The sequence below is a fragment of the Bacillus sp. MUM 116 genome (genome assembly GCF_001866655.1).
Lineage (GTDB): Bacteria > Bacillota > Bacilli > Bacillales > Cytobacillaceae > Neobacillus.
The window spans coordinates 1-57,671 of record NZ_MLYR01000047.1 but is presented as its reverse complement, the minus strand read 5'-3'; the positions used below and the strand labels follow the sequence as shown (position 1 = coordinate 57,671).

Genomic DNA, 57,671 nt, shown 5'->3' with positions numbered 1-57,671 from the left:
AGCAGAAAGTACGGGATTTTGGAATCAATATATTGTTTATCCTTTATCTTGGCTGATTAAAGAGGTAGCACATTTACTCGGCGGAAGCTACGGGTTATCGCTTATTGTCGTTACGATTCTGGTTCGTTTGGTTATTTTGCCGTTGATGATTAAGCAGACGAGAAGTTCAAAGGCCATGCAGGCACTTCAGCCACAGCTGCAGGAACTTAGAAAAAAATACAGCTCTAAAGATCAGAAAACTCAGCAAAAATTACAGCAAGAAACGATGGCACTTTTCCAACAAAATGGTGTGAATCCGATGGCTGGATGTTTTCCGTTAATCATCCAAATGCCAGTTCTAATTGGTTTTTATCATGCAATTTCAAGAACAAGTGAAATTGCCCAGGATAGTTTCCTATGGTTTGACTTAGGGCATAAAGATCCTTACTATATTTTACCGATTGTAGCAGGGATTACGACGTTTATTCAACAAAAAATGATGATGGCCGGTACGGAAAACCAAAATCCGCAAATGGCGATGATGGTTTGGATGATGCCGATTATGATTGTCATTTTTGCTTTTAATTTCCCAGCTGCACTCTCTTTGTATTGGGTAGTCGGGAATATTTTCATGATTGTTCAAACCTATTTTATTAAAGGGCCGGAATTAAAGGCAAAAGCCACCGGCAAAGCGGGAGGAGCAAAGAAGTGAAACAGGTAACTGCTACAGGACAGAATGTCGAAGAAGCAGTAGAATCAGCTTTAGCTCAATTGCAAACAACAAAGGACCGCGCAGAAATCGACATTATTGATGAGGGGAAAAAGGGGCTCTTTGGCATTTTTGGCTCACGACCGGCGGTGGTAAAAGTAACCTTAGTCATTGATCCAATTGAGGAAGCTAAAAATTTTCTAAAGAATGTCAGCAAACAAATGGGAGCGCCAGTTGAAATTGAAGTAAAACGTCAAGGAAAACAGGTGAATTTCATTTTAACAGGTGAAAAGATTGCATTATTGATTGGAAAAAGAGGACAAACTTTAAATTCACTGCAATATTTGACCCAGCTTGTTATTAATCGCTCGTCGAATCAATATTTAACCGTTATTTTGGATGCTGAAGATTACCGGAACCGCAGGAATGAGACATTAATTCAATTAGCTCATCGTCTTGCCCAAAAGGCAGTTAAGACTGGTAAAGATGTGGCCCTGGAGCCAATGCCATCTTATGAACGGAAAGTGATCCATACTGCATTATCTGGAAATAAACGGATAAAAACATTTTCTGATGGGACAGAACCGCATCGATATATAGTCATTGTTCCGGCAAAATAAAAAGTCAAAAGACGCTCTATCAACTTGATAGAGTGTCTTTTTTTACTCTGTTTTCCGCCCGCGGAAAACGATATGCCTAATAGAGGAAATTGACAGGCACATTCAAAACTGCTTTTTAAAAAAGGTTTGTGGGAATGTTTGTTTTATTGTTATTCACATGTGGATAAGTTAAAATAAAAGGTAAATACTTGCCACTGTGGATAATACAGATTCCTTTTTTAACGGAATCTGATGTGATATTCTAATAATTTGGAGCTAAATATTCATTTTTTACGATAAATATTTTTTAGGTAAGAGAGGTGAACCAAAATGGAATTTGACACGATTGCGGCGATTTCGACACCGATGGGTGAAGGGGCTATCGCGATTGTAAGATTAAGTGGTGATGATGCTTTTAGGATTGCCGATAAGGTGTTTAAAAGTATCAGCGAAAAAAGGCTGCTGGATATGGCTTCCCATACGATTCATTACGGCCATCTCATTGATCCTAAAAATGGACAAGTAGTGGAAGAAGTAATGGTATCGTTGATGAAAGGGCCAAAAACCTTTACAAAAGAGGATGTTGTAGAGATTAATTGCCATGGCGGGATTGTTTCTGTTAACCGCGTGTTGCAATTAGTTTTAAATAATGGAGCACGGCTTGCCGAACCTGGTGAATTTACGAAACGGGCCTTTTTAAATGGACGTATCGATTTATCGCAGGCAGAGGCAGTCATGGATTTAATACGGGCAAAAACAGACCGGGCGATGAATGTTGCATTAGGGCAGATGGAAGGAAGACTATCTCGGCTGATTCGCACATTGCGTCAGGAAATTCTAGAAATCCTAGCTCATGTTGAAGTAAATATTGATTATCCAGAATACGATGATGTCGAGGAAATGACTCATAAAATGCTGAAGGAAAAAGCGGCTTTTGTACGGGAAGAAATTAAAAAGCTTTTACAAACCTCTCAGCAGGGGAAAATTTTACGTGAAGGATTATCGACAGTTATTGTCGGCCGCCCGAATGTGGGAAAATCTTCGTTATTAAATAGTTTGGTTCACGAAAATAAAGCGATTGTTACGGATATTCCTGGGACAACCCGTGATGTAATTGAAGAATATGTTAATGTAAGAGGTGTGCCGCTAAGACTTTTGGATACAGCGGGAATCCGGGAAACAGAAGATATTGTGGAACGGATTGGTGTTGAGCGTTCCCGCCAGGTTTTACGTGAGGCTGATTTGATCTTGCTCGTTTTAAATTATTCCGATGAGTTAACAATGGAAGATGAAAATCTTTTTAAGGCTGTTGAAGGAATGGATGTCATTGTGATTGTCAACAAAACCGACCTTCCGCAGAAAATTGATTTAGATCGGGTTAAGGAGCTGGCTCGCGGACATAAGCTGGTGACGACATCGCTTCTAGAAGACCGAGGGGTCGATGAATTGGAAGAGGCCATTTCTTCGTTATTTTTTGCTGGCACAATAGAGGCCGGGGATATGACCTATGTTTCAAACAGCCGTCATATTGCTTTATTGAATCAAGCATTAAATTCAATTGAAGAAGCGATTGACGGAGTCGAATTTGGGACTCCGATTGATATTGTTCAAATTGATTTAACCAGGGTCTGGGAGCTGCTGGGGGAAGTAATTGGCGACAGTGTCCATGAAAGCTTAATTGACCAGCTGTTTTCACAGTTCTGTTTAGGAAAATAATAGATGCAATAAAGTGAAACTTCAATCAGTGGGGGTCTTACTGCCCGTTAATGCGGGATAAATTTTTTACATTCCGAGTTAGTCGGAAATTGGAGGAACAACAATGCAATACGAAGCAGGAAGTTATGACGTCATAGTCATCGGTGCGGGTCATGCAGGCTGTGAGGCCGGCCTTGCAGCCGCACGTCTTGGCGCAAAAACTTTAATGATTACGATTAACCTTGATATGGTTGCTTTTATGCCATGTAATCCTTCTGTTGGCGGCCCTGCAAAAGGAATCGTCGTACGGGAAATCGATGCACTTGGCGGGGAAATGGGCAAAAATATTGATAAAACTTATATTCAAATGAGGATGCTGAACACAGGGAAAGGTCCTGCCGTAAGGGCACTGCGGGCTCAGGCCGACAAATTTGCCTATCAGCATGAGATGAAAAACACACTGGAAAACGAGCCTAATTTGACTCTGTTACAGGGAATGGTAGAGCTTTTAATTGTCGAAGACGGTATAGTGGTTGGCGCCGTTACGAAAACAGGTGCAACTTATCGTGCCAAAACAGTAGTGATTACAACTGGTACTTACCTTCGAGGCGAAATCATTCTTGGGGAATTAAAATATTCGAGCGGCCCAAATAATCAGCAGCCGGCGGTTAAGTTATCAGAACATCTTGAAGAGCTTGGCTTCGAACTTGTTCGTTTTAAAACTGGGACACCGCCAAGGGTTAACAGCCACACCATTGATTATAGCAAAACGGAAATTCAGCCGGGTGACGAACAACCGAGGGCTTTTTCATATGAAACAACGAAATACATTACCGATCAGCTGCCATGCTGGTTAACCTATACGAATGAACAAACACATCTATTAATCGACCAGAACCTCCATCGTTCACCGATGTATTCGGGTATGATTAAAGGGACCGGCCCACGTTATTGTCCATCGATTGAGGATAAGGTAGTGCGCTTTAATGACAAACCGCGCCACCAAATTTTCCTTGAGCCAGAAGGTAGAAATACGCAGGAAGTATATGTCCAAGGTTTATCAACCAGTCTGCCGGAAGATGTTCAACAACAAATTCTAAAAACCATTCCGGGGCTTGAAAATGTGCAAATGATGCGCTCCGGTTATGCCATCGAATATGATGCCATCGTACCGACACAGCTTTGGCCGACACTGGAGACAAAGATTGTCAAAAATCTCTACACGGCTGGTCAAATTAATGGTACTTCCGGGTATGAAGAAGCAGCCGGTCAAGGATTGATGGCGGGGATTAATGCCGGCCTCAATGCATTAGGCCACGAGCAAGTAGTATTAAGCCGTTCAGATGCTTATATCGGTGTATTGATTGACGACCTTATTACAAAGGGAACAAATGAACCGTACCGCCTGCTTACATCGAGGGCAGAATACCGTTTATTATTACGCCATGACAATGCGGACTTAAGATTAACGGAAGTTGGCCATGAAATTGGTTTGATTCGTGAAGAGCGCTATCAGCAATTTTTGGCAAAAAAAGAAGCCATTGAACTTGAAAAGAAACGGTTATGGTCGAACATTATCAAACCTGCAAAAGAGGTTCAGGATTTAATTAAAAGCCTTGGCGGCAGTGAATTAAAAGACGGCATTCGCGCATCCGACCTGTTAAAACGTCCGGAAATGTCCTATGAACATATTGAGCAGCTTGCTCCAAGCGATGTTTCTTTGGATACTGAAATCAAAGAGCAAGTCGAAATTCAAATTAAGTATGAAGGCTATATTGATAAATCACTTCAGCAGGTGGATCGTTTAAAGAAAATGGAGAATAAGAAAATCCCTGAAAACATTGATTATGATGCCATTAACGGCTTAGCGACGGAAGCAAGACAGAAACTCAAAAAAATTAAGCCGTTGTCGATTGCCCAGGCTTCAAGAATTTCCGGGGTAAACCCTGCTGATATTTCCATTCTGCTTGTTTATTTAGAACAAGGCAGGATTGCCAAAGTTGTAAACGAATAAATTAGTGAGGAATTGCATCGATGAATATTGAACAATTTGAATCCATGCTGGGGGAAAAGGGAATTACCCTTTCCTCAAGGCAATTGGAGCAATTTGAAATTTATTATGAAACCCTTGTGGAATGGAACGAAAAAATGAATTTGACAGCAATCACGGAAAAAAAAGATGTGTATTTAAAACATTTTTACGATTCCATAACGGCGGGTTTTTATTACGATTTTACAAAAACCTTTCATCTATGTGATGTCGGGGCGGGTGCCGGATTCCCGAGCATTCCTTTAAAAATTGTCTTTCCACAAATCAAGGTTACAATTGTTGACTCACTCAATAAGCGTATTTCTTTTTTAAACCATTTGGCAAATGTGTTAAAGTTAGAAAATGTCCAATTCATTCACGATCGGGCAGAAACATTCGGAGTCAATCCACATTACCGGGAATCATTTGATGTCGTGACAGCAAGAGCGGTTGCCAGAATGTCCGTACTTAGCGAGCTTTGCTTGCCTCTTGTAAAGGTAGGCGGACATTTTATTGCCATGAAGGCTGCACATGCCAAAGAAGAATTGGAAGCAGGCCAAAAGGCGATTACCACTCTCGGTGGAAAATTGGAAAATGTGTTCACATTTACATTGCCAATGGAAGAAAGTGAACGAAATATTTTGGTCATTAAGAAAGAGAAACAAACGCTAAAGAAATATCCGCGCAAGCCAGGTACGCCTGGTAAAATGCCGATTGAGTAAACAATCAATTTTGAAAAATGCCTTTGACTGGCAGGAAGATATAATTTGAATAGAGAATAAGTATTAGGGAGTTTCGTAAAGGTGGTGTTGGGAATGAGGCATTCATTTACACGCTTTTTTGGTCTTGGCGAAAAAGGAGAACAGGACCCAGAACTTGAGAAAGAACTTGAGAAAGAACTTGAGAAAGAACTCGAAATTGAAAGAAACGAAGAAATAAAGAAGATTCCAATTGACAATATCTTTCCAAATCGTTTCCAGCCGCGGACGGTTTTTGATGATGAAAAAATTGAAGAATTGTCACGGACCATTCATATTCATGGAATCATCCAGCCAATTGTTGTAAGACAATTTGACAAGGATCGTTACGAAATCATTGCTGGCGAGCGGCGTTGGAGGGCCATGAAAAAGCTGGGCTGGGATGAGGTTCCGGCAATTGTAAAAAATATGTCGGATACCGAAACAGCATCAGTTGCCTTAATTGAGAACCTGCAGCGGGAAGAATTGTCACCAATTGAAGAAGCAATTGCATATGGAAAGCTGCTTGAGCTTCATAATTTAACCCAGGAGGCTTTAGCCCAGCGTCTTGGGAAAGGGCAATCGACAGTAGCGAACAAGCTTCGCCTGCTTAAATTGCCGCAGGAGATTCAAGAGGCATTATTGAATAAAGTGATCACGGAGCGCCATGCCCGCGCGCTGATACCTTTGAAGGATCCAGAGAAACAGATTTTGCTTTTACAGGAAGTAATGGAGAAAAATCTAAATGTAAAGCAAACCGAGGATCGGGTCGTAAAACTGCTTGAACAAAAAAATCAAAAACCTAAACCAAAAAGGAAAGCTTTCAGTAAGGATATGCGCATTGCAGTAAATACAATTAGGCAATCTTTGTCGATGGTTTCCGATAGTGGAATAGACCTTAATGCGGAAGAAGAAGAATTTGATGAATTTTATCAATTCACTATCCGGATTCCGAAGAAAAAATAGAATAATCAGAAAAAGGACCAAACAATTAATTGTTTGGTCCTTTTTTTGGATGATACTGGCATTTGTTGAAATAAACACTTCTATTAATATTTTTTGAAAAAAAACAAAAACGAATCTATTTCGTGATAAAATAGTTACCATGGTCATTTGCTTTTTGAAAATGACAAATTAACAGTTTAATAGATGATTATTTGATAGAATATAAGTAAGAATTTAGGAAAAAGGGTAGGTGACATCGTGGGCAAAGTTATTGCAATCGCGAATCAAAAAGGCGGAGTCGGCAAAACGACTACCTCTGTCAACCTAGGCGCCTGCTTAGCATACATAGGGAAAAGGGTACTGTTGGTAGATATTGATCCGCAAGGAAATGCAACTAGCGGTATCGGAATTGAAAAGGCAGAAGTAGAACAGTGCATATACGATGTTTTAGTTGACGACGTGGAAGTAAAGAATGTTATAAAACCATCGTCTGTTGAAAATTTATATGCTGTTCCTGCTACCATTCAGCTCGCGGGTGCTGAAATTGAGTTAGTTCCGACCATTTCGCGGGAAGTACGGTTAAAACGTGCGCTTAATGAAGTAAAGGATCAATTTGATTATATCATTATTGATTGCCCTCCATCCCTCGGATTATTGACCATTAATGCATTAACAGCATCTGACGCGGTATTAATTCCGGTGCAGTGTGAGTATTATGCATTGGAAGGCCTAAGCCAGCTTTTGAATACAGTCCGGTTGGTGCAAAAACATTTAAATCAGGATTTAAAAATCGAAGGTGTTTTGTTAACGATGCTGGATGCCCGTACAAATTTGGGAATTCAAGTAATTGATGAAGTGAAGAAGTATTTTCAAGACAAAGTATATAAAACCATTATTCCAAGAAATGTACGTCTAAGTGAAGCGCCGAGCCACGGTGAACCCATTATCACGTATGACGCTAAATCCCGTGGAGCCGAAGTATATTTAGATTTGGCAAAGGAAGTGGTCTCTCATGGCTAAAGGATTAGGAAAAGGCCTCGATGCAATTTTTTCTAATATGGAGGTTAATAAGGACGAAACTGTTCAAGAGATAAAGCTGAAGGAATTGCGCCCCAATCCGTATCAACCAAGGAAAACCTTCCAACAAGAAGCAATCGATGAATTAAAGGAATCCATATTGGAACATGGCATCCTCCAGCCCCTTGTAGTCAGAAAAAGTATTAAAGGCTATGAAATTGTCGTGGGAGAAAGACGTTTCCGCGCAGCAAGGGAAGCAAAGTTTCAAACGGTTCCTGCTGTGGTCCGTGAATTGTCAGAGCAGCAAATGATGGAACTGGCAGTCATTGAAAACCTGCAAAGGGAAGATTTGAATCCAATTGAAGAGGCGATTGCTTATCAAACCTTGATGGAAAAATTAAAGCTGACACAAGAAGAGGTAGCGAAACGATTAGGAAAAAGCCGTCCGCATGTGGCGAATCATGTCCGCCTTCTCTCCCTTCCCGCAAAAATTCAAGAGTTGATTTCAAGCGGAAAAATTTCCATGGGGCATGGACGTGCATTGTTGGGACTGCGTCAAAAAGCAAAACTGCCGATTTTGGTTGAAAAAGTGATCAATGAAGGTTTAAACGTTCGGCAGCTTGAAAAGCTAATTCAGCAGCTAAATGATAATGTTTCACGTGAAACAAAAAAGCCGGAAGCGAAAAAAGATGTTTTTCTACAGGAGCGTGAGCACGCTCTCCGTGAGCGGTTTGGAACCACTGTTAATATCAAGAATTCAAAAAATAAAGGGAAAATTGAAATTGAATTCTTCTCTCAAGAGGATTTGGAACGAATCCTAGAAATGCTAGACCAGGAATCTTCGATTTAAACCATCATAGGATGGTTTATTTTTTATCAACACAATATATAGATCTTTATCTTAAATAATATTCAATATATTGTTTATAAGGGTTTTCGAAAAATCTTCCATTTCAAAATCAAATATGATAGTTTAATACTATTAAATAATTCGAGAGACGAATAATAATAGGAGAATCAATATGTTTTTATTAGGAACGCTTGTAAATGGGGCATTGATAATTGTCGGAAGTCTGCTAGGCAAACTATTAAATCGGATTCCGGAAAGTATGAAGACGACTGTTATGTATGCAATCGGATTATCTGTAATGGTGCTTGGGCTGCAAATGGGATTAAAAAGTGGAAATTTCTTAATTGTGATTTTAAGTCTTGTAATCGGTGCCGTAATAGGAGAACTTTTAAAATTGGAAGAGAAGCTTAACGATTTGGGACACTGGCTTGAAAGCAAAGTGGGCTCTAATGGGAAAGGAAGTATTTCCGAGGGGTTTGTTACAGCGACCTTAATCTTTGTAATTGGCGCAATGGCCATTATCGGTGCACTTAATAGTGGAATCCGCGGTGACCACGATGTGTTGTACACGAAATCGATTATTGATGGTTTTACTGCATTGATTTTAACAACGACACTAGGAATCGGTGTAATATTTTCGGCTATTCCTGTCTTGCTTTATGAAGGGCTGATTGCCTTGTTTGCTACGCAAATTGACCGCTTTGTGCCTCAAGCTTTGATGGATCAATTTATTGTGGAAATGACAGCGACAGGTGGAGTAATGATTTTTGCTATTGGTTTAAACCTTACCGGAATAATCAAAATCAAAGTCGCTAACCTTCTGCCTGGTATTGTCGTTACTGGGATTATTGTCACTGTATTATATTATTACCATCACAATTTCTAGGATATTAAAAAAGCAATCGGCTAGTCTCCGATTGCTTTTGTTTGTTCTTCTTGCCATTTCCAGTTATTCTCTGTCCAGCTATCCTTTGGGTACGTAAGACTGGCTTGATAGATCCCACCCGCAATTGTCTTTGCCATCTTCATGACGAGATTTAAGCGCGTGTTTTGTAAAACGAAAAACTCCATAAATCCGCTTACATTGACAATTCCAGTAATATGTAGCTCTCCTACTGCAGGAAGGTCTTTATTCACACCAGCTCCCGGTTTCACAGGCCCATCCCCCAGCTGAATCACACCCACATTTTTTACTCGGCCAAGGCAGGCATCAATACCAATCATAAATGGATTGTCATGCTTATTTTGAATTTCCATTAATTTTTCCTTAAGGTTTACCGCATGAATGGGTTCATCTAATGTGCCGTACACATGAAAAGATTGGAGGTTCTTTTCCTCTAACAGACTTCCGACTAGCGGGCCTAATGAATCCCCAGTGGAACGGTCCGTCCCAATGCAAACAAACACAATCGGCTGCTCAGATGAATCGGGAATCCTAGAAAGTAAATCCTCAGCAAGGTTTTCCGCTGCTTGGAAATCATCATAGCTTATACGCGTTTTAGCTTTTCGATCAAAAAAACCTGCTTTGAAATTCATCCGTTCCCCTCCAAAATTTAAAGACCCTATTTTTAATTAGTATACGGATTTTTTGGAAATTCTATACATAGAAGAATACAATTCCCTTTTAAAGTAGAAAAACTCCGTACTATAATAAAAAATAAAAACTTGGTAAAATAGGTTTTGAATAATGGAAGTAAGGATGGTGCGTACATGAGTTTTACGGAAAAAAGTTTGCAAAAATTGATTGATAAATTTCAAAGTGAAAATACATGGCTAACGCTGGGTGAAGGTTTATTAAAAATTATCGCCATTTTAATCATTTCGAATATTTTAATTCGGATTGGCAAAATCATGATTCATAATATCTTCAAAATCCGCAATCGTTCCCCTTTTAGAACAGTTGAGCGCAGAGAAGAAACACTTTCAAGACTGCTGGACAGCGTTCTATCCTATGTGGTTTACTTTATTGCGTTTTTAATGATTCTTTCTGTGTTAACGATTGATGTGAAGGCATTGCTTGCCGGAGCGGGGATTGTCGGATTAGCCGTTGGTTTTGGAGCACAAAGTCTTGTTAAAGATATTCTATCAGGGTTCTTTATTATTTTTGAGGACCAATTTGCTGTGGGAGATCATATCCGGGTAGGTGAATTTGAGGGAAATGTTGAAACGATTGGTTTAAGAACAACAAAAATAAAAAGTTGGACAGGGGAAATCCACATTTTACCAAATGGGAGTGTTACTCAAGTAACCAACTTTTCAATTAATAATAGTGTCGCAGTCGTGGATGTGGCGATTGCCTATGGAGAAGATGTTGATAAAGCAGAGAAGGTAATTGGTGAATTATTAGAGACATTACCAGCTCAATATGAAGTGTTAATTAAACCGCCAGAACTTTTGGGAATACAGAGTATGAGTGCTACAGAGGTTATCTTAAGGATTGTAGCTGAAACTCAGCCAATGAAGCAGGCCTATATTACTAGGATGATTCGGAAGGAAATTAAACTTGTTTTGGATCAACATGGTATTGAAATTCCGATGCCGAAGCTTGTTGCCTATTCAAATAGCATAGATCTGAAAAAATAAGGAAAGGAGAATGATACTATGGAACAAAAGGAATTCGCCTTAAATGATGTCGTTGAAATGAAAAAACAGCATCCATGCGGGACCAACCGATGGAAAATTATCCGCATGGGCATGGATGTAAGGATTAAATGTGAAGGCTGCGGTCACAGTGTTTTAATCCCACGAAGAGAGTTTTCCCGGAAAATGAAGAAAATTTTGGTGAAGCATGAGGAATAGTTCATGCTTCTTATTTTAAAAGCGGAAGCGCCTTGGTCAGCCCCGACAGCTGCTTGCGGTCCTGACGGTGAAGTCGTTTTTTGACTTCAGCGGCATGCCTACATCATTGAACTTTCCTCCATGCAGGCATGCGAAGAGGTGAACAGCACTTCATCGAGTATGCATTGCAAGCAGGAGCAGGAAAGCGACTTGGAAAAAAGCAGTTCATTTTTTCCCTAGAGGGGCTAGACGCTGGAGCTGGACAATAATCATTTCAAAGAAACTATTAATCTTATAGGAAAAGAAAGAAATGTAATGGGGGTGGAAGGTTTGGCTAAAGTTTATCAATCTGCTTGTCCGTTAAATTGTTGGGATAGCTGCGGCTTCCATGTGACAATCGAAGAAAATAAAGTAATCAAAGTGGATGGGGATCCGTCACACCCGATTACAAAGGGGAAAATTTGCGGACGTGGTCGAATGCTTGAAGCAAGAACCAACTCCCAGCAGCGATTATTAAATCCATTAAAAAAAGTAAATGGTGAGTTTCAACAGATTCCATGGGAGCAGGCTCTTGAAGAAATTTCTGAAAAATTAAAGGATATTAAGGAGACTTATGGCTCTACTGCTGTATTTCACAGTCACGATTACGCCAATAACGGGATTCTCAAAAACCTCGATCAGCGCTTTTTTAATTGCTACGGCGGAGTAACTGAAATTGTCGGTTCACTTTGCTGGGGGGCTGGAATTGAAGCCCAGGGATGGGATTTTGGAGAAGCGTGGAGTCATGAACCAAATGATGTATTAAATAGCAAAAACATTATCATCTGGGGAAGAAATGTAACACGGACAAACATGCATTTTTATGAAAAATTGCTGGAAGCTAAAAAACGCGGCGCCACTGTTTTTGTGATTGATCCAATTTTTAACGCAACGGCCAAAATGGCGGATGAATATATATCGATTAAACCAGGAATGGATGGCCTCCTTGCTGCCGGGATTATGAAAGAGATGCTTCGGTTGGAGTTCGAGGATCGTGAGTTTATTGAAGCATTTACACATGGTTTTCAAGATTTACTCGTACTCCTTGAAAGTATCACAATAGAAAAACTAAGTGAAATGACCGAGGTACCTATCGAGGTAATGACCAGGTTGGCAGCGGTATTTGCTAATAAACCAACGGCTGTGTTTATGGGTCTTGGAATGCAAAGATATGAAAATGGCGGCAACACGATTCGGTTAATTGATGCACTTGTTGCAATTAGCGGGAATATCGGGATACCTGGAGGTGGTGCCAACTATGCAAACCGTCAAGTGGGACAAAGCTTTGCCTTCGGTGAGCTGACCCTTCCCTATCGAAAACAACAGCACAGACAGTTTCCTATTATGAAACAAGCGGAAGAAATTTTAACGGCAAAAGACCCGGCTGTTCAAATGATTATTGTTACCTGCGGCAATCCTTTGACACAGGTCCCGAATTCACAAAAGGTTGCTAAAGCTTTTGCTTCTGTTCCAAGCCTTGTCGTTATTGAACAATTTATGACTGATACCGCTAAATTGGCGGATTATGTGTTGCCAACAACGACTGTTTTTGAAGAAGAGGATTTTTATTACTCCTCTATGTACCATCATTATGTGAATTACGGACCAAAGCTTGTTGAGGCCCCAGGAGAAGCAAAACCAGATTTGTGGATTTGGACCCAGTTAGCCGAAAGACTTGGCTTCGGTGAGGAATTTGCTTTTACAAGCGATCAGTTTTTTGCCATGGCTCTAAAACCTTTAGAGGGAAATGGAATAACGATTGAAAAACTAAAGGAACAGCATACTTTAGAGCTGCCAGTAACGATGATTCCGTGGCAGGACCGGAAATTTAAAACACCATCGGGCAAATTCGAATTTACCTCAAATTTAGATCGTCTAAGTGATGAGGAAGGTTTATTAAAATTATCCGTACCGATTGAATCAAAATGGAACAATCCGGATTTAGCAAATCAATACCCCTATCATTTATTGACGATTCACCCTTTACGCTCAAACCATTCGCAAAACTATCAGCTCTGGAAACAAGTACCAAAAGTGAAAGTAGAAGTGGCCCAAAACATTGCGGAACAATTAAAGCTTATGGAAGGGGATTTTGTGCGTGTTTGGAATGATCGTGGTGAAGTGAAAGGGTATGTTACTATTTTAAAAATTTCTCATGTGAATCTAATCAATATCGATGAGGGGATTTGGAAGGAATTTGGCGGGTCGGTTAATAACCTCACTTCCAGCAGGCCATCTGATAATCGACTTGGAAGTACGCTTTATGATTGTCTTGTCAATATTGAAAAAATAAATGAACTGTCGTGATCATTTGCGGCAGTTCATTTATTGTCTAGCTCCAGCGCCTAGCCCCTCTAGGGAAAAAATGAACTGCTTTTTTCCTAGGTCGCTTTCTTGCTCCAGCGGCAATGCATATTCAAAGAAGTGCTGTTCACCTCGTCGCTGCCTGCATGGAGGAAAGTTCAATGATGTAGGCATGCCGATGAAGTCAAAAAACGACTTCACTGTCAGGCCCGCAAGCACTGTCGGGGCTGACCAAGGCGCTTCCGCTTTTCTTATTTATCTTGTCTTTTTAGCTTGAAATGCCTATAATTGTTAGAGGCTTTTCAATTAATTTTGAACTAACTTTTTTATCATAGATAATTTGTATTTGAGGAGTGACTTAAATGGCTTTAACAGCTGGTATCGTTGGATTGCCGAACGTTGGTAAATCCACTTTATTTAATGCGATTACACAGGCAGGAGCGGAATCTGCAAACTATCCCTTCTGTACAATTGACCCGAATGTCGGAATTGTAGAGGTTCCCGACCATCGCTTAACAAAATTAACAGAGCTTGTACAGCCTAAAAAGACGGTTCCAACGGCATTTGAATTTACCGATATCGCAGGGATTGTAAAAGGTGCAAGTAAAGGTGAAGGCTTGGGGAACAAATTCCTTTCCCACATTCGTGAAGTAGATGCCATTTGTCAGGTGGTACGCTGCTTTGCTGATGAGAATATTACACACGTATCCGGTAAGGTTGATCCGATTGCCGATATCGAAACCATTAATTTAGAGTTAATCCTCGCTGATATGGAAAGTGTGGAAAAGCGGATTGGCCGCGTTGAAAAATTGGCTAAGCAAAAGGATAAGGATGCAGCGGCTGAATTTGAAGTCCTTTCGATGCTTCGTGATGCTTTTGAAGCGGAAAAACCGGCGCGTACAATTGAATTTACAGAAGAACAAATGAAATTTGTTAAGCAACTACATCTATTAACGAGTAAACCTGTTCTTTATGTGTCAAACGTTGGTGAAGACGATGTTGCTGACCCATCAAGCAATGAATACGTTCAAAAGGTCCGAGAATTTGCAGCTACAGACAATGCAGAAGTTATTGTGATTTGTGCTAAAATTGAAGAGGAAATTGCTGAGCTTGAAGGGGAAGAAAAGCAAATGTTCCTTGAAGAGCTTGGAATTGAAGAGTCTGGTTTAGACCAACTTATCCGTGCGGCCTATAGCTTACTTGGTTTAGCTACGTATTTTACAGCAGGTGTACAAGAAGTTCGTGCCTGGACATTTAGAAACGGCATGAAGGCGCCGCAATGTGCCGGGATTATTCACTCCGATTTTGAACGCGGCTTTATCCGTGCTGAAACAGTGGCTTATGAAGATTTGCTAGCAGCCGGCAGTCATAACGCGGCAAAAGAAGCTGGAAAAGTTCGTTTAGAAGGTAAAGATTATATTGTTAAAGACGGAGACGTCATCCACTTCCGCTTTAATGTTTAATGATTAAATCGCTTTGCATCTCGCAGAGCTTTTTGTATTGTATGATGGACAATCGGTGAACACCATTGCTTTTCCAAAATACCTATGCTATAATCTTAACTTGTGAGTAATGAAAAATTGCTCCTTGCCCAAATGTGGGCCGTTCAGACCAAAAGGAGGTGAATGTGATGAACAAGTACGAAGTTATGTACATCATCCGTCCAAATATTGAAGATGAGGCTAAAAAAGCTCTAGTTGAGCGTTTTAACACAATTCTTCTTGAAAATGGTGCGGAAACTGCTGAAACAAAAGATTGGGGTAAGCGTCGTCTTGCGTACGAAATCAATGATTTCCGCGATGGATACTACCAAATCGTTAAAACAACATCTTCAGCTGCTGCAGTTCAAGAATTTTCTCGTCTTGCAAAAATCAGCGAAGATATCATTCGTCATATCGTAATTAAAGAAGAAGCTTAATATAAATATTTCTGGAAATAATTGTTCCACATGGAACATTTACCGGGAGAAAAGGAGTTGATTCTGATGATGAATCGTGTCGTTCTTGTAGGCCGTTTAACAAAGGATCCTGATTTGCGTTATACGCCAAGTGGAGTTGCTGTTGCTACTTTTAGCTTAGCTGTAAATCGTCAATTTTCAAATCAGCAAGGTGAACGTGAAGCGGACTTTATTAATTGTGTTGTTTGGCGTAAGCCTGCTGAAAATGTGGCGAACTTTTTGAAAAAGGGCAGCCTTGCAGGTGTTGATGGTCGTATTCAAACTCGCAACTATGAAGGACAAGACGGAAAACGTGTATACGTTACGGAAGTTGTAGCAGAAAGTGTTCAATTCCTTGAGCCTAGAAATGCATCCGGCGGCGGCAACAGAAACGACAATGAGTTCTATGGAGCACCTCCAAGGGAACCGCAAGGCAATCCTTATGGCGGCGGCAATCAGAATCAACGTCCGAACAACAACCAAGGCTTTACACGGGTGGATGAGGATCCATTTGCGGGTAATGGTCAAATTGACATTTCCGATGACGATCTTCCATTCTAGAGTAAACCTTAATGAACGTTACTAGATAATAAACATGAAGGAGGGAATTTTCATGGCAGGAGGACGCAAAGGCGGTCGTGCGAAGCGCCGTAAGGTTTGTTATTTCACAGCAAACGGCATCACTCGCATTGATTTTAAAGATGTAGATTTACTTAAAAAGTTCATCTCTGAGCGTGGAAAAATTTTACCACGTCGTGTAACTGGTACTAGCGCTAAATACCAACGTAAACTAACAGTTGCAATCAAACGTGCACGTCAAATGGCATTACTACCATTCGTGGCTGGAGAATAGTAACTATAAAAGGCAGCAGGGTTCTTCCCTGCTGCCTTTTTTTATACTTAATTTTCCTTAAGAAAATATTAATGAAACAATACTATGTTAGAATATAATCAGGTAAAGATTTTCAAAGGAGGAGAATAGGTTGAAGGTACGGAAAGCGATTATTCCGGCAGCCGGCTTGGGGACAAGATTTCTGCCGGCAACAAAAGCGCAGCCAAAGGAAATGCTGCCAATTGTTGATAAGCCAACGCTTCAATATATCATTGAAGAAGCAGTAGAGTCCGGTATTGAGGAGATTTTAATTATTACCGGAAGAAATAAAAAATCAATTGAGGATCATTTCGATAAATCTGTAGAACTGGAGCTTGAATTGGAATCAAGGGGTAAACTTGAACTGCTAGCCGAAGTTCGGCAAATTTCAGAAATGGTTAATATTCATTATATTCGACAAAAAGAACCAAAAGGGCTTGGACATGCAATTTATTGTGCGAAAAGTTTTATCGGTAACGAGCCATTTGCTGTCCTTCTTGGTGATGATATTGTCTATTCTGAAAAACCATGTTTAAAGCAAATGATTGAAAAATATGAGGAATACAAAACAACGATTCTTGGTGTCCAGGAAGTAGCAACAGAAGATACCGATAAATATGGAATCATTGAAGGAAAAGAAATTGAAGATCGCATTTACAAGGTTAAAGGTTTAGTTGAAAAACCTGCTTCAGGGTCAGCCCCTTCCAATATTGCCATTCTAGGCAGATATATTATTAATCCGGCTATTTTTGACCTGTTAGAAAAAACGAAGCCAGGAAAAGGCGGAGAAATTCAGTTAACCGATGCCCTAAAAGAGCTTGCCCACAAAGAAGCAATGTATGCTTATAATTTTGAAGGGAAAAGGTATGATGTTGGTGACAAGCAGGGATTCCTTCAAGCTACAGTTGAGTTTGCGTTACGAAGAGAAGACCTTAGGGAAGAGTTCCTGAATTACTTAATTAAGGAACTAAAGCATAATGAGATGCTAACAATCAAATAGTTCAATTTGGAAAAGCCGAGATATCGGGCTTTTCTTTTATTTGGAGAAAGTATAGAATTTCAACTTCGAGAATTGTCCAGCTCCAGCGCCTAGGGGCTCGAGGTCACAAGCCAATCCGTCAAGAAGGTTAAAAAGCAACCTTCTCGCCGGCTCGTCTTGTGCTTGTCGTCCCTGACCAAGGCGCTTGCGCTTTTCTTAGCCTGTTTTATTGAATTGCTCTGATGAACTGGCTAAAATAAAAAGTACAGGTTTGAGAAATATTAGGGGTGAAGAAGTGAAAAATGCTCGTATTTTAACTGAGGGTGCAATCCTTTTAGCAGCCTTTACCGTTCTTTTGTTATTGACGATTTATGTTCCGCTCTTGGCAGTCATCATAAACTTTGTTTTACCGCTGCCCATTATCATGTTTACTGCAAAAAATCATTTAAAATATACGGCAGCATTCTTTGTTGCAGCTCTGTTTATTTCCTTTATTGCCGGTTCTTTTATGGGTTTGTCGATTACGCTGATTTATGGAACAACAGGCGCCGTAATGGGCTATTTCATTCAAAAAAATAAAGGCCGGACAAGTATCTTAATATCAGGCACACTTACCTTTATGGTTGGGGCTGTCATCCTTTATGTAATCAGTGTCGCCTTTTTCCACTTTGATTTGTTCCATGAACTGCTGAAGGCCTTTAAGCAATCTACCCTTCAATCGCAGGAATTGTTAAAATCGAGGATGACCGAGGAGCAATATCAAAAAGTTGTTACTCAAAATGAAAATATGTTAGGCATACTTCAGGTTTTAGCTCCGAGTGTGCTAATTATGAGTTCGATATGTTCCGTTTTTGTGATTCAACTAATTTGCTTCCCGATTGCGAAAAGATTTGGCATATCAACACCAACTTGGGGGAAATTCAGGGAGCTTTCCTTGCCAAGGAGCCTTCTTTGGTACTATTTAATAGTGCTGGCTGCCAATTTACTGTCCCATCCCGAAAAAGGTACTTATTATTACGCTGCTTTAATGAATTTAACTTACATATTAGAATTGTGTATGGTGTTACAGGGCTTTGCCTTTCTTTATTTTCTTTTCCATCAGAGAAATATTTCAAAAGGTGTCCGGGTGGTCGTTACCATACTGGCATTCATTCCAATTTTTCTTTCTATTATTAGAATTTTAGGTATAATTGATTTAGGTTTGGATTTAAGAAAGCGATTTGAGAAAAAAGAGTGATGACTACTGTTAGGAGCTGAAAAAATGCCTGCATTTTTGGAAAAACGTTCCATTCGTTATCCCTTTTACGGGTTAATAGCCGTTACAGTGGTGCTGCTCATAATCCTGTTTTTATATAATTGGATTCTAAGTTTGGCCGGGCTGTTATTGATGCTTATTCCGTTGTACTATATGTTCGTCATTGATATTCGCCAAAGGAAAGAAATGGAGGAGTATATTTCCACCCTATCGTACCGGGTCAAAAAAGTCGGTGAAGAGGCTTTAATGGAAATGCCGATTGGAATTATGCTTATTAATGAAGACTATTATATTGAGTGGTCCAATCCCTTTCTGTCCTCTTGTTTTGATGAGGATACGCTGATTGGCCGCTCCCTGTATGATATTGCCGATGCACTGGTCCCATTAGTGAAGCAGGAAGTGGAAACAGAAATCATTACCCTTCACGATCGGAAATTCAGGGTCATCCATCGGCACGAAGAACGCCTGCTTTATTTCTTTGATGTGACAGAGCAAACAGAAATTGAAAAAAAGTATCATGATGAGCGAACCGTGATTGCGGTTATCTTTTTAGATAATTATGATGATCTTACTCAAGGGATGGATGATCAGACGCGTGGAAGCATCAACAATCTGGTTACTTCTATCTTAAATAAGTGGGCGCAGGATAATGGGATTTTCTTGAAAAGGATTTCTTCCGAACGGTTTATGGCTGTTTTTAATGAAAGTATTTTACATATTCTTGAAAAGGATAAGTTTTCTATCCTGGATGAAGTAAGAGAAATGACCTCAAAGCATAATGTATCTTTTACTTTAAGTATTGGGGTTGGCGCAGGGGTCTCTTCCCTTCCTGAATTGGGAACGTTGGCACAATCGAGCCTTGACCTGGCACTTGGCAGAGGCGGCGACCAAGCTGCCATCAAGCAGCCTAACGGCAAGGTGAAATTCTTTGGTGGCAAGACCAACCCGATTGAAAAACGAACAAGAGTGAGGGCCCGGGTGATTTCTCATGCTCTGAAGGATTTAATTTTGGCCAGTGATAAAGTGATGATTATGGGCCATAAAAATCCTGATATGGATTCAATTGGTGCCTCGATTGGGATCTATAAAGTGGCACAGATGAATCAAAAAGAAGCTTATATTGTAGTCAACTCAAACTCGTTAGAAACAAGTGTTGGCCGTCTGATGGAGGAAATACGAAAGCATGAACAGCTTTATTCCCGTTTTATCGGACCTGAAGAGGCAATGGAGATTGCGACGGATAAAACGCTGCTAGTTGTTGTCGATACCCATAAGCCTTCCCTTGTGATGGAAGAGCGGTTGTTAAATAAAATTGATAATGTTGTAGTCATTGATCATCATCGCCGCGGTGAAGATTTTGTCCATAATCCAATTCTTGTGTATATGGAGCCTTATGCTTCGTCTACCTCCGAGCTTGTGACAGAGTTTCTTGAATACCAGCCAAAACGGGTAAAAATTGAGATGCTTGAAGCCACTGCCCTGTTAGCGGGAATTATTGTCGACACCAAGAGTTTTACTTTACGAACCGGTACACGCACATTTGATGCTGCCTCTTACCTAAGGGCACACGGGGCAGATACTATCCTCGTTCAAAAGTTTTTAAAGGAAAACGTTGATACGTATATAAAAAGAGCCAAGCTGATTGAATCGGTATCCTTTTACAAAGAAGGAATTGCCATTGCTGTTGGCGACGAGGATGAAATTAATGATCAAGTGATTATCGCTCAAGCAGCTGACACGTTATTAACCATGGAAGGGGTCATTGCCTCCTTTGTGATTTCCAAACGGGGCGAAGGAGCGATTGGGATTAGCGCCAGATCGTTAGGAAACATCAATGTCCAAATCATCATGGAGATCATGCAGGGTGGCGGGCATCTAACAAATGCAGCAACACAGCTAAACGGTGTTACAATAGAGGAAGCTGAAAATCAATTGAAGCTTGCAATTGATGAATACTTGGAAGGGAGCAACAAAGAATGAAAGTAATCTTTTTGAAAGACGTTAAAGGAAAAGGAAAAAAAGGGGAAATTAAAAATGTGGCTGACGGCTACGCACATAACTTTCTAATCAAACAAGGGCTGGCAATTGAAGCAACGCAGTCCAATATGAGTACTTTAGAGGGTCAACAGAAAAAAGAAGCTAAAGCGGCAGCTGAAGAGCTTACTGAAGCGAAAAGATTAAAAGAGCAATTGGAGAAAGTAACCGTTGAATTATCGGCAAAAGCCGGTGAGGGTGGCAGGCTGTTTGGCTCCATCACATCCAAACAGATTGCTGAAGAATTACAGAAAAAGCATGGAATTAAAATTGATAAACGTAAAATGGAATTGGGCGATGCCATTCGCACGCTGGGCCATACAAAAGTTCCAGTGAAGCTTCATCATGAAGTTTTAGCAACATTGAATGTTCATGTAAAAGAAGTACACTAATTTTTTACAGTGAAAAGTTCAGGGAAAACATGATAGAATAAAAAACATGAAGAAATGATGTGATCGGTTTTTTACTGGTCACTTTTTTCTTTGGCCGATAGGAAAGTATGACTTTCCTATCGGGCATAAGGACAACTACGCCTTATGAACCGCCCTTAGGGGCTCGCCAATCGGCGAGTTTTCTTTATACGATAAGATATTTTTATAAACATCCTTCTCACATAGGAGGTTTTAATAGATGAGTGATGTATTTGCTGACCGTATGCCGCCGCAAAATATTGAAGCGGAACAGGCTGTTCTTGGAGCAATTTTTCTAGAGCCTGCCTCATTAACCTTAGCTTCGGAAATCTTAATTCCCGAAGATTTTTACCGTGCTTCCCACCAAAAAATCTTTAATGTTATGTTGAAACTTAACGACCTCGGAAAAGCGGTTGATTTAATAACTGTTTCGGAAGACTTAGCCGCCTCAAAGCTTTTAGAGGATATTGGCGGGGTCAGTTATTTAAGTGAATTAGCTGGTTCGGTTCCAACGGCAGCGAACATAGAATATTACGCTAGAATAGTAGAAGAAAAATCATTGCTGCGCCGGTTAATTCGCACAGCTACAACAATTGCAACTGATGGGTATTCACGCGAGGATGAAGTGGAAACACTACTAAGTGAAGCGGAAAAAAGTATCCTTGAGGTAGCCCAAAGGAAAAATGCCGGTGCCTTTCATAATATTAAGGATGTCCTTGTTCGGACATATGATAATATTGAAACCATGCATCAGCGCGCAGGTGAAATTACGGGGCTAGAGACAGGCTTCGTTGATCTTGACCGCATGACGGCAGGCTTCCAGCGAAATGACTTAATTATTGTCGGTGCCCGTCCGTCGGTAGGTAAAACGGCATTCGCACTAAATGTAGCTCAAAACGTTGCCCATAAAACGGGTGAAAACATTGCGATTTTTAGTCTTGAGATGGGTGCAGAGCAGCTTGTAATGCGTCTGCTTTGTGCGGAAGGGAATATTGATGCGCAACGGCTTCGTACCGGCTCCCTGACAGATGATGACTGGGGTAAGCTGACAATGGCAATGGGCAGCTTGTCAAGCGCAGGTATTTTTATTGATGATACTCCAGGTGTCCGGATTAGTGATATCCGTTCGAAGTGCCGCCGTTTAAAGCAGGAGCACGGGCTTGGAATGATTTTGATTGATTATTTGCAGTTAATTCTCGGAAGCGGCCGTTCTGGTGAAAACCGCCAGCAAGAGGTTTCGGAAATTTCCCGTTCCCTTAAGCAGTTAGCGCGTGAGCTTCAGATTCCAGTCATCGCTCTATCCCAGCTTTCCCGTGGTGTCGAGCAGCGTCAGGATAAACGCCCGATGATGTCTGATATTCGTGAATCTGGTAGTATTGAGCAGGATGCGGATATTGTTGCTTTCTTATATCGTGATGATTACTATGATAAAGAATCAGAGGATAAGAATATTATTGAGATCATTATTGCCAAGCAGCGTAACGGTCCGGTTGGAACCGTCCAATTAGCCTTTGTAAAAGAATATAATAAGTTCGTCAACTTGGAGACTCGTTATAACGACCCTCAAGGAGCGTAAAAAACTTTGGTTAGCCTCTTTAAAAAGGGCTAGCCTTTTTATTTTACTAGATTAATATTATTACGAACATATTTTATTAAATTTGTATAAAACGTTCGTGTTTCGTTTGATTTTTCCTCGGTAAATTGATAAACTGTGTGATGGATAATTAAAATAATAAATGTTAGTTAAATTTCGGAGGTGCCTTACATGTCATCAGTAGTAGTTGTTGGTACACAATGGGGAGACGAAGGAAAAGGGAAAATTACTGATTTCCTTTCTGAAAATGCAGAAGTAATTGCTCGTTATCAAGGAGGCAACAATGCCGGGCACACTATCCAATTTAATGGAGAAACCTATAAATTACACTTAATTCCATCAGGGATCTTTTCAAAAGAAAAAATTAGTGTAATCGGTAACGGGATGGTTGTCGATCCGAAAGCACTTGTGACTGAACTTGCTTACTTACATGAAAGAGGCATTTCAACCGATAATCTTCGTATCAGTAACCGTGCACATGTCATTCTTCCTTACCATATTAAATTGGATGAAGTCGAAGAAGCCAGCAAAGGCGATAACAAAATTGGAACAACGAAAAAAGGAATTGGCCCTGCCTACATGGATAAAGCAGCACGTGTGGGGATTCGGATTGCTGATTTGCTTGACCGCGAAGTTTTTGAAGAAAAGCTAGAGAGAAACCTTGCGGAAAAGAACCGCTTATTTGAAAAAATTTATGAAACGGAAGGATTTACAAAAGAAGAAATCCTTGATGAATATTATGAATATGGACAACAGTTTAAACATTATGTTTGCGATACTTCTGTTGTTTTAAATGATGCATTGGATGAAGGACGCCGTGTTCTTTTTGAAGGAGCACAAGGTGTTATGCTTGATATTGACCAAGGAACATACCCGTTTGTTACCTCTTCAAACCCTGTTGCAGGGGGAGTAACAATCGGTTCCGGTGTTGGCCCTTCAAAAATTACTCATGTTGTCGGTGTATGTAAGGCTTATACTTCTCGTGTTGGTGACGGTCCATTCCCAACTGAATTATTTGATGAAATCGGTAACCAAATCCGTGAAGTTGGCCGTGAATATGGTACAACAACTGGCCGCCCACGCCGCGTAGGCTGGTTTGACAGTGTTGTTGTCCGTCATGCCCGCCGTGTCAGCGGTCTAACTGATTTGTCACTTAACTCGATTGATGTTTTAACTGGTATTGAAACATTAAAAATCTGTACGGCATATCGATATAAGGATGAAATCATTACAGAATATCCTGCAAGCTTAAAGGTGTTATCGCAATGTGAGCCTGTTTATGAAGAATTACCAGGCTGGTCTGAGGATATCACAGGCTGCAAATCATTAGATGAACTGCCTGCCAATGCCCGCCACTACGTTGAGCGTGTAACACAGCTTACAGGCATTCCTTTATCTACTTTCTCTGTTGGCCCGGATCGTAATCAAACAAATGTTGTCCGCAGCCCTTGGAGACAAGCATAATTTTTTGGTAAAGGTCCTCCTTTTTGGGGGGCTTTTATTTTTTGGCTCTGTTATTATTCATTGTTGATCTTCGTGTTGGTATGAGAATTCATAGGCGGAGAATTTCCGGCTAATGTATATATTGGAAGCTTAAGAAGCAGATATAAGCGAAGTTATTCCGATTAACTGCTCTAAATAAAACAAAAAACAAAGATTTGGATAATATAAACGGAAAAACTTTCTTTATTTTTAAGGAAATATGGGTATTTCCAAATTTATGCGGAATTTTACCGTTTATTTTTCAAACACAGTAAAATCAACATTCAGTTATAACGGAGCCTATTTTTTTAAAAACTTTTCACCAATTATACTTAAATTTTTTTAAAAAAAGTATTGCCTATTTAATAGAATCCATGATATTATAAAAAGCGTCGTCACGAAAGAGAACTTAATGACGGACAAGCCCTAATACGAGCCATTAGCTCAGTTGGTAGAGCATCTGACTTTTAATCAGAGGGTCGAAGGTTCGAGTCCTTCATGGCTCACCAAGTTTTTTTACGTAGTAAAATAACTTTCCATTATATGGCCCCTTGGTCAAGCGGTTAAGACACCGCCCTTTCACGGCGGTAACACGGGTTCGAATCCCGTAGGGGTCATAGGCATTTAGCGGTCAGTGAGTGACTGGCAAGGACGGTTTCCTTGCTGACTGCTATTAAATATTTGGTCCGGTAGTTCAGTTGGTTAGAATGCCTGCCTGTCACGCAGGAGGTCGCGGGTTCGAGTCCCGTCCGGACCGCCACTAGTTGGCTCAGTAGCTCAGTCGGTAGAGCAAAGGACTGAAAATCCTTGTGTCGGCGGTTCGATTCCGTCCTGAGCCATTTCAAAGAAGTTTGCTTTCGCAAACTTCTTTTTTTATTTTCACATTATCCTATGGCAATTGTAGCAAATACTACTAATAGATGATTTAAAACGGATTTAATGATAAAGTAAAATAGAGTATATATGACTTTTATTCAGATTTAAATATAAAGGAGCAATGGGTATGGAGAAAAAAATTCTAGTCGTGGATGATGAAAAACCGATTGCGGATATTCTACAATTCAACTTAAAAAAAGAAGGCTACAATGTCTATTGTGCCTATGATGGAAATGAAGCAATTAAAATGGTGGAGGAAATTCAACCGGATTTAATTCTTCTCGATATTATGATTCCTCAAAAAGACGGAATGGAAGTCTGCCGGGAAGTCCGCAAGAAATTTGAAATGCCGATTATCATGCTAACAGCAAAAGACTCAGAAATTGATAAGGTCCTTGGACTAGAACTGGGTGCAGATGACTATGTAACAAAACCTTTTAGCGCAAGAGAACTGATTGCCCGCGTGAAGGCAAATTTACGCCGTCACCAGCAGTTTAACGCACCGGCAGAAGAAGAAACAGAAACAAATGAAATTGAAATTGGCTCGCTCGTCATTCATCCTGATGCCTATATCGTTTCAAAACGTGGGGAAACGATAGAATTAACACATCGTGAATTTGAACTGCTCTATTATTTGGCGCAGCATATTGGCCAGGTGATGACAAGAGAACATTTATTACAAACCGTATGGGGTTATGATTATTATGGTGATGTCCGTACTGTGGACGTAACCGTTCGACGCCTGCGGGAAAAAATTGAGGATAGCCCAAGTCATCCAACTTGGATTGTAACGCGAAGAGGAGTTGGATATTATTTGCGCAATCCTGAACAGGAGTAATGGCCTTCATGAGAAAGGTTGGTTTCTTTCGATCCATACATGTTAAATTTGTTATCATCTATGTCCTGCTCATTTTAGTTGCCATGCAAGTCATCGGAGTTTATTTTGTAAAGCAATTAGAAGAAACACTAAGGACCAACTTCCAAACCTCTTTAACACAGCGTGTCAATTTGCTTGCTTATAATATTGTTGAGGAAATGAAAAAAGAACGGACATCTGAAGATCCAACACTTGAAGAAGATATTAAAAATATTCTCAAGGACTTCACTGCTGTTGATATTTCAGAGGTGCGTGTGATTGATGGGCGTTCGTTAAAAATTCTTGGAACCTCTGACCCTAATAATCAAGGGGTTGTTGGCCAGCGTTCGACGGACCTAAGGGTAAAACAGACGCTTACATTAGAAGAGGAACAAAGCAGTATTTTAATAGACCCTCAATCTGGGCATAGGATCTGGGTTCTGTCGAAGCCAATTAAATCGGGGAAAAAAGTGATTGGAGCGATTTATCTTATTGCCAAAATTGAAAACGTCTTTGTACAAATGAAGACGATAAATGGCATTTTTGCTACAGGCACCGGGATTGCGCTTGCCATTACTGCTGTTTTGGGAATCCTGCTGGCCCAGACCATCACAAGGCCAATTGCAGATTTGAAAAAACAGGCCATCGCGATGACAAAGGGGAACTTTTCGCGAAAAGTTAAGGTGTACGGAAATGATGAAATTGGCACATTAGCGATGACTTTTAATAATTTAACGAAAAAGCTCCAGGAAGCCCAGGCAATGACAGAAGGAGAGCGGAGAAAGCTTTCCACCGTTTTATCGTATATGACAGATGGAGTCATTGCGACGGACCGGAAAGGGCGTGTTATTTTAATCAATGAACCTGCGGCTGAGATGCTGGATGTTTCACGTGAAACAGTTCTTTCTCAGTCGATTGTATCCCTTTTAGGATTAAATGAAACGAATACGTTTGAAGATTTGCTTGAGGAAAATGATTCATTAATCCTGGATTACAGTACGAAAACAAAACCGTATATTCTTCGGGCGAATTTTTCGGTGATTCAAAAGGATACAGGCTTTGTCAATGGACTCATTGCGGTTCTTCATGATATTACGGAACAAGAAAAAATTGATGCGGACCGCAGGGAATTCGTGGCAAATGTCTCGCATGAATTAAGGACGCCGCTAACAACGATGCGTAGCTATCTCGAGGCTCTGGTAGATGGGGCATGGAGAGATGAGGAGATTGCCCCAAATTTCTTGGAGGTTACACGAACAGAAACGGAAAGAATGATTCGGCTTGTGAATGATCTTCTCACGTTATCTAAGATGGATAGCACCGACTATAAGCTTTCTCCTGAGTGGGTGAATTTTGTAAGTTTCTTTCACAGTATCATCGATCGTTTTGAAATGGCAAAAGAACAAAATGTTACCTTTAAAAGAGAGCTGCCAACAAATCCAATCTTCGTTGAAATTGACGAAGATAAGTTGACACAAGTGCTTTATAACATTATTTCCAATGCATTAAAATATTCACCTGAAGGAGGACAGGTTAGATTTTCCATACAGGAGGAAGAAGAAAGAATTATTGTCAGTATATCCGACCAGGGAATGGGGATTCCAAAGGAAAATATCGGGGAGATTTTTGAGCGTTTTTATCGAGTTGACAAAGCAAGAACCCGAAAGCTCGGAGGTACAGGATTGGGCCTTGCCATTGCAAAGGAAATTATTAATGCTCATGGCGGTGGAATTTGGGCAACCAGTCAGGAAGGGAAAGGAACGGTTATTGCTTTTTCCCTGCCGTATGAGGGTTCTGAAGAGGATGAATGGTCATGAGATACGAAAATATAAAATCTGCAATTTTAACCATTTTAGTATTGGTTAGTATTGTGTTAACCTGGAATTTATGGTCATATCAGCCCAATTATGAAACGATGAAAAATCAGAATACGGTTGCAGAGGTTACGCTAAGCGAAAAACAGGAAGCGCAAAAAATCTTAAAACCGGATCAAATTATATATCATATCAATGGTCATCACTATGGAACATCCAATACCGATGAACTTGAGAGTATTATGAAGAAATTAGGCCAATGGACCTTTTTGGATGTGGAGAATTACACCACAAAGGTAGGAAACGTCAATAATTTTGTTCATGAAAACGGAAAAGCGGAAATTATTTTCCCCGGGGAGATTCCAATTTCCTTGTACCGTAGTGTACTTAATTTTGAAGAACGCAAAATCGCCTCTTTCAATTTTGACCGAATTGTAATTAATTTTGAAAATTCCAGCAAAGATTTCGGCACGGTATATTTTGTTTCTTCAGAACATCAACAAGTGTTTATCAGCCATATTTCATCCGGTCTATTGAAGGGATTTCAAAAGGATTTTTATAAAAAGGCAGTTAATTTACCAAGTTATTTTGCTTATAAGCCTACAAATAAACGGACGATTTTCCTTCCCGAAAGTGAAACGGAAATGATGGAGTACCGTTATTTACCCCGAACATTGAATTCCAATGAATTTAAAAAAGCGCTTTTTGATGACCCAAGCTTTGTGCAAAAGAGTATTCTTCCACACGGGGAAGAATACACGAACGATTCAAGTAAATTGAATGTCTATTATGACAGCAATATGCTTGTGTATGTAAATCCGACGGTCGAAAATATGTATCCTTCCAATTCCTATGATTTAGTTAAAAAGAGCATTGATTTTGTCAATGAGCATGGCGGCTGGACAGATCCGTACCGATATGTTGCCAAGGATGAATCCAATCAGACAGTCATCTTCCGCTTATATAGCATGGACGGCTATCCTGTCTATAATGACCAAGGAGCTTCAGAAATTAAGGAAGTTTGGGGAAAAAATGCAATTATGAAATATGTAAGGCCGAATATTTCCCTGGATTTACCGCTCCGTTCGGAAACGAAAAAGATGATTCTTCCATCGGGACGGGAGGCAATAAAAGTTTTAGAAAGTCAAAAGAATTACCATCCTGAATTATTGAAAAAGATTATGCTGGGATACCGAATGGAACGGGATTCACAGGAAAACAAGATAATCCTCTTAGAACCTGCCTGGTTTTATCAATATGATGATACATGGGTGCAGATTACGATGGGAAACCAGGGAGGCTTTAAGCATGGATTGGAGTAAAATTAAAACGATTTTCATTATTACCTTTTTAATTTTGGATGTGTATCTGCTCTTTCAATTTCTGAAAATCCGGGATGCAAACAAGTATGAATTAATTACCGAAGCATCCTTCGAAGAAAAACTGAAAGCAGATGAAATTAAATTCGGTGATCTCCCAAAAGCACCCATTAAGGCACAATATTTAAGCGCGAAGCCAAAGAAATTTAAGAAAAGTGATTTAAAACGTTTAGAGGGAGAAGCCGCTGTTCTAAAGGATGAAACAACGATCCAAGCGAAACTGGGAAATCCATTACAACTAAGCTCAAAATTTGAACCAGCAGATCTGGCTGCCTTTTTAAAAAGTGATGTTCTTTATGGGGACCAATATCAATTTTGGGAAAAAAATGATACACAAAAAACGATAATCTATTTTCAACAAAGTGATAGTTATCCTTTATATCATAATATTAATGGGATGATTACATTTCATTTGAATAACAAGAATCAAATTGCCTCCTACGAGCAGACCTATTTGGAGGGAATTAAAAAACTTTCGGCTTCGTCAAAAGAAGAAGTCCTCACTCCTTTAAAGGCAATCGAAACACTGCATCAAAAAGGAATTCTGAAACCAAAGAGCACGATAACAAAGGTTGAGCTTGGATATTCCACTTTAATACAGCTTGCAGCCTCTCAAGTGCTGGCACCGACATGGCGTTTTGTGGTTGATGATAAAGAGAGCCTGTTTGTAAATGCATTTGAAGGACAGATTATTCAATTTAACAGCAACGAAAAAAGTGTAGTGGAGTGAACGAGAATGTCATTGCGTTATAGCATTTTAGCGAGTGGAAGTACGGGGAATGCACTATATGTAGAGTCCGATGAACATTCCTTTTTGGTAGATGCCGGTTTTAGCGGAAAACAGATGGAAAGCCTATTTGGACAAATTGACCGCGACATTAATAAACTTTCAGGGATATTTGTTACCCATGAGCACAGCGACCATATTAAGGGTGTCGGTGTGCTGGCACGTAAGTATAAGCTTCCGGTTTACGCGAATGAAAAAACTTGGAAGGCTATGGACGGTTTAGTGAGAGAAATTCCAACAGAGCAAAAGTTCATTTTTAACATGGAAACGGTAAAAAGTTTTGGGGCTGTTGAGATCGAATCCTTCGGTGTTTCACATGATGCAGCAGAACCGATGTTTTACGTTTTCCATCACTCCGATAAAAAGCTTGTTTTGATTACCGATACCGGTTATGTCAGTGATCGGATGAAGGGAATTATTACGAACGCTGATGCGTATATTTTTGAATCGAACCATGATGTACAAATGCTGCGCATGGGGCGATATCCTTGGAATATTAAGCGGAGAATTTTAAGTGATGTCGGCCATGTTTCCAATGAAGATGCGGCGGTGGCAATGAGCGATGTGATTGGAGAAAAGACGCGCCGGGTCTATCTTGCCCATTTGAGCCTTGATAATAATATGAAGGATTTGGCGCGAATGTCCGTATCCCAAACACTGCAAAGCCGCGGTTTGATTGTTGGGGAGCAATTTGAGCTCTACGATACCGACCCAAAAACCCCTACCGTTTTGACTGCTGTATAAAATATAGTAATGGAAAAAAGAGCGGGACTATTCCAGTCTTGCTTTTTTTATGTCTAAATTGCGTCTCATTATGGAAGAATATTGTAAGAAATTGCATTTTTTATTAATCTCCCGTTAGAAGAGTATAATTGTATATATAAGCCAAACTAAACGGTAGCAGCTTTTCGAAAGAGAGGGAATCGATAATGGGTTTTTATGATGATCAATCAAATGGACGTTATCGTGAAAAAAGAGGCAGAGGCGGCTTGTTCTTCTCCAGCCTGGTTGGAGCTATTATTGGAGCTGTATTGGTAGTTATGTTCATTCCGAGCTTGGCCAATTCAGGTGTTCTCCCCTACAATATTCAACCGAAAAATCAAGTTTCAACTGGAGCAAATACTACGAACAATCAAGGAATTGTCCAGAATGTATCTTATAATGTGACCACCAATACGACCAAGGCCGTTGATAAAGCAGGTCCGGCAGTTGTGGGGATCACTAATATCCAATCGACAAATTTTTGGTCAGATAGCGGGAAAAAATCTGAAGAGGCAGCTGGAACCGGCTCAGGGGTTATTTATAAAAAAGTTGATAATAAAGCCTTTGTTGTAACGAATCACCATGTCGTCGAAGGAGCAACAAAGCTCGAGGTGAGCCTCACCGATGGAACAAAACTCCCTGCAAAGCTCCTTGGAAGCGATATTTGGAGCGATTTAGCCGTTCTTGAGATTGATGCCAGCCATGTGAAAACAATTGCTGAATTCGGAAATTCAGATGAGTTAAAAATGGGCGAGCCGGTTATCGCGATTGGAAACCCGCTTGGTCCTACCTTCTCCGGTTCCGTGACACAGGGAATTGTTTCAGGGTTAAAACGAACGATCCCGATCGATATCAATCAGGATGGGATTATTGATTGGCAAGCGGAGGTTCTGCAAACAGATGCTGCCATCAACCCCGGGAACAGCGGCGGTGCTCTAGTTAATATTGCCGGACAAGTGGTTGGAATTAATTCGATGAAAATTTCCCAAGAGGCAGTAGAAGGAATCGGTTTATCGATCCCGATTAATTCCGCAAAACCAATCATTAATGATTTGGAGCAATACGGAAGTGTAAAGCGGCCATATATGGGGGTTGACTTGAAATCAGTTTCTGAAATTCCTGCCTACTATCAAGAAGAAGCCCTTAAATTGCCAAGAGGCATAAACTATGGTGTGGCACTTCGCCAGGTTGTATCAAATTCACCAGCGGCTCAGGCGGGCTTAAAGGAACTTGATGTGATTGTGGAATTGGATGGGAAAAAGATAAATGATGTCCTCGAATTACGGAAGCATTTGTATCAAGATAAGAAAATTGGCGAGCAAATGAAGGTTAAGTTTTATCGCAGTGGAAAATTAAAAGAAACAACCATGCGATTGTCGAGCGATAAAATGCAATAGTTTAGCAAGAAGCAGGAGGTGAATTAAATGGCCACCCTCCTGCTTTTTTGTGGTAACATGGATGGGGTTTAGTATGTCTGTTGATGTAAAAGTAAAAAATAAGACTAAAGAAAATATTTGTTTTGAAAGGTGAAGTTGAGGATGATTTATTGTTGCGATGAGCATGTGGATATTGCATTAGATACGGTTGTAAATGAGCACGAAACATTTCCGGTATTAACAAAACTGGATGTGGATAATTTATCAACAACCTGTGAATATTGTCAAAATAACGCTGTATATATTGTGGCGAACAAGTGATTCCATACAAGATGTGGATAAAAAATGTGTATATGTGGATAACTTCTGTGGATATGTTGTTTGTAAGCTGTTTGTAATCATTTTGTAAAGGGCTGTGGATTGTGAATATCTCGATTGTGACGGTTGGCAAATTAAAAGAGAAATATTTAAAACAAGGAATCGATGAGTATTTAAAACGATTATCCGCTTATGCAAAGGTGGAAGTAATCGAGGTCGCTGATGAAAAGGCACCAGAAGAATTAAGTGAGTCAGAAATGCTCCAGGTAAAACAAAAAGAAGGCGAACGGATTTTGGCCAAAATCAGTGCGGATGCCCATGTGATTGCACTAGCGATTAACGGCAAAATGCAGTCCTCTGAAGAGCTGGCGGAGACGATAGATAAATTAGCGACATATGGAAAAAGTAAGATTGCCTTTGTGATCGGAGGATCGTTGGGGCTGAGTGAGGAAGTAATAAGGCGGTCGAATGAGCAATTATCGTTCTCAAAGATGACTTTTCCACATCAATTAATGAGGTTGATCCTAGTGGAGCAGATTTACCGGGCGTATCGGATTAACCGAGGGGAACCATATCATAAGTAAATGAGGTTTATAATGTACAATCATAGGTAATAAATAAGGCTTCTCCAAAGAGAAGCCTTAATAGTTGAATATGGTTACTAGTATGACCATATGCTAATTTTACCTTTAGATAGATGATTACTTTGAATCATTTATCGATTGCAAGCAGGAATAACTTCTTTAGGAATTGGACACTGATAGGTATCGCCGCTTAACCGCAGCTTATGTTCTATTTTGCATTTCTCCAGGAGTTCAGGATTTTTCATCACTTCAAGTGCTGTTCCTGCCAAAACTTTTCCTGCCTGAAGCATTCCTTTATGAGCAATAGATGTAGCGCCGATTGTAACAACTTGCCAAGTATGTGCCGGTGTTCCTAAAACCCAGCAGGCTGTACCAACTTGCACTGTTGGTACAATCCAACTTACATCTCCAACATCTGTCGAGCCTCCGAGTGGTTTATCGGCTAAATCATCAGAGTATGGGTTATTAATATCGGAAATCGCTTTATCCTTTAGAGCCTCAGCTACTTCATTTGGTAGATTGTTCATTTCATTTTCCCGATCTCCATCCGTTAATGTAGCATGAAGCTGTTCGGCAAAATGGATTTCCCCTTCATCATAAATCGGAGCGCCAATTTCACTCATTACTTCAGCCATTTTAGCGTTAAGAGTTGTATTGGGAATCAGGTTGGAGCAGGCTTTATCAAAAACAAATTCTACCTCTGTTTCTGTCATAAGCGCTGCGCCTCTAGCAATCTTGCAAACTCTTTCGTAAATTTCTTTAACTTGCTGCGTTTTAGGTGCACGAATTAAATAAAGAACCTCTGCTTCTCCTTGAACCACATTCGGAGAAAATCCGCCTGTGTTCGTGATAGCATAATGGACTCTTGCTTCTGAGATGATATGCTCACGTAAGTAGTTGACTCCAACGTTCATCAGTTCAACGGCATCAAGTGCGCTTCTTCCCAAGTGTGGCTGAACCGCAGCATGGGCACTTTTTCCTTTGAATTTAAAGTATACTTGGTAATTAGCTAATGATTTTCCCGGTAAAATGGTATTGGTGGTCCAAGGATGCCAACATAAAGCAAAGTCGACATCATGAAAGCATCCGGCTCTTGCCATAAAAGTTTTCCCGGAACCCCCTTCTTCAGCTGGACATCCATAATATCTTACCGTCCCATTTAATCCATTCTGTTCCATCATATCTTTTAGAGCAACCGCAGCAGCAAGCGAACCGATTCCTAAAAGATTGTGCCCGCAGCCATGTCCATTCCCGCCTGTTTCAATTGGCTCGGGAAAGGTAGAGCCGCTTTTTTGACTTAGTCCTGAAAGGGCATCATATTCACCAAGAATGGCTACAACAGGGTTTCCGGTACCAAAGCTGCCAACAAAAGCAGTAGGCAGGTCTGCAATTCCTTTTTCAACTGAAAATCCTTCAGATTCAAGCGTTTGACAAATGAGCTCAGCCGATTGTACCTCTTGGAAACGTGTTTCTGCAAATTCCCAGATTTGGTCACTGATTTGTATGAACGTGTCTTTTTTTTCTTCAATGATCTCGATTATTTTTTTAATATCACTCATGCTGCATTACTTCCTTTTTGTTGTGTCGAATTTGTTTTTAAAAATAAACTTGTCAAGATAGGGATTACGAGAGAGAGAATCAATAATGTGAAAGCTCCTGAGTAAGAACCTTTAAATAAAGTGATCATGTACCCCATTAAAGTTGGTGCAATGGTTCCTGCCATTTGTCCTCCAAAATACATAATTCCAACTGTGGTTCCCATTGACTCTTGAGAGAAATATTTTAGTGGAAGAGCAAGGACAACAGAGATGAGACCAACTCCAAAATAGGCTAGGCAAAGGAAGGTAAGCGCCATAGGAATAGAGGCTGCATTCATTGTGAAGTAAAGTGAGAAAATCCCAATGAGAGAACCTAATATAATAATGAACTTTTCTTTCCCCTCTGCCATTTTATCTAATGCCCAGGAGCTAACGTTGATTCCAATAAGAGAAAATAAAATGGGAAGCATAGAAATAAAGCCTGTTTTCACTAATTCAAGATGACGCACGTTTACCCAATAGGATGGCAGCCAAGAACTTAACCCCCAGTTCACCATGCTCATGCCAAAATAAATGAGCATTAACTTCCAGGCAAGCGGATTTTTTAAGACGTTTAGATAAGATACTTTTGGCTTGTCTTTTTTACCTTTCTCCTGAGTTCTTTCAGGGAGGTATTTCCACATGAGAAGAAGAAAAATAAAACCGAGCGAACCAAAGATATAGAACATTACGTTCCACCCAACGCTTTTAATCAGTAAGGCGGCAAGAAGAGTAGCAATGATGGCCCCAATCTGTGTCGCGCTTGATAACAGTCCTTTTGCTCTTCCGCGTTGTTCTTTAGGAAAGTTTTCTGCTAAAGCAACAGAACTGGCAGCGGGAAAGCTTCCTTCCCCAAATCCAAATAAGAAGCGAATGACAATTAAAGACAGGAACGACCAGGCGAAGCCTGTAAAAATGGTAAAAACAGACCATACAATTAACGAACAAAGGATAATTTTTTTTGAACCATATTTATCCGTTAGCCATCCTCCAATTAATTGCATAATGGCATAAGCTAGAAAGAAACTGCTGATGATCATTCCCGATTGGGTGGGATTTAAATGAAATTGTTTAGAAATGGAGATAATAGCGACATTCATAGAATTTTTATCCAAATAGTTGACAATCCATGTTAAAAAAAGAAGGGTTAAAACAATTGTTTTGGTTTTCTTGTTGTATACGCTGTCACCCATTAAAAAATCATCCCTTTCATGATGTTTAAAATTATTTATTTTTGGAAACATTTAAGACATGTCTTAAAAGAATTATAACACCAATTAAAAAAATTACAATAAAATTTCAACTTAAAATTTTCAGAAAATTACAGGTGGTTAGTATTAAATCAAGTAAACTAGTATAATAATGGTACTTGTAATGATGAAAGGAGCGGAAATGGCTTATGATTAAAATTGGCGTAATTACGACTCCTCATTCTCTTGAAAAAATAAAGCAAATAGAACCAATGATCCGGGACCAAAGTGAATTGATTTTCATTCCTTATCGGAAAATTAGCGAGATTAAGGATCTGTATGAACAATATCAGCCGTTTTGTGATGGGTTTGTCTTTAGTGGAGAATTGGGTTATAAAATACTGAGCAAGAATACTACACTTTTGCCAACTCCAACATTTTATCTGGATATACCCGAAGGGGATTTTTATAAGCATTTATTTTCTATTAGCAATACAAATAAAAATTTAAACTTTTCAAGAGTTTTTATTGATTTTATAAGTGAAGAAAATGACTATATGGGTCTAAAAGGAGTATTAAAAGCGGATGAATTCCCTTATACAAATGATCTTGAATTTTCAGATGGTATTTATGAAAGGACTTTTGAGAAGCATCTAACATTATGGAAGCAGGGGAAGATCGATTTATCGATTACGCGTATGAGTAATGTGGTTGACCGTCTCGAGGAGTCAGGCATACCGTATACTTTTATTTTCCCTTCCACAGAATCTATAGTGGAACAGATGAAGCAAATCATTACTGAGGTACAGCTTGCTCATTTATTGGACAACCAGTGGGCAATTGGGATTATCACGATTGAAGGTCAAGATTCGATGTCTGATTTGGATTTCAAACAAATTCTCCTCCATAAAGCACTCATGGAGTACAATGATCAAACCAATGCACTATCTGTCATTCAAAAAAAGCATGACTGTTTTGAAGTGATTACCTCCTATGGAGAACTCAAAGACTTAACAAAGCAGTTTACGCAATGTTCTGTTCTTGAATACCTGAATCGGACGCTCCCATTCAATACATATATAGGTTGGGGAATCGGTTCCACATTGTATCAAGCTAAAACATCTGCTGAAAACGCAAATAAAGAAGCTGAATTACATGAGATTTCTTGTACTTATGTGATTACTGCAAATGAAGAGATCGTTGGCCCGCTTGGAGAAGACAATTGCATACAAATTAACAATACAGTTGAACCGCAGTTAGAACAACTTAGTGAAAAATTAGAAATATCGACCTTACAAATCAAAAAAATTATGGCGGTCATTTCCAAGAATCAGGCCGATGAGCTAACTGCAGACGATTTGGCCTATCACTTGAAGATTACTTTACGTCAGGCCAACCGAATTTTAAATAAGCTTGAGGAAAAGGGAGCAGCACATATCTCGTACAGGAAACAAGAAAAACTTAGAGGAAGACCCAAAAAGGTTTATAAATTGAACTTTCTTGATTTAGATTAAACATTTTGAAAAATGAAGTGAAGTATGACGCCTTTTTATTAACCTCATTTAGATACGTTACGGTGAACCATATCACAAATAGTGGTAAAGCAGAGATTTGAGTTAATTATCGATAAATCGATGATGGAATTGTTTAATATATAAAACTTATTGAGTGAAATAAAACGGCAGCAAGTGCAGCCGTTTTATTTTATTATTAATTCTCAGATTTAGTTGCTTCAGCTTTTGCAAGGTAAAAACTATATTCTAGTCCTTTTTGCTTTTGAGCAACAACTATTTCAGGCCGACTGCGAATTGGTTTTCGTTGTTTTCAAGTTTTTCGGTTTCATAAATATATCACAGATAAAAATAGTTTTTTATTGGAGCATTGTAAAATTTTCTCTAAATGAGAGTTTAAATGGGATTTTTATTTATGTGCTTGACAAATTATTTAACTACTACTAAAATTAAAAATTATTTAGCAATAGTTAATAAAATTTAATAATTAGCAAGCTATGATTGCTATGGATAACACTATAGCAGGAGCAGCTTCTGGAGAGATCGCAAGAATTTTGCGGCGCCGAAGGGTTCACAATCTCAGGCAAAAGGACAGAAGAGTACTGAATATTTATTTGTTGTGTTGATAATATTTAGCATAACAAATATTATTTATTATTCTTTTGGAAAAGAGATTGGAGGATATCCAATCTCTTTTTTTATTGTTTTAACTAAAATATTTAATTAGGGGGAGTTAGGATTGGCACAACAAGAATTAAAGAGGGATTTATCAAATCGTCATGTCCAACTAATCGCAATTGGAGGCACCATTGGTACTGGATTATTCTTAGGATCCGGTAAAGCCATCCAACTGGCAGGTCCATCCATCATCCTTGCTTATTTAATCGTAGGAGTCGCCGTTTTTTTTGTTATGAGGGCGCTAGGAGAACTCCTATTGTCTAAAGCAGGTTATCAATCTATTACAGACATTGCTGAAGACTATCTTGGACCTCGGTTTGCGTTTGTAACCGGATGGACCTATTGGTTTTGCTGGATTATGACTGCTATGGGTGATGTGATTGCTGTTGGTGTTTATGTACAATATTGGTTTCACATTCCACAATGGATACCTGCAATCGTCTGTTTGATGATTTTACTAGGACTAAATCTACTAACTGTAAAGATTTTTGGAGAATTGGAGTTTTGGTTTGCTTTAATAAAGGTAATAACGATTCTCGTATTAATTGTCATTGGGATTATATTGCTGGTGATGGGATTCAAGACAAGTCAAGGTGTGGTTACGATTAAAAATCTTTGGGAACATGGGGGACTTTTTCCAAACGGAATCTCAGGTTTCTTACTTTCATTCCAAATGGTTGTATTTGCATTTGTCGGTGTGGAATTAGTAGGTGTTTCGGCAGCGGAAACATCGAATCCAGAAAAAAATATTCCATCGGCTATAAATAAAATTCCTTTAAGGATTCTATTTTTCTACGTTGGTGCGCTTATTGTCCTTTTATGTATTAACCCGTGGACGGCATTAAATGCAGCAGAAAGTCCTTTTGTTAAAACGTTTAGTTTAGTCGGGATTCCGATTGCAGCAGGAATTATTAATTTTGTCGTATTAACTTCAGCAGCTTCTGCTTGTAATAGCGGAATGTTTTCAACAAGCCGTATCCTATATAGTTTAAGCAATAATAACCAGGCGCCATCTAATTTTGCAAAACTAAATAAAAATCATGTCCCAGGTAACGCGTTATGGATCTCCACGCTAGTTCTATCGGTGGGAGCTCTTTTGACCAAGCTTATTCCGGAACAAGCTTTTGGAATCGTGACAACTATTAGTGCTATTTGTTTTATTTGGGTTTGGGGTGTCATTCTGATTTGCCATTTAAAATATAAGAAAACACGTTCAGAATTACAGGCAAAATCAAAATTTAAAGCGCCATTCACACCATTTATTAATTACGTTGTCCTAATCTTGTTTGCCATCATTCTCATTATTATGCTGTTTGCTGAAGTTACACGGCCTGCCCTTTTGTTAACACCTCTATGGTTTATTCTATTATTTACTTGGTATTCATATAGGAAGAAAGAAGAAAAAAATATTAAATTATCAGCATAGAATAAAATAAGTGCCTGCCACCACCCGCATTTTGTCGGCTTCATTCGAGGAGGGACAGGCACAATTTTTAAATAAGGTTTTTAATTCACTTTATTTTTTTTGTAATATGGTGTATAAACAGATATTGTATTTGTAGAAATTATTAAACGAGCTAGCGGAGGAAATAAATTATGACTAACTTGCCTAATTGTCCAAAATGTCATTCAACATATACTTATGAGGATGGAAATCTTTTTGTTTGCCCAGAATGCGGCTACGAGTGGAATGAAAAAATGGACAATAGTAAAGATAATAGGTCGGTTAAAGATGCACATGGTAATATATTAAACGATGGTGATACTGTCACAGTCATCAAAGACCTTAAGGTAAAAGGAAGTTCATCGGTTTTAAAACAAGGTACTAAAGTAAAAAGTATACGCTTGGTTGATGGAGACCATAATATCGATTGTAAAATTGAAGGCTTTGGAGCAATGAAATTAAAATCGGAATTTGTTAAAAAAGCATAAATAATTTCAGGGGAATAGGCTTTACATTGTTTATTTAAATATCATATCATTTCAGAAAAAACTATTTAGGCTGTCTACGGTAAACCGTACAATAAATAGGGGCAGTTTTTATTTTTACAACTACAGAAATCGAAGGAGGAAGTGAACGTAAGTGATCAACATAACCATTCCAAAACCAAGTGTTACTATTACTAAACAGAAGAACCCAGAGGTAAGTAATATTTATGGGTTTACAGATTTCCACCTTATTCCTAGAGATAAGGGTGGCATTTTTATGTTTTATAACAATAAACAAGAGCTATTATTCGTTGGTAAAGCAAGGAAATTACGACAAAGAATTAAAAAGCATTTTGAAGATACTGTATCCCCAATTAAAATGCATAGAGATGAAGTTACTAAAATTGATGTTTGTATAATTGAAGACCCTGTACATAGAGAAATTTATGAAACGTATATTATTAATGAACTCAAGTCGAAGTACAATATAGACAAGATATTTTTTAGGTGAATCTTCATTAATAAAGGCAATAGGTACTGATAAATAAGTCAGACCTATTGCCTTTTATAATTGATATCTTAAAGGATGTGCTGGTATTGGAACGTCAACACACAAAACCAAAGACCTATATATATACATATGCTTGTTATGAGGATGAACGCCAACTGTGTGCTTTGGAAATGCGCTCATTATTTGGGAAAGAGTCACAAACTAGCATCTTGGAAAGCCATGTAAAAATTGATCCAAGTCGAAGTCCGTTTATTAAGGATAGACTTGCTGTAATTTATGAGGGGCAAAGTCTTCAAAATCTCATTGAACAAGTAGCAGCCCTACAAGTAATTGGGGAAACGTTCAAAGTATATTATGTAAAAAATGGTAGTCCTTCAAAAAATGTAGAGGAAGGATTTGAGAACCGACGTGCAATTGAGAAGGAAATAGGATTACATATCAATGGTGTGGCTGATATTCATCACCCAAAGCGATTGTTTGGCGTCATGAATGTAAACGGAAGATGGGTATTCGGAGATTATGTTAAAAGTGAGTCTGTTTGGTTTCGACATCAACAGAAGCCGCATAGTTATTCCACTGCGCTCAACACACGTGTGGCAAGAGCAGTTGTGAATATCGCTATTCCTAATCCAAGTGGTATAAAGGCAATTGACCCTTGCTGTGGAATTGGGACGGTACTTGTGGAAGCATTATCAATGGGGATTGACATAGTGGGGAGCGACAGGAACCCTCTTATTCTTGGTGGAGCCAGAGAGAATATTGCCCACTTTGGGCTTTCTGGAGAAGTGAAATTAACAGATATCTGTGACATCACAAATCAATATGATGTAGCGTTTATCGATTTACCCTACAATTTGTGTTCTGTTATAACACCTGAAGAGCAGACCGAAATGCTCCGAAGTGCGCGCAGGTTTGCTAGAAAAGTCGTAGTGGTAACCGTTGAACCAATCGATGAAATCCTCATAAATGTTGGGTTTTTCATTATTGACCGCGCTGTTGTTAAGAAAGGGTCCTTTACTCGTGAAGTGATTATCTGTAAGTAAGTCTTTAATAATTTATAAAATAAAACCTCATTTAGATACAGCACTGGGAGAACCGTATCATAAGTAAATGAGGTGTTTACCTCTCAATTGAAGGAGCAGACACATTCAAGAGGCATTAAATGGAATGGGGGATCCTTTATATTCAACTCATAAGTAAAGGATGCTTAAATGTGCATCCTTTACTTTGTGACAGTTTGCTTGAATTGGAAAAATTAAATATATTTATCTATTATCCAGACGCATTATTTCTTTATTAAGCCAATCTCAACCAATCTTTCATACAAAAAGTCGCCAGCTGTAATGGCAGGATATTTTTCTGGATTATCTTCAGAAATACAAGATGGAATGGTTTCTAATAAGCAAGTGCTATATGGATGTACGAAGAAAGGCATAGAATAACGAGCTGTGTTTTCTCCTTCAGGGTTCACAACGCGATGCGTTGTGGCCGGGATTACTTCATTTGAAATACGAGATAACATATCTCCAGCATCGACAATAATTTGTCCTGGCTTAGCTTTTACTGGCATCCATTCCCCTTCACGTGTTAACAGTTCTAGTCCTGAAGCAGTGGATTCCACTAATAAAGTAATTAGATTAATATCTTCATGTTCGGCTGCGCGAACGGCATTTGGATCCATTGATTCCTCTAACGGAGGATAATGAATCGATCGAAGGATACTATTTCCATCTTTGATCATATCAGCAAAGAAGTTAGGGCGAAGATCAAAATGCATCGCAAGTGCTTCTAGCATATTACGTGCCACGCGCTCTAATTCACTGTAAAAGTTTACAGCAAATTGTTTCAGTTCAGGAACTTCTGTTGGCCAAATGTTGGCAGGATATTGACTAGTAAGCGGATGGCCTACAGGCAGTTCTTGTCCAACATGCCAGAACTCTTTTAAATCGCCAACTGTACGGTTTTTAGCATGCTCTTTACCAAAACCTGTGTATCCACGTTGACCTCCGTTAATTCCTTCATATTGTTTTTTTATATTTTCATCTAGACTGAATAACTTTTTCCATAGCTCGTAGTTTTTTTCAATTAGCTTAGGATCAATTCCATGGCCCTCTAAAATGATAAAGCCTGTCTCTTTTAAACCTGCAGCAAATTCTTCTGCAAATGCAGCACGTTGTTCTGAATTCCCGTAGGTGAATTGCTTTAAGTCTAAGGTACGAATGATTTGATTTGTCATCTTCTTTTTGTCTCCTAACAATTATGTAAGCGTTAACAACCATATAAAAGTACCACAACATTAGTGTAAGCACAATAGAAATATCATAGTATTGTATTTTACCAATATTTCACATTTTAAGGGGGACTAAAACCTCATTTAGATTGATCATGGTGAACCTTACCAAAAGTAAATGAGGATTTTTGCGAAAAAAAAATAAACAGCACCCTCTAGTTTGATGGAGAGGTGCTGTATTGTTATTTGAAGGCCTAGATGAACATTTGTTTTTATAAATGGTTGTTTTTGCTCTTGCGATGAATTTAATTTTATTGCTCAATCAGGATTTTCTTATCCATATTAAGAAAAAGAATGACCAAATACAAAAAATGGCTGAATTTCTCCACTTGTGCTTTTGCTTACTTTAATATTCTCCTTTAATTACAAAATACGAGCCCCGAATGGTTCCAGCGAGTTTAGATTTCTGCCTAGCGAACTTAAACTTCCCTTCTAACTCCTTTGGTACCTCCATCCCCTCAGAAAGCTTAAAACCAACGGCCCGTTTCTTAGAGTCATCAACCGTATACATGACGTTGACCGAGAGACCATCCTCATAAAAGACGTAGGCCATTTTAATATTTTCCACTTGAAAATGCGACGTTTCTAAAGGTTTGGCCGCAAACTCAATATCACGTTCTTCCTTCAAAATTCGGTTCACATAATCAAGGGTCTCCTGGCTTTCGCTGGCTGGTACAACCGTAAATTCATGCTTGTATTTGTTCATAAAGTAACGGGCTTCATTAGCACGTAAACCAGCAAGCGCATTTACTACAGGTGAAGACTCTAACCCAACCGTAGACACATTTTTAAAATCAACGATATAGGACAATTCCAATCCCTCCTTTTATATCTTTATTTCCTGACAACAGGAATCCACATTTCACCAAATACTAAGCCGTTTCGCTGCCCCATCTCAACCGTTGCATTTGGCCCGCCAACATAGGCAACATTCTTTGCTTCTGCCAAGGCTTGACCAAAGGCAATGCCAGTAAGCATATTACTCAACTCATCAGCCGTATTCCCTTCTCCTTTTACAACTAGGTATTCCCCCTTAGGAAATTGGATAAGTCTGGATTCTTCTGATATCGATGCATCTGTCATGACGCCGGCATAATGCATCATCTTGTTATTCACCGCTTCGTTCACGGCAAAAATGTAGTCATTAGTGGCAATTGCCTTTAAAGTGTCAAGCCTTCCATCTTGTTTGACAGCGTGCCAAAAGTCTGCCTTTTCCTTGGTTATGCCAGCAAAGTCTGTATAATTGCTCTTAAGCTCAGTTCCAATACCTAAAACGGTAAAGCTGTCTTTTTCTTCTAGAGTATAATCTGCCATATTCAAAACCTTCCTTTTTTAAAATTAATCAAATGATTTGTTCTTTCACTTGATAAGTTTATAATAGCCTTAAATCATGTCAAAAAATGATACTGTTTAGGAGGTGCGCAGCTGAATGAAAAAAGTTGAACGGATTAATACCATCATGCGGTATATCAACAACCGCGCCCACTTTACAATTTCTGAAATCATGCAAGAATTTAACATCTCTCGTTCGACAGCTATTAGAGATATCAGAGAAATTGAAGCCATGGGGATGCCACTTGTCGCTGAAGTTGGAAGGGATGGGGGATATTTTGTCATGAACAACTCTGTCTTGCCCACTGTTCGCTTTACCGATAATGAGATTAAAGCTCTTTTTATTGCCTTTATGGCCACAAGAAATCAACAACTCCCTTATTTAAAGAGTCGTCAGTCTTTAGCTGAAAAATTACTAGGCCTCATCTCAGAAAACCAGCAAGATGACCTTGTTCTATTAAATCAAATCTTGCTTTTTGAAGGGACCAATCCAAATAATCCCGAATTACTTGAACTGTCAGACCTACCTCATCCTATTCTAGAAAAACTCATCCAAATCCTTCTTTTGGATAGTTATTTATTGATTACCTTCAAAGAAGAGAAGGTAATAAATTCTTATCCAATTTATCTCTTGCACCTTTATCATGAAAAAGGCCTCTGGATGATTGATGGCTTTGATTTAAAGGATGGTAAGAGGAAGGTTTTTCCTGTCGACAATCTCACCAATGTTGAACGATACCCTACGACAAAAAAATTAAGTAAGAAAAAGATTTTAGAAAAACTAAGTAAGCAGGAGGAAGTAATGAACCTAGTCCTTGAACTTGGTCCAAAGGCGATTGCCCAGTTCAAAAAATACCATCCTTTAAAAGTTTCAATTTCCTATACGAATCCTTACCAAACCACAGCCATTCTAAAGACATTTATCAATGTTAATAATCGCGAAGAATTGACTGAAATAACAAATTGGCTACTTTTTCTAGGTGGGGATATCAAAGTCAGGGAAGTGCCAGAAGAAATCTTAGAAGGTTTACAAGAGAGACTATGCTTATTCTGCCCAAAGCAGTCTTAATTAAAACCCCAATAATTTTGGGCTTGGCCAGTGGTCAATTACCCTTTATTTTCTCACACCCAGAGGGGATAAAGTTTTCTAAAATGTTGGAAATGCCTTAAAAGGGTAATAGCACTTTTATTAGTACTGCTCTTAACGTAAAATAAGAAAAACCGGTCAAGTGACCGGTTTTTTATACGATGGGTAGTTGGGTCTTATTTCAGTTTAAACAAAGTCATTTGACAACACCCCTCATTCAATGGAGGGAAATAACCTAGTAATTGGGAACTTGGGATTCAATCTTCAATCCTTCAATCCTTCAATAGAGTGAAAATATTTTAAGCTACTACTTGCTGAAAACAGGGATCATTAAAATAGATAACTTCAGAAAGGATTTTACAGCCCTTCAAGTTTTTAAGAGCCTCTCTTGCCTCTTCTTCGGTTTCAAATTCAAACTGAGATATATTTGAATCTAAATAATGAGTTATAATCCACATAAAAATTCCTCCGATTTTTTTAAGTTATTTATGTCTTGTCAAAATGATGTCAATAAACATGGTTAAAGTTTACCCTTAAAGATGATTTAGCTTTAATGAAGTTTCAATCAGGGTTTTAAGAAGTAATTATTCATTGCTACGGTTAAATGATAATGTAATAATAGAAATAAATAAAATTCCAAAAATTTATAATTAGATATAAAAAACTTTTATATGGAAGAATTAGGGTGAAATTAGTGGATTATCGTGATTGGGAAATACTAAAGGTCCTCTATAGTCAGAAGAACCTAACGAAAGCAGCACGGCTTTTGTTTATTACCCAGCCTGCATTAACCAATCGTTTAAAACACATGCAGGAGGAATTAGGTGTCAAAATCGTAACCCGCGAAAGCAGAGGGATCCATTTTACCCCAGAGGGAGAATATCTGGTTGAGTGTGCCGATAATATCCTTGCTCAATATAACAAAATAAAAGAGCATGTTCGGAATATGAGTCAAACGTCTGGCAATGAGGTTGTAGGAACACTGAAATTAGGGGTATCCAACTTTTTTGCCAATTATGAACTGCCCTATATTTTGAAATTATTTAAAAGCCAGTATCCTCATGTGGAATTTAAAGTGGTTACAGGCTGGAGTAAAGATGTAACGAAACTTATACACAATAAGGATGTTCATATCGGCTTTGTTCGCGGCGACTATAGCTACCGGGGACTAAAGAAACATTTATTATTGGAAGAAACCGTTTCTGTTACGTCGAGGGAAGCGATTGATATTGTGGATTTACCTAATCTCCCCAGAATTGACTATAATGGAGATTACTTATTAAAATCATTAATTGATAATTGGTGGGCCGAAAATTATTCACAGCCCCCTTTTATCAGTATAGAAGTGGACCAGGTTGATACTTGTAAGGAAATGGTTTTAAATGGATTAGGCTATGGCTTCTTGTCCAGTCGTATACTTAAAGATATAGATGATTTATATAAAATAGTTTTAACAGACCAAAAAGGAAATCCTATTTTACGCAGAACATGGATGTACTATCATAAAGAATCCTTAGAATGGAATGTCGTGAAGGCTTTTGTGAATTTTATTGAGACATTGGTTACAAAAGCTTTTAAAAAGGTTTAATCCATTTTGTTAACGCTGATATCCAGATTTAAATTCTCAAAGTTAAATTAAAGCCCCATTTAGGTATTTTACGGATAACCGCACCATAAAAAGGTGCGGTTTTTTCTTTTATTTGAATAATGAATAATGGAGGGCAACATATAAGTTTAAGAATAGTGGTTACCGGGATAGGAGCAGTCACTCCTTTTGGATATAAAAGAAGCAAGGAGAATGGACCGATACAGTCAGTTCGCTGTTGCGGCAAGGTTGATAAATATCAAAAAGTACGAGGAACTCGTTATGAACATCCCTTCTTCATACATATATTACTTTAATAAGGGGTGAAAAAATGATGGTGAAAAAACCAATAAATTCTTTAAATATTACTCAGTTTTTATCTGCTTTTGCTGATAGTGTCATTATCGTTATTATTGCTTTTATGTTGAAGGAATCGATTGGGACGAAAGATGATCATAATCCTTATATTTTTTTAGTTGAAACATTCTTCTTATTTGCCTATGTATTATTTGCCCCATTTGTGGGCACATTCGCTGATCGAAATGCGAAATCAAAGGTGCTTTTTACAGGGAATACGGTGAAAGTCATAGGAATATTATTGTTGATATTAGGATTTAGTCCAGCATTAAGTTATGGGGTAATCGGTCTCGGAGCAGCGATCTATGGCCCTGCTAAATATGGTATTTTAAAAGAATTAACAAAAGGGAATAAAGAACTACTTGAGGCGAATGGCAAGTTAGAAGGTTTCACGATTTTAGCGATTATCATGGGGACGGTTGTTGGCGGTATTTTATCTTCTTATACTGTATTTGGAAAATTCTTTTGTTTAGGCGTCTATATAATATCTGTTTTGTTGGCATTAAATATCCCCGCCAAAGGCGGAAACAAGAAGTTAAATTATAAAAAAGAAGCATTACAATTTTTCCAAGATGTAAAATTTGCTTTTCAAAATCCTCGACTGAATTTTACCCTTGTCGGAAGTGGTGCTTTCTGGATGATCTCTGTGGTCATAAAAAATGCATTATTTCTGTGGATCCCTCTAAACCTAGGAATTAAAAGCGGTTTTCCTTTATCTTTAATTATTGGAATGACTGCTATAGGTATTGTCATTGGATCATTACTAGCTAGAAAATATACATCCGTTGAAACGTTTTACCGTGCAAATGTGTATGGTTTAATTGTTGCCGGGTTTGCGATTATTTTCCCGCTCATTTACGGCCATACTTTAGTTGCGCAAATTTTCGTCTGTTTATTGCTGTTAGGTCTTGGAATATTCGCTGGTTTATTCATTATTCCTTTAAATGCTACGCTTCAAGAGGAGGGTAATGAAACACTTGGTGTTGGTAAAACAATTGCCGTCCAAAATTTTGTCGATAATACGATGATGTTATTTGGCACATACACTGTCTATCTTCTCAATGCTCGATATGGCTTTTCCGTAATAACTTCCCTTGTTACATTTGGTGTTATTTATTTCTTATTTATTTTGTATTTAAGATATAAATCTAAAAACTTTAAAGGAGAAAAGGCTAGGTCCCTCGACACATGAGGGACTGGTCATTTTATATATAAAATGGGTGATTATGGACATTTATTATTTATTAATAAAATGTTCATATTTTCGATGTATGATAGTTTTTGGATTTTCTAATTCCTAAATCAATTTTTTAAAGAGCAAAATCCAGTCTTGTGCCGGATTTTGCTTTTCGGGAGATATTATGGTGTTCCAATGAAGTTCTGAACATCTATATTCCTAGAAAAAGGGGAGAATGATGAAATCATACAAGTATAGGTCACATTTACTTTTTATAAAAGATCGGCCTCTAGAAATAGGAGTTTTATTGCTTTTTATTTTACCGCCTTTTGGTATGCTGTGGCTTTTAATTATGGGGTGGCATCATATTCAGCGAATGATGAAATCTAGTAGTAAATTCCCATTCAATGTGACTGTCTTTTTCTTTATTTGCTTGATGGTCTCAACGATTGGTGCTGCAATTACTGCCAAAAAACTAGAATATGGTCTGGTTTTTGCTTTGTTGCTTGGATATCTCGGCTTATATTTACGCGCGAAAGAAAGTATCCGAATTTCAATGTTTAAAAGATATCAATGGATTGTAATTGCAGGAGGATGTTATTCCGTTCTTACGAGGTTTCTTCCAGAATCACTTCGGGCACACCCCATTTGGGGACTCCTTTTAGGAACTAAATGGATTGGTGGGAATATGAATGACCCCCGCTTAGTGGGAAGTGAATATAATCCAAATTTTGCTTGCCTTTTGCTGCTTATATCTTTTTCACTCGTTCTTAGTAAACTGTTAAGAAAAAAGGAAATTTTTAATTCCTTAAAAAGCATGGATTGGTTCTTGGTCTTATTTTTAGGTTATGGAATCGTCGCAACTCAATCGCGAGCCGGCGTCATTACGATGGTCATAATCTTTCTTTTGTTCTTGTTTCGGTATCGAAGAAAGATTGGATTTTGGGTAAGCGGTGCCGTGGTATTTCTACTGCCATTTCTGCTGCATATCTTGCCCCGGTCTAATTTGATTGGAAAGTCTACCTTGGTTAGGGGACAAATATGGGAAAACAGCATTCGTATTTGGGAGCAACATTTCTTTTTTGGCACTACTCCAATGGGATTTCAAGCTGCTTATTCAGCCTTTGGAGCACCTGTACCACATGCACATAATATATTATTAGCTTTTTTCTCTGAATTCGGAACTCTTGGAGGTCTTGGATTTGTCGTTCTTCTGCTTTGGACGGTGGTAAAGTACCTGTCTTTGGTCAAGTGTTCTTCAGACCAAAAGATTATGTTGGAAACTTTAATTCTTTCACTACCCATATTACTTTTCACCGGTATTTTAGATCACCCATTGTCGTCACCGCAAACGGCCTTGGCAGTAATCCCTCTCCTATCTTTTTGGGACAGGTATACTGAGCATTTAGCTATATTGGACTATGAAATCAGAATGGGTAGTATATATCGTTTTTTTCCAGCAAAAATATTTAAGTTTATCCATAAGTAGGAATAGAATAACGAAAAAGAGCAAAACCTGCTAGTCTACGTACGAGTTTATAAACCATTTAAGCCTATTTTTAATCTTCACTGAGTTAATGATCATTGTCCGAATAATTTAAGATGTTCATAATTCATTAAGAAAATACGGATTTAGAGGAGGTGCATGAATTTTTTCATGCGCCTCCTTATTGTGTTAATAATATTGTTATTTACTCTTTGATTTAATTTTTTCTCCAGATTATCGGAACTACTTAGCTTAAGAAGTTGTGGTTTTTTCTTTAATTACTTTAAAAATACAAACTCTTCTTTTTAACACTGTTTTTGAATTATAATTTGAATAATGAATAGAGGAGGGCAACATATGCTTAGAAGAATAGTGGTTACCGGGATAGGAGCAGTCACTCCTTTGGGGAATGATGTGACCGCGACATGGAATAATATTAAAAATGGTGTATCGGGAATTGGTCCGGCAACGATATTTGATGTAGAAAAAGTGGATATTAAAATTGCTGCAGAAGTAAAAAACTTTGCTCCAGAAGAATTTATGGATAAAAAAGAAGCAAGAAGAATGGGCCGCTACAGTCAGTTCGCTGTTGCGGCAAGTAAAATGGCTGTAAGGGATGCAGGTATTGAGATTGGTGTGAATATTCAGCCTGAACGGGTCGGAGTTTGGATTGGGTCAGGAATTGGCGGCTTGGGTGAGTTTGAGGAACAACACCGGAAATTTATCGAAAAAGGTCAAAGAAGGGTCAATCCGTTTACGATTCCGATGTTTATCCCGGACATGGCAGCAGGCCAAGTCTCCATCGAACTTGGAGCAAAAGGAATCAACAATTGTTCAGTGACAGCTTGTGCATCGGGCGCTAACTCAATTGGTGATGCATTCCGAGCGATCCAAAAAGGGGATGTGGAAATGATGATTGCCGGCGGAACAGAGGCAACGATTACAGAAATGACCGTTGCAGGATTTTCGAATATGACTGCTCTTTCGAAAAATCCAGATCCAAATTCGGCTAGCCGGCCATTTGATAAGAATCGTGATGGATTTGTTATTGGGGAAGGCGCTGGAATTTTGGTACTAGAGGAATTAGAGCATGCCCTAGCACGTGGTGCACACATCTATGGTGAACTGATTGGGTATGGTGCTACGGGTGATGCTCACCATATTACGACACCTGCACCAGAAGGAGAAGGTGCACAGCGGGCCATGCAACTAGCATTAGCAGATGCCGGAATCTCTCCAGAACAGGTGGATTATATCAATGCTCACGGAACATCCACCTATTATAACGATTTGAATGAAACATTAGCTATCAAGGAAGTTTTCAAGGAGCATGCTTATACCCTTTCAGTCAGTTCTACAAAATCGATGACAGGACATATGCTGGGAGCAACAGGTGCCCTTGAAGCAATCTTTTCTCTATTAGCCATTAAGGAAGGGCTCCTCCCTCCAACGATTAATTATGAAACACCTGATGAACAACTTGATTTAGATTATGTTCCCAACGTGGCGAAGAAGAAGGATATTCAAATCGCACTATCAAACTCATTAGGATTTGGCGGGCATAATGTCACATTAATTTTTAAGAAGTTTAGTCAATAAACTGTGTACCATGAATGCTGCTGCAAGCATAGGACTGCTGGTAAATGCTATTTTGGACTAGCTTTATTAGCTGTAGTAACTGTGATTCCAAAATAAAAGAAGGTGTCACGAAATCAATAAAAGAGAGGAAGGCTAGTTAATAGACCTTGATTTTTTCATGTTTCTAGGCATTGTGGACAGAATTCCCTCTTTTTACAAGCTTTTTAATTACCTTAATGCTATCAAAATATTTTAATATACAAATAATAGTGTTACACTGTAAATAGGTTATATTTTATCCAGAAAAGGTGTGTGACTAGTCGAGCCCCTGGCTTGCTGTGATGCCTAAGTGGGAGCGTCTACATCCTTTCTGCAAATCTTAGGGGATAAGGGACGGTTAAAATGAGTAGCAAACAAACAAAAACAGACGTTATTTTAATTGGTGCCGGAATCATGAGTGCGACTCTGGGGACACTCTTGAAACAATTAGAACCGGACTGGAATATTACAGTGTTTGAGAAACTCGACAAAGCGGGAGAAGAAAGTTCTAACGAATGGAATAATGCCGGAACAGGCCACTCCGCACTATGCGAGCTTAACTATACAGTCGAAAAACAGGACGGATCTATAGATATTAGCAAAGCGATCAATATTAATGAACAGTTTCAGGTTTCAAGACAGTTTTGGTCTTATCTTGTGAACAAGGATCTGATAGGTAATCCGCAAGAATTTATCAGACAATTGCCTCATATGAGTTTAGTATTTGGAGAAAAAAATGTATCATTTTTGAAAAAACGTTTTGAAGCGCTTTCTAAAAATCCTCTGTTCCAAGGGATGGAATTTTCTGATGATCCGAAGAAATTGAAGGAATGGATTCCACTTACTATGGAAGGTCGGGCATCGAATGAACCTATAGCTGCTACAAAAATCGACTCTGGAACAGATGTCAACTTTGGTGCATTATCGCGCATATTGTTTGACCAATTAAAGAATCAAGACGTTGATATTAAATACAAACATCAAGTGGATGATATTAAACGTAATAGCGACGGCTTATGGGAATTGAAAGTGTGGAATATGGATACCGGTGCAATCGAACGCCATACAGCAAAATTTGTCTTCATCGGCGGTGGCGGCGGGTCCCTGCCTTTACTGCAAAAAACAGGTATTCCTGAAAGCAAGCATATTGGAGGATTCCCTGTAAGCGGATTATTCCTTGTATGTAACAACCCGGAGGTAGTAGCGCAGCATCATGCAAAAGTATACGGAAAAGCAGCAGTTGGTGCACCTCCAATGTCTGTGCCGCATCTTGACACACGATTTATTGAAAACAAAAAATCATTGCTTTTTGGACCATTTGCCGGCTTCTCGCCCAAATTCTTAAAAACTGGTTCCAATATGGATTTATTTGGTTCTGTAAAACCGAATAATGTCTTAACGATGTTAGCGGCAGGTGCGAAAAATATTCCATTGACAAAATACTTGATCGGGCAGCTTATGTTATCGAAAGAACAACGGATTGAAGAGTTACGAGAATTTATTCCGAACGCTAAAAGCGAAGATTGGGATATCGTGGTAGCGGGTCAACGTGTTCAAGTAATCAAAGATACTGAGGCTGGCGGCAAAGGAACGCTTCAATTTGGTACGGAAGTTGTTAGCGCAGCTGATGGCTCAGTCGCTGCATTGCTCGGTGCATCTCCTGGTGCATCTACCGCCGTTTCCGTCATGTTTAAAATCATGGAAAAATGCTTCCCGCAACATCTAAAAGAGTGGGAACCGAAAATAAAAGAAATGATTCCTTCATATGGCGTGAAACTCGTGGAAAACCCAGAGCTTTTCAACGAACTTCATACTTTTACAGCTTGGGCGCTTGGCCTAGGCGAAGGTGGTTCAACAACTAACAACGAGAAAGATTTGCAGAAAAAGGAAACTGTATCTGTTTAAAACGGTTAAAAGGGCATCATTATGGGCTGTTTGCAAAATTTGTCGACAGCCCTGTATTTTTGTAGAATTTTATTCATTTTAAATTTGAAAAAGGTGATACAAATTTTTGTATCACCTTTTTAGGTGGGTTTGGACTCTTTTTTTAGAATCTAATTTCTGATAAACAACCGCAAGCAGCATTGCGGGAATGGTGCAAATAATCATCCCGATAAAGGAGTATCTTGGCTCCATTTCATATAAATATCCGCCAAAAATGGTGAACACCGCAGTGCTCCAGCTTAGTGCCAACGCAGAATATATACCCTGTGCCATTGGAATCTGCTCATGTGGAATATTTTTGATTAAGTATTTCATAAAGGCATAATGCGCCATTGCGAAGGAACATGCATGCAATGTTTGTGCGATACAGAATACAGTGATATTTGGAAAGGCAAATACGAATATCCATCGTATGGTTGAACCAAATGCTGCTAGTGTTAGTAGGGAGCCAACGGAAAACTTTTTGAATGCCGAATCGGCAATGAAAAAGAAAATGATTTCTGCAATCACGGCAATATTAATAATTACACCAATTAAATATTTGGGTGCGTGGATTTCTTGTAAATAAATATAGCCATAGCTGTAATAAGAAGCATGTGCTGCTTGCAATAAAATCACAATGATGAGCACTATACCAAAGTGCTTGATCCGAAATAATTTTAACATACCGCCTTTTTTTGTTTGACCCGCTTGCGGTTTTTTAGATAAAATAGCGGGCGCGCTCATTAAACCAAAACATACAAATACCAATGCGCATAGTAATAGCGCCCATAAAATCACATCGTCTCCAAGCGCCCCAGTAAAGATGGTCAAAATCATCCCAGCAACGACAAACCCGATTGACCCCCAAGAGCGGCTCTTCCCATAATGCCCTAATTGTTTACTTTGCACAAGAACGCTAGCTGTGCTATCTAATGCAGGCATCAATGGAGGGTAAACAAAATTCAAAAATAACGTTACGATAAGTAAACTTACAAAGGAATCAGCTGGAATATAACACAGAATGGCAATTAGTGTGGTGAAAGACATCCCATTTAGTAAGGTTTTACTACTGAATTTCCTTGATAAAAAAGGAAAGACAAATAATGTTGAAAGTCCTCTCGCAACTAATCCCAAACTCATAATCAAACCCGCTTGTGCAACCGTAATTCCTTTTGTATGAATCATCCACCCAGTCCAATAAGGGAGGAAAACACCCCATGTCATATAAAAACTGAAAAACTGTCTGCTCATCCAGCGTTGTGTATTCATTGTCAATCCCTCCGATGTTTGCATCATATCAAGATGATCCGTACAATAATATGAGATATCTCATATTTAGGGTGTGGATGATGGAAATATATAAAAAGGAGAAAAGGCAGTATTTTTTGGAGAGATTCTCCATATCACATTTATTTTCTTTTCCAATTGAAGAGTTTATGGAAGTACACGAATATAAGCGTGATGAATGGATTATTCGAGAGGGGATGCGGCCAGATTTTTTATTTTACGTCATTGAAGGAAAAGCAAAAATTTATGTCACGCATCACAATGGGAAAGTGTCTTTGATTAATTTTATCAATGCACAAGATTATATTGGGGAAATGGAGCTATTAAATGAGGTGTACTATACAAAAGGGATCCAAGCCTCCACTCAAACTATTTGTTTTGCGATTCCTTTTCATCACTACCTCACACAAATGTTGGAAGATGTGATCTTTCTTCGTGAACTGACCAAATTTTTAAGCATTAAAGCAACTCAAATGGCTGCAAAGTATTCTCAAAGTCTCGCCTTCCAGCTTGAAAACCGGCTTGCGGATTTTATCTTGCAAACTGCTGATGAAGAAGTATATAAGGAGAAACATGTAACGGTTTGTGATTTTCTAGGTGTATCCTACCGGCATTTATTGCATGTATTTGCCCAATTTTGCGATAAAGGGTATTTGAAAAAGGAAGGGCATCATTATCGCATTCAACAGCCTCATAAATTAAATGAGCTTTCTGAGATGTTGAGGAATGAATAATCAATCTTAACTTTTGTTCCTGCATCTATCTACGATAGACTTGAAAAAGCTGACCCAAAGGAGTCAGCTTTTTCAAGTGCCTTAAGGCTTGTAAAGTAAAACATAGTCTCCTGGTCCAATCAAGGCTGTGCCAATGCAAACTGCAATTAACACAAGATTGTATTCAAATCCGCCGTTGGTCAACCAATATCCATTTTTACCATGAACGGCATAAATGGCATCAATCATAACAATGACAATCATAATGGCTCCTAGCCAAGTTAGAACACCTGTAGCAAAAAGTAATCCGCCAATCAATTCAAACAAGCCAGCCAGGATTGCCCAGACCTTTGCCCCCTGTTCAAGCCCCAGGGTCTTTAGCCAGTTTCCCATTCCTTCTATTCCTGGTCCACCAAACCAGCCAAAAAGCTTTTGTGCTCCGTGTCCAAAAAAGGTTAATCCAATAACCAGTCGAATGATTAACAATCCGGTATTTACAAGTACCATATTTTCGGTCATGCACCTATCCCCTTCTGTGAAATTTATTTTAAAAGGAAAGCGTTATTTAAAAAGATATAGATGGCTTATTTTGGCTAAAAAAGACAATTTTTATTCGAAGGAGAAAAACTGGCCTAGAAGGAAACCTGGAAAATTAGAGGCTGCTTATTTTTACAGTGTTCATGAGTGGTGACAGTAACTGTTTTTTTTGTATAGTAGGAGGAAAGAACTATATGGATTAAGGAGGTTGGAACGATGCCGCATGAGGATGTCATGAAAGCAATCAAGCTGTTGGGGACAGAAGTGGCACCTCGTGTTCGCGAGGAAATTTCCAACTGGGAAAAGGAACGGTAACTTTTGAAATCAAAATTTTAAAAATTAAATAATTAATTTAGTTGATGGTTTAAAAAGAACTTGATAAAATGGAGGAAATAAAAAGGCTATGTGTAACTGGCGAAGCGCGGAGAACCGTGAGGGAGCACATAGTGTCGACAGCCGTTCGCCTGGGCAGAGGTAAGGGAAATATACCCCTTGCCTCTTTCTGTTTATTAGGAGGAGATAAAAAGGAAATAACTGTTGACTAGCGTATATATTTTTGATTATTTATAATAGTCTATAAGATTTAAAATCTAACAAACAAAAGAGGCGAAACCAAATGAGCACAGTAACTATAGAAAAAATAAAAACTATTAAAACCTTAAATGCTATTGCAGAAAGCGGGCTAAAAGTTTTCAATAAGGATTCTTTTATTATCGACAATGAAAATGAAAACCCGGATGCATTTGTTGTTCGAAGCTTCAATATGCATTCATTGGAATTCGGCGATCAATTAAAGGCGATCGCTCGTGCAGGCGCAGGTGTAAATAATATTCCCGTTGATAAATGTACGGAACAAGGAATTGTTGTTTTTAATACACCAGGTGCCAATGCAAACGCAGTAAAAGAAATGGTCATAACCTCTTTAATTGCTTCATCCCGTAATCTTTTTGCTGGTATAGCTTGGACAAAGGGGTTAGAAGGTGAAGGTGACCAAGTCCCGAAACTAGTTGAAGCGGGAAAGAAGCAATTTGTTGGCAAAGAAATTAAGGGGAAAACTTTGGGTGTTATCGGTTTAGGAGCCATTGGTGCGCTTGTGGCAAATGATGCACTAGATTTAGATATGGATGTCATCGGCTTTGATCCGTTCATTTCTGTTGATACGGCTTGGAATCTGTCTCGCAATGTAAAACGTGCTATGTCAATTGAACAGTTGTTCGCGGAATCTGATTATATTACAGTACATGTTCCATTTACCCCTGATACAAAAGGTATGTTTAATAAAGAAACATTTAGCATCATGAAGCCGGGCGTGCATATTTTGAATTTCTCCCGCGGTGAGCTAGTAAATGAAGTGGATATGGCGGTTGCACTTGAAGATGGAATCGTTGGTGAGTACATCACAGACTTCCCGAATGAAAATGTATTGCAAATGAAAAATACGATTGCCATTCCGCATCTGGGGGCATCAACACAAGAATCAGAAGAAAACTGTGCGATTATGGCTGCACGCCAGGTAAAAGAATTTTTGGAGACTGGAAATATCAAGAATTCAGTCAACTTCCCAAATGCCACCCTGCCATACACTGGTAAGAGACGTGTAACAGCTTTCCACTTAAATGTTCCGAACATGGTAGGGCAAATTACATCTGCCATTTCAGGCTATCATTTGAACATCGCTGACATGGTGAACAGAAGCCGCGGAGATTATGCTTATACCATGATTGATATTGATAACGAAGTAAACGGGGACATTCTTCCTAGTATAGAGGAAAAAATTAACCAAATTGAAGGAATTGTTACAGCCCGTATTATTTAATAAGACTATTTTCGCATAGATTGTGGTTTTTCGTACAAGTTCATCAACCCGTATAACTAAATGCTTCGTGG

General features: G+C 39.0%; 52 protein-coding genes, 4 tRNA genes and 2 riboswitches (1 of these 58 running past the window's edge). Of the genes, 47 read left to right on the top strand and 9 right to left on the bottom strand.

Annotated features, from left to right (window positions below; all coding sequences use genetic code 11):
* The 9 genes from spoIIIJ to BIV60_RS13465 all read left to right on the top strand — a co-directional run.
* A protein-coding gene (gene spoIIIJ, locus BIV60_RS13505) for a YidC family membrane integrase SpoIIIJ (RefSeq protein ID WP_071356259.1) crosses the window boundary here: on the top strand, positions 1-691 show its 3' portion. Its footprint begins 86 nt before the window's first position; 691 of the gene's 777 nt are visible here — the last part of the coding sequence; its start codon lies off the left edge, out of view; its stop codon occupies positions 689-691.
* Positions 688-1,308 (top strand): RNA-binding cell elongation regulator Jag/EloR, encoded by a 621-nt coding sequence (jag, locus tag BIV60_RS13500; protein WP_071356258.1) that lies wholly within the window; start codon positions 688-690, stop codon positions 1,306-1,308. Before spoIIIJ ends, jag begins: the two co-directional genes overlap by 4 nt.
* Positions 1,309-1,617: 309 nt before the next feature.
* Positions 1,618-3,003 (top strand): tRNA uridine-5-carboxymethylaminomethyl(34) synthesis GTPase MnmE, encoded by a 1,386-nt coding sequence (gene mnmE, locus BIV60_RS13495; RefSeq protein ID WP_071356257.1) that lies wholly within the window; start codon positions 1,618-1,620, stop codon positions 3,001-3,003.
* Positions 3,004-3,106: 103 nt separating this feature from the next.
* Positions 3,107-4,996 carry a tRNA uridine-5-carboxymethylaminomethyl(34) synthesis enzyme MnmG gene (mnmG, locus tag BIV60_RS13490; protein ID WP_071356256.1) on the top strand — a complete coding sequence of 630 codons (1,890 nt, stop codon included), beginning with the start codon at positions 3,107-3,109 and terminating at the stop codon, positions 4,994-4,996.
* A gap of 20 nt (positions 4,997-5,016) precedes the next feature.
* Complete coding sequence (gene rsmG, locus BIV60_RS13485; RefSeq protein WP_071356255.1) at positions 5,017-5,733, top strand: 16S rRNA (guanine(527)-N(7))-methyltransferase RsmG; 717 nt, start codon at positions 5,017-5,019, stop codon at positions 5,731-5,733.
* A 93-nt stretch (positions 5,734-5,826) separates the two neighbouring features.
* The gene (noc, locus tag BIV60_RS13480; RefSeq protein WP_071356254.1) at positions 5,827-6,714 is read left to right on the top strand and encodes a nucleoid occlusion protein; all 888 of its coding nucleotides are present in this window, start codon (positions 5,827-5,829) and stop codon (positions 6,712-6,714) included.
* A gap of 237 nt (positions 6,715-6,951) precedes the next feature.
* On the top strand, positions 6,952-7,713 hold the full coding sequence (locus BIV60_RS13475) for a ParA family protein (RefSeq protein ID WP_071356253.1): 762 nt from the start codon (positions 6,952-6,954) through the stop codon (positions 7,711-7,713).
* Positions 7,706-8,560, top strand: coding sequence for a ParB/RepB/Spo0J family partition protein (locus BIV60_RS13470; RefSeq protein ID WP_071356252.1), 855 nt, complete (start codon positions 7,706-7,708; stop codon positions 8,558-8,560). The genes BIV60_RS13475 and BIV60_RS13470 overlap by 8 nt, the downstream gene beginning before the upstream one ends.
* 172 nt (positions 8,561-8,732) lie before the next feature.
* Entirely contained in the window at positions 8,733-9,446 is a 714-nt protein-coding gene (locus tag BIV60_RS13465; protein WP_071356251.1) for a DUF554 domain-containing protein, read from the top strand.
* Positions 9,447-9,466: 20 nt separating this feature from the next.
* Here the strand turns inward: BIV60_RS13465 and yyaC are convergent, their stop codons facing one another.
* Complete coding sequence (gene yyaC, locus BIV60_RS13460; protein ID WP_071356250.1) at positions 9,467-10,096, bottom strand: spore protease YyaC; 630 nt, start codon at positions 10,094-10,096, stop codon at positions 9,467-9,469.
* Positions 10,097-10,270: 174 nt separating this feature from the next.
* On the opposite strand from yyaC, the gene BIV60_RS13455 reads away from it, so the two are divergent.
* The 25 genes from BIV60_RS13455 to rlmH all read left to right on the top strand — a co-directional run bounded on the left by BIV60_RS13455 (position 10,271) and on the right by rlmH (position 32,994).
* Complete coding sequence (locus tag BIV60_RS13455) at positions 10,271-11,143, top strand: mechanosensitive ion channel family protein (protein WP_071356249.1); 873 nt, start codon at positions 10,271-10,273, stop codon at positions 11,141-11,143.
* 18 nt (positions 11,144-11,161) lie between these two features.
* Entirely contained in the window at positions 11,162-11,359 is a 198-nt protein-coding gene (locus BIV60_RS13450) for a DUF951 domain-containing protein (RefSeq protein WP_071356248.1), read from the top strand.
* Positions 11,360-11,653: 294 nt separating this feature from the next.
* A complete protein-coding gene (locus tag BIV60_RS13445; protein ID WP_371261530.1) occupies positions 11,654-13,684 on the top strand; it encodes a molybdopterin-dependent oxidoreductase in 2,031 nt (676 codons plus the stop codon).
* Positions 13,685-14,043: 359 nt separating this feature from the next.
* Positions 14,044-15,144 carry a redox-regulated ATPase YchF gene (ychF, locus tag BIV60_RS13440; RefSeq protein ID WP_071356246.1) on the top strand — a complete coding sequence of 367 codons (1,101 nt, stop codon included), beginning with the start codon at positions 14,044-14,046 and terminating at the stop codon, positions 15,142-15,144.
* A 167-nt stretch (positions 15,145-15,311) separates the two neighbouring features.
* Entirely contained in the window at positions 15,312-15,599 is a 288-nt protein-coding gene (gene rpsF, locus BIV60_RS13435) for a 30S ribosomal protein S6 (RefSeq protein WP_071356245.1), read from the top strand.
* A 66-nt stretch (positions 15,600-15,665) separates the two neighbouring features.
* Positions 15,666-16,178, top strand: a complete 513-nt coding sequence (gene ssb, locus BIV60_RS13430; RefSeq protein WP_071356244.1) for a single-stranded DNA-binding protein — start codon at positions 15,666-15,668, stop codon at positions 16,176-16,178.
* A 52-nt stretch (positions 16,179-16,230) separates the two neighbouring features.
* Positions 16,231-16,470, top strand: a complete 240-nt coding sequence (rpsR, locus tag BIV60_RS13425) for a 30S ribosomal protein S18 (RefSeq protein WP_071356243.1) — start codon at positions 16,231-16,233, stop codon at positions 16,468-16,470.
* Positions 16,471-16,600: 130 nt separating this feature from the next.
* Positions 16,601-17,488, top strand: a complete 888-nt coding sequence (gene galU, locus BIV60_RS13420; protein WP_071356242.1) for a UTP--glucose-1-phosphate uridylyltransferase GalU — start codon at positions 16,601-16,603, stop codon at positions 17,486-17,488.
* 274 nt (positions 17,489-17,762) lie between these two features.
* On the top strand, positions 17,763-18,704 hold the full coding sequence (locus BIV60_RS13415; RefSeq protein WP_071356241.1) for a YybS family protein: 942 nt from the start codon (positions 17,763-17,765) through the stop codon (positions 18,702-18,704).
* Positions 18,705-18,728: 24 nt separating this feature from the next.
* A complete protein-coding gene (locus tag BIV60_RS13410; RefSeq protein ID WP_071356240.1) occupies positions 18,729-20,702 on the top strand; it encodes a DHH family phosphoesterase in 1,974 nt (657 codons plus the stop codon).
* Positions 20,699-21,148, top strand: a complete 450-nt coding sequence (gene rplI, locus BIV60_RS13405) for a 50S ribosomal protein L9 (RefSeq protein ID WP_071356239.1) — start codon at positions 20,699-20,701, stop codon at positions 21,146-21,148. Before BIV60_RS13410 ends, rplI begins: the two co-directional genes overlap by 4 nt.
* A gap of 238 nt (positions 21,149-21,386) precedes the next feature.
* Positions 21,387-22,742, top strand: a complete 1,356-nt coding sequence (dnaB, locus tag BIV60_RS13400; protein ID WP_071356238.1) for a replicative DNA helicase — start codon at positions 21,387-21,389, stop codon at positions 22,740-22,742.
* A gap of 189 nt (positions 22,743-22,931) precedes the next feature.
* A complete protein-coding gene (locus BIV60_RS13395; RefSeq protein ID WP_071356237.1) occupies positions 22,932-24,224 on the top strand; it encodes an adenylosuccinate synthase in 1,293 nt (430 codons plus the stop codon).
* Positions 24,225-24,675: 451 nt separating this feature from the next.
* A tRNA-Lys gene (locus BIV60_RS13390) sits at positions 24,676-24,751 on the top strand.
* A gap of 36 nt (positions 24,752-24,787) precedes the next feature.
* A tRNA-Glu gene (locus BIV60_RS13385) sits at positions 24,788-24,859 on the top strand.
* A gap of 66 nt (positions 24,860-24,925) precedes the next feature.
* Positions 24,926-25,002, top strand: a tRNA-Asp gene (locus BIV60_RS13380).
* Positions 25,003-25,008: 6 nt separating this feature from the next.
* Positions 25,009-25,081 (top strand) — tRNA-Phe (locus BIV60_RS13375).
* Positions 25,082-25,245: 164 nt separating this feature from the next.
* Positions 25,246-25,956 (top strand): response regulator YycF, encoded by a 711-nt coding sequence (yycF, locus tag BIV60_RS13370; protein WP_071356236.1) that lies wholly within the window; start codon positions 25,246-25,248, stop codon positions 25,954-25,956.
* An 8-nt stretch (positions 25,957-25,964) separates the two neighbouring features.
* Positions 25,965-27,791 (top strand): cell wall metabolism sensor histidine kinase WalK, encoded by a 1,827-nt coding sequence (walK, locus tag BIV60_RS13365; protein ID WP_071356271.1) that lies wholly within the window; start codon positions 25,965-25,967, stop codon positions 27,789-27,791.
* Positions 27,788-29,110, top strand: a complete 1,323-nt coding sequence (locus BIV60_RS13360) for a YycH family regulatory protein (RefSeq protein WP_071356235.1) — start codon at positions 27,788-27,790, stop codon at positions 29,108-29,110. Before walK ends, BIV60_RS13360 begins: the two co-directional genes overlap by 4 nt.
* Entirely contained in the window at positions 29,097-29,897 is an 801-nt protein-coding gene (locus tag BIV60_RS13355) for a two-component system regulatory protein YycI (RefSeq protein ID WP_071356234.1), read from the top strand. The genes BIV60_RS13360 and BIV60_RS13355 overlap by 14 nt, the downstream gene beginning before the upstream one ends.
* 6 nt (positions 29,898-29,903) lie before the next feature.
* Positions 29,904-30,698, top strand: a complete 795-nt coding sequence (locus BIV60_RS13350; protein WP_071356233.1) for an MBL fold metallo-hydrolase — start codon at positions 29,904-29,906, stop codon at positions 30,696-30,698.
* Positions 30,699-30,883: 185 nt separating this feature from the next.
* Positions 30,884-32,113: a S1C family serine protease gene (locus BIV60_RS13345; RefSeq protein ID WP_071356232.1), complete on the top strand. Its 1,230-nt coding sequence runs from the start codon at positions 30,884-30,886 to the stop codon at positions 32,111-32,113.
* A gap of 141 nt (positions 32,114-32,254) precedes the next feature.
* A complete protein-coding gene (locus BIV60_RS13340) occupies positions 32,255-32,413 on the top strand; it encodes a CxxH/CxxC protein (RefSeq protein WP_071356231.1) in 159 nt (52 codons plus the stop codon).
* Between the two features lie 101 nt (positions 32,414-32,514).
* Positions 32,515-32,994 (top strand): 23S rRNA (pseudouridine(1915)-N(3))-methyltransferase RlmH, encoded by a 480-nt coding sequence (gene rlmH, locus BIV60_RS13335; RefSeq protein WP_071356230.1) that lies wholly within the window; start codon positions 32,515-32,517, stop codon positions 32,992-32,994.
* Between the two features lie 131 nt (positions 32,995-33,125).
* Here the strand turns inward: rlmH and BIV60_RS13330 are convergent, their stop codons facing one another.
* Together BIV60_RS13330 and BIV60_RS13325 are read right to left on the bottom strand one after the other, a co-directional pair.
* A complete protein-coding gene (locus tag BIV60_RS13330; RefSeq protein WP_071356229.1) occupies positions 33,126-34,553 on the bottom strand; it encodes a M20 family metallopeptidase in 1,428 nt (475 codons plus the stop codon).
* Entirely contained in the window at positions 34,550-35,764 is a 1,215-nt protein-coding gene (locus BIV60_RS13325) for an MFS transporter (protein ID WP_071356228.1), read from the bottom strand. The genes BIV60_RS13330 and BIV60_RS13325 overlap by 4 nt, the downstream gene beginning before the upstream one ends.
* Positions 35,765-35,970: 206 nt before the next feature.
* Here BIV60_RS13325 and BIV60_RS13320 point away from each other — a divergent pair, with 206 nt between their 5' ends.
* From BIV60_RS13320 to BIV60_RS13300, 5 genes are all read left to right on the top strand, one after another.
* Positions 35,971-37,275 carry a helix-turn-helix domain-containing protein gene (locus tag BIV60_RS13320; RefSeq protein ID WP_071356227.1) on the top strand — a complete coding sequence of 435 codons (1,305 nt, stop codon included), beginning with the start codon at positions 35,971-35,973 and terminating at the stop codon, positions 37,273-37,275.
* Positions 37,276-37,796: 521 nt separating this feature from the next.
* Positions 37,797-37,877, top strand: a riboswitch (glycine riboswitch).
* 134 nt (positions 37,878-38,011) lie between these two features.
* The gene (locus BIV60_RS13315) at positions 38,012-39,376 is read left to right on the top strand and encodes an amino acid permease (RefSeq protein ID WP_071356226.1); all 1,365 of its coding nucleotides are present in this window, start codon (positions 38,012-38,014) and stop codon (positions 39,374-39,376) included.
* A 170-nt stretch (positions 39,377-39,546) separates the two neighbouring features.
* Entirely contained in the window at positions 39,547-39,882 is a 336-nt protein-coding gene (locus BIV60_RS13310) for a zinc ribbon domain-containing protein YjdM (RefSeq protein WP_071356225.1), read from the top strand.
* A gap of 151 nt (positions 39,883-40,033) precedes the next feature.
* Positions 40,034-40,390 (top strand): nucleotide excision repair endonuclease, encoded by a 357-nt coding sequence (locus tag BIV60_RS13305; RefSeq protein WP_071356224.1) that lies wholly within the window; start codon positions 40,034-40,036, stop codon positions 40,388-40,390.
* A gap of 164 nt (positions 40,391-40,554) precedes the next feature.
* Positions 40,555-41,433 carry a TRM11 family SAM-dependent methyltransferase gene (locus BIV60_RS13300; RefSeq protein ID WP_371261531.1) on the top strand — a complete coding sequence of 293 codons (879 nt, stop codon included), beginning with the start codon at positions 40,555-40,557 and terminating at the stop codon, positions 41,431-41,433.
* 242 nt (positions 41,434-41,675) lie between these two features.
* On the opposite strand, the gene BIV60_RS13295 is transcribed toward BIV60_RS13300, so the two are convergent.
* From BIV60_RS13295 to BIV60_RS13285, 3 genes are all read right to left on the bottom strand, one after another.
* Positions 41,676-42,626, bottom strand: a complete 951-nt coding sequence (locus BIV60_RS13295) for an isopenicillin N synthase family dioxygenase (RefSeq protein WP_071356223.1) — start codon at positions 42,624-42,626, stop codon at positions 41,676-41,678.
* A 400-nt stretch (positions 42,627-43,026) separates the two neighbouring features.
* Complete coding sequence (locus tag BIV60_RS13290) at positions 43,027-43,491, bottom strand: phage tail protein (protein WP_071356222.1); 465 nt, start codon at positions 43,489-43,491, stop codon at positions 43,027-43,029.
* Between the two features lie 23 nt (positions 43,492-43,514).
* A complete protein-coding gene (locus tag BIV60_RS13285; protein WP_071356221.1) occupies positions 43,515-43,994 on the bottom strand; it encodes a GyrI-like domain-containing protein in 480 nt (159 codons plus the stop codon).
* Between the two features lie 115 nt (positions 43,995-44,109).
* On the opposite strand from BIV60_RS13285, the gene BIV60_RS13280 reads away from it, so the two are divergent.
* A complete protein-coding gene (locus BIV60_RS13280) occupies positions 44,110-45,081 on the top strand; it encodes a helix-turn-helix transcriptional regulator (protein WP_071356220.1) in 972 nt (323 codons plus the stop codon).
* 317 nt (positions 45,082-45,398) lie between these two features.
* On the opposite strand, the gene BIV60_RS29665 is transcribed toward BIV60_RS13280, so the two are convergent.
* The gene (locus tag BIV60_RS29665) at positions 45,399-45,557 is read right to left on the bottom strand and encodes a hypothetical protein (protein WP_177177291.1); all 159 of its coding nucleotides are present in this window, start codon (positions 45,555-45,557) and stop codon (positions 45,399-45,401) included.
* 236 nt (positions 45,558-45,793) lie between these two features.
* Here BIV60_RS29665 and BIV60_RS13275 point away from each other — a divergent pair, with 236 nt between their 5' ends.
* From BIV60_RS13275 to BIV60_RS13255, 5 genes are all read left to right on the top strand, one after another.
* Positions 45,794-46,687 carry a LysR family transcriptional regulator gene (locus tag BIV60_RS13275; protein ID WP_071356269.1) on the top strand — a complete coding sequence of 298 codons (894 nt, stop codon included), beginning with the start codon at positions 45,794-45,796 and terminating at the stop codon, positions 46,685-46,687.
* Positions 46,688-47,015: 328 nt separating this feature from the next.
* Positions 47,016-48,233: a lysophospholipid transporter LplT gene (gene lplT / locus BIV60_RS13270; protein WP_071356219.1), complete on the top strand. Its 1,218-nt coding sequence runs from the start codon at positions 47,016-47,018 to the stop codon at positions 48,231-48,233.
* Positions 48,234-48,456: 223 nt separating this feature from the next.
* Positions 48,457-49,707: an O-antigen ligase family protein gene (locus BIV60_RS13265; RefSeq protein ID WP_071356218.1), complete on the top strand. Its 1,251-nt coding sequence runs from the start codon at positions 48,457-48,459 to the stop codon at positions 49,705-49,707.
* A 354-nt stretch (positions 49,708-50,061) separates the two neighbouring features.
* Positions 50,062-51,303, top strand: coding sequence for a beta-ketoacyl-ACP synthase II (gene fabF, locus BIV60_RS13260; RefSeq protein WP_083402236.1), 1,242 nt, complete (start codon positions 50,062-50,064; stop codon positions 51,301-51,303).
* A 381-nt stretch (positions 51,304-51,684) separates the two neighbouring features.
* Positions 51,685-53,226 carry a malate:quinone oxidoreductase gene (locus BIV60_RS13255; protein ID WP_071356216.1) on the top strand — a complete coding sequence of 514 codons (1,542 nt, stop codon included), beginning with the start codon at positions 51,685-51,687 and terminating at the stop codon, positions 53,224-53,226.
* A 111-nt stretch (positions 53,227-53,337) separates the two neighbouring features.
* Here the strand turns inward: BIV60_RS13255 and BIV60_RS13250 are convergent, their stop codons facing one another.
* Positions 53,338-54,516 carry an MFS transporter gene (locus tag BIV60_RS13250; protein WP_071356215.1) on the bottom strand — a complete coding sequence of 393 codons (1,179 nt, stop codon included), beginning with the start codon at positions 54,514-54,516 and terminating at the stop codon, positions 53,338-53,340.
* Positions 54,517-54,596: 80 nt separating this feature from the next.
* Here BIV60_RS13250 and yeiL point away from each other — a divergent pair, with 80 nt between their 5' ends.
* Positions 54,597-55,268, top strand: a complete 672-nt coding sequence (gene yeiL, locus BIV60_RS13245) for a transcriptional regulator YeiL (protein ID WP_071356214.1) — start codon at positions 54,597-54,599, stop codon at positions 55,266-55,268.
* A gap of 81 nt (positions 55,269-55,349) precedes the next feature.
* Here yeiL and BIV60_RS13240 read toward each other — a convergent pair whose 3' ends face one another.
* Positions 55,350-55,766: a DoxX family protein gene (locus BIV60_RS13240; RefSeq protein WP_256218409.1), complete on the bottom strand. Its 417-nt coding sequence runs from the start codon at positions 55,764-55,766 to the stop codon at positions 55,350-55,352.
* 415 nt (positions 55,767-56,181) lie between these two features.
* Positions 56,182-56,261: riboswitch (ZMP/ZTP riboswitch) on the top strand.
* A 139-nt stretch (positions 56,262-56,400) separates the two neighbouring features.
* Between BIV60_RS13240 and BIV60_RS13235 the strand changes: the two genes are divergently transcribed.
* Complete coding sequence (locus BIV60_RS13235) at positions 56,401-57,600, top strand: phosphoglycerate dehydrogenase (RefSeq protein ID WP_071356213.1); 1,200 nt, start codon at positions 56,401-56,403, stop codon at positions 57,598-57,600.
* Positions 57,601-57,671: the final 71 nt, after the last annotated feature.

Bases quoted from the DNA above. Each gene is read 5' to 3' on its own strand.
- mnmE (WP_071356257.1), top strand. From the start codon at position 1,618: ATGGAATTTGACACGATTGCGGCGATTTCGACACCGATGGGTGAAGGG.
- mnmG (WP_071356256.1), top strand. From the start codon at position 3,107: ATGCAATACGAAGCAGGAAGTTATGACGTCATAGTCATCGGTGCGGGT.
- rsmG (WP_071356255.1), top strand. From the start codon at position 5,017: ATGAATATTGAACAATTTGAATCCATGCTGGGGGAAAAGGGAATTACC.
- noc (WP_071356254.1), top strand. From the start codon at position 5,827: ATGAGGCATTCATTTACACGCTTTTTTGGTCTTGGCGAAAAAGGAGAA.
- BIV60_RS13470 (WP_071356252.1), top strand. From the start codon at position 7,706: ATGGCTAAAGGATTAGGAAAAGGCCTCGATGCAATTTTTTCTAATATG.
- BIV60_RS13465 (WP_071356251.1), top strand. From the start codon at position 8,733: ATGTTTTTATTAGGAACGCTTGTAAATGGGGCATTGATAATTGTCGGA.
- yyaC (WP_071356250.1), bottom strand. From the start codon at position 10,096: ATGAATTTCAAAGCAGGTTTTTTTGATCGAAAAGCTAAAACGCGTATA.
- BIV60_RS13455 (WP_071356249.1), top strand. From the start codon at position 10,271: ATGAGTTTTACGGAAAAAAGTTTGCAAAAATTGATTGATAAATTTCAA.
- BIV60_RS13450 (WP_071356248.1), top strand. From the start codon at position 11,162: ATGGAACAAAAGGAATTCGCCTTAAATGATGTCGTTGAAATGAAAAAA.
- BIV60_RS13445 (WP_371261530.1), top strand. From the start codon at position 11,654: ATGGGGGTGGAAGGTTTGGCTAAAGTTTATCAATCTGCTTGTCCGTTA.
- ychF (WP_071356246.1), top strand. From the start codon at position 14,044: ATGGCTTTAACAGCTGGTATCGTTGGATTGCCGAACGTTGGTAAATCC.
- rpsF (WP_071356245.1), top strand. From the start codon at position 15,312: ATGAACAAGTACGAAGTTATGTACATCATCCGTCCAAATATTGAAGAT.
- ssb (WP_071356244.1), top strand. From the start codon at position 15,666: ATGATGAATCGTGTCGTTCTTGTAGGCCGTTTAACAAAGGATCCTGAT.
- rpsR (WP_071356243.1), top strand. From the start codon at position 16,231: ATGGCAGGAGGACGCAAAGGCGGTCGTGCGAAGCGCCGTAAGGTTTGT.
- BIV60_RS13410 (WP_071356240.1), top strand. From the start codon at position 18,729: ATGCCTGCATTTTTGGAAAAACGTTCCATTCGTTATCCCTTTTACGGG.
- rplI (WP_071356239.1), top strand. From the start codon at position 20,699: ATGAAAGTAATCTTTTTGAAAGACGTTAAAGGAAAAGGAAAAAAAGGG.
- dnaB (WP_071356238.1), top strand. From the start codon at position 21,387: ATGAGTGATGTATTTGCTGACCGTATGCCGCCGCAAAATATTGAAGCG.
- BIV60_RS13395 (WP_071356237.1), top strand. From the start codon at position 22,932: ATGTCATCAGTAGTAGTTGTTGGTACACAATGGGGAGACGAAGGAAAA.
- yycF (WP_071356236.1), top strand. From the start codon at position 25,246: ATGGAGAAAAAAATTCTAGTCGTGGATGATGAAAAACCGATTGCGGAT.
- walK (WP_071356271.1), top strand. From the start codon at position 25,965: ATGAGAAAGGTTGGTTTCTTTCGATCCATACATGTTAAATTTGTTATC.
- BIV60_RS13360 (WP_071356235.1), top strand. From the start codon at position 27,788: ATGAGATACGAAAATATAAAATCTGCAATTTTAACCATTTTAGTATTG.
- BIV60_RS13355 (WP_071356234.1), top strand. From the start codon at position 29,097: ATGGATTGGAGTAAAATTAAAACGATTTTCATTATTACCTTTTTAATT.
- BIV60_RS13350 (WP_071356233.1), top strand. From the start codon at position 29,904: ATGTCATTGCGTTATAGCATTTTAGCGAGTGGAAGTACGGGGAATGCA.
- BIV60_RS13345 (WP_071356232.1), top strand. From the start codon at position 30,884: ATGGGTTTTTATGATGATCAATCAAATGGACGTTATCGTGAAAAAAGA.
- BIV60_RS13340 (WP_071356231.1), top strand. From the start codon at position 32,255: ATGATTTATTGTTGCGATGAGCATGTGGATATTGCATTAGATACGGTT.
- BIV60_RS13330 (WP_071356229.1), bottom strand. From the start codon at position 34,553: ATGAGTGATATTAAAAAAATAATCGAGATCATTGAAGAAAAAAAAGAC.
- BIV60_RS13325 (WP_071356228.1), bottom strand. From the start codon at position 35,764: ATGGGTGACAGCGTATACAACAAGAAAACCAAAACAATTGTTTTAACC.
- BIV60_RS13320 (WP_071356227.1), top strand. From the start codon at position 35,971: ATGATTAAAATTGGCGTAATTACGACTCCTCATTCTCTTGAAAAAATA.
- BIV60_RS13310 (WP_071356225.1), top strand. From the start codon at position 39,547: ATGACTAACTTGCCTAATTGTCCAAAATGTCATTCAACATATACTTAT.
- BIV60_RS13295 (WP_071356223.1), bottom strand. From the start codon at position 42,626: ATGACAAATCAAATCATTCGTACCTTAGACTTAAAGCAATTCACCTAC.
- BIV60_RS13285 (WP_071356221.1), bottom strand. From the start codon at position 43,994: ATGGCAGATTATACTCTAGAAGAAAAAGACAGCTTTACCGTTTTAGGT.
- BIV60_RS13280 (WP_071356220.1), top strand. From the start codon at position 44,110: ATGAAAAAAGTTGAACGGATTAATACCATCATGCGGTATATCAACAAC.
- BIV60_RS29665 (WP_177177291.1), bottom strand. From the start codon at position 45,557: ATGTGGATTATAACTCATTATTTAGATTCAAATATATCTCAGTTTGAA.
- lplT (WP_071356219.1), top strand. From the start codon at position 47,016: ATGATGGTGAAAAAACCAATAAATTCTTTAAATATTACTCAGTTTTTA.
- BIV60_RS13265 (WP_071356218.1), top strand. From the start codon at position 48,457: ATGAAATCATACAAGTATAGGTCACATTTACTTTTTATAAAAGATCGG.
- fabF (WP_083402236.1), top strand. From the start codon at position 50,062: ATGCTTAGAAGAATAGTGGTTACCGGGATAGGAGCAGTCACTCCTTTG.
- BIV60_RS13255 (WP_071356216.1), top strand. From the start codon at position 51,685: ATGAGTAGCAAACAAACAAAAACAGACGTTATTTTAATTGGTGCCGGA.
- BIV60_RS13250 (WP_071356215.1), bottom strand. From the start codon at position 54,516: ATGAATACACAACGCTGGATGAGCAGACAGTTTTTCAGTTTTTATATG.
- yeiL (WP_071356214.1), top strand. From the start codon at position 54,597: ATGGAAATATATAAAAAGGAGAAAAGGCAGTATTTTTTGGAGAGATTC.
- BIV60_RS13240 (WP_256218409.1), bottom strand. From the start codon at position 55,766: ATGACCGAAAATATGGTACTTGTAAATACCGGATTGTTAATCATTCGA.
- BIV60_RS13235 (WP_071356213.1), top strand. From the start codon at position 56,401: ATGAGCACAGTAACTATAGAAAAAATAAAAACTATTAAAACCTTAAAT.